This window comes from Methylophilus sp. UBA6697, from assembly GCF_002454655.1.
GTDB lineage: Bacteria > Pseudomonadota > Gammaproteobacteria > Burkholderiales > Methylophilaceae > Methylophilus.
This window is the reverse complement of record NZ_DKJH01000043.1, coordinates 1-55,553: the sequence shown is the minus strand read 5'-3', so window position 1 is coordinate 55,553 and position 55,553 is coordinate 1. Positions and strand designations below refer to the sequence as shown.

Genomic DNA, 55,553 nt, shown 5'->3' with positions numbered 1-55,553 from the left:
GACTTTATGCGTAATCGCGAAGGCTAGCGGCCTTGATCGCCTCATCGTTATATTGCTTGCGCATTTCGTTGCACAATAAAAAAGCCCCGCGAACGGGGCTTTTTTACGACTGTGCGCTGATTGCTTCTACGACTTCAGCCTGGGCAATGTCGCTAGCCTGGGCTTTCTGCCGCGGTTTATTCCCTGCGCCGCGCTTGGCCTGATTGCGTGTCTGCGGTGTGGCTTTAAAACCAAAGCCTCCTAGCAGGGCTGCAACGACTTTACGCTTGGCAGTAGAGGGCTTGGCTGGCACTTCTTTTGGTGCTGCCGCTGCCGCAGGTTGATAAGGTTGCTGGAACCAGCCTTCGTCTGCGCTTGTGGCTTTTGACGTGCGTGGTCGGCTAGCGGTGTTGATCGTGGCTTTTTCTTTTGGAATCTGCTTTTTAATCAACTTCTCGATGTCGTCGAAGTATTTGGTTTCATCTTCGTCGATCAGCGAGATGGCAATCCCTTTGGCGCCTGCGCGGCCGGTACGACCAATTCGGTGCACATAGTCTTCCGGTGCAGTCGAGATTTCATAGTTAACCACCAGTGGCAAGTCACTGATATCCAGTCCGCGTGCCGCCACATCGGTGGCAACTAGCGCGTGAATAGTGCCTGCTTTAAACGCGTCCAGGGCTTCAATACGTTCTTTTTGGGACTTATCCCCATGAATCGCACTGCATGGAATCTGGTCACGTTCCAGCGCCCGTGCCAGCTTGCTGGCCGAGAGCTTAGTTTTCGTGAATACAATCACTTGCTGGTTGGCGTATTGCTTGAGTAGCTGCACCAGAAAGCGCTGTTTCTGGTCGCTATTCACCAGATACGCTTTTTGCTCGACATTGTCATTGGTGGCATTGCTGCGCGCCACTTCGATCAAGGTCGGGTTATTCAAAAAGGCATCGGCCAGTTTCTTGATTTCATCAGAAAAAGTCGCTGAGAACATCAGGTTCTGACGCTGTTTAGGCAACAATGCCAGAATGCGTTTCAAGTCAGGCATAAAGCCCATGTCCAGCATGCGATCTGCTTCGTCCAGCACCAGAAACTGCACCTGGCTCAAAGACAAGGTTTTTTGCTCAACATGGTCCAGCAAGCGGCCAGGTGTGGCCACCAAAATTTCCACGCCTGTTTTCAGGATAGGCGTTTGTGTTTTGATATCCACGCCGCCATACACCACCAGGCTACGCAAATGCGTGTGTTTGGCGTAGGTTTTGATGTTGTCATAGACCTGTATCGCTAATTCACGCGTAGGGGCCAATACCAGCGCCCGGATAGGGTGCTTGGCAGGCGAAGTACTGCTGCTGGAAAGCGGCAGTAGGGTATGCAAAATCGGCAAAGAAAACGCTGCCGTTTTGCCGGTACCCGTTTGCGCACCTGCCATCAAGTCCATACGCTGTAAAGCCAGCGGTATGGCCTGCGCTTGAATCGGCGTTGGTGTGGTATAGCCAGACTCATCAATCGCTTTTAACAGCGGCTCGGCCAGGCCGAGCGCACGAAAATCTACTGTGGTTTGCTCAGACATAGGCGAGTCTTAGGCAAATGAACGTGGGCGTTTGGCACCACCATTGTCGCCAAATGACTTGCCTGCCGGACGTGGTTTGTTATTGCCACGGCTACCGTTAGGGTTGCCAAAACGCTCCTGGTTGCTGCCTGCCGGACGTGGACGGCGTTGACCAAATTCGTCAGCCAATGCGCGTGCAAACTGGAAGTCGGTATCTTTGTTGTAGTGCTTGCTGTTACCGTTAACTTCTTTGTCCTGTTTTGGCTCGGTTGTACGTGGTGCACGTGGCTTGTTGGCCTGTGCATCGCGATTGTTTTCGCGGTTGCCTTCACGGGCGACGCGCTCACCAAATGATTTGTTCTGGCCTGGTCTGTCGTCACGGCGGAAACCGCCTTTGCCCTGTGGTTTGCCGTTGCGTCTGCCGCCACGTTTGCCATCACCACCATCATCCATACGCGCAGCACGTTTTGGTTCAAAACCTGCAATCACTTCAGCTTGCAGCTTTTGGCCAGTGTATTGCTCAATTTTGCGCAACAGGTGACGGTCAGCGTTAGAGGCAAATGAAATCGCTACGCCAGTGTTGTTGGCGCGGCCGGTACGGCCAATACGGTGTACATAGTCTTCTGCAAATTTCGGCAGGTCGTAGTTAATGACGTGTGAGATGCCTTGAACGTCGATACCGCGTGCGGCAACATCGGTTGCAACCAGTACTTTGACGTCACCATGGCGCAGTTTGGTCAAAGTGCGGTTACGCGCACCTTGCGTCATGTCACCATGCAGAGCTGCTGTACTGTGGCCTGCGGCATACAAGTCTTCAGCCAGCAAGTCAGCGTGACGCTTGGTGCTGGTGAAAATAATGGTTTGGTTGACATCTGGTGCAATCAGCAAGTGTTCCAGCAGTTTGTTTTTGTGGTTCATGTCATCCACAAAGTGCAAACGTTGCTCAATGTTGGCGTGTCTTTCTTTCTGGCCTGCCACCTGAATTGTCAATGGGTCGCGCAAGAAACGTTTGCCGATATCCATAATGCCATCCAGTGTCGCTGAGAACAGCAAGGTTTGGCGCTCGGCAGGCAATGCTTCACAAATGCGCTCAACATCAGGCATAAAGCCCATGTCCAGCATACGGTCAGCTTCATCCAGTACCAGCATTTGCAAACGGCTCAAATCAATACGACCGCGTTCCAGGTGGTCAATAAAACGGCCTGGCGTTGCAACCAGAATGTCCAGTGGCTGTGACAGCAATTTGTTTTGCAATGGGTAAGGCATGCCACCAACGATGCTGATGCAACGTGCGCGCAAGAATTTGCCGTATTTACGTGCAGCATCATTTACCTGGGCTGCCAGTTCGCGTGTCGGTGTCAGTACCAGAATACGTGGGCCACGGCTGCGAACAGGGTGTTGTGTCGCCAGCAGGTTTAATGCTGGTAAGGTAAAGGCAGCAGTTTTACCAGTGCCGGTTTGGGCAGAGGCCATGATGTCACGGCCTTGCAAAGCTTCAGGAATGGATTGCGCCTGAATTGGTGTTGGGTTTTCATAGCCTGCGTCGGTCAATGCGCGCAAAATGGAGGGGTCGAGATTTAAATCTGCAAAAGACAAGGAATGTCCCTTTCATCAACAATTAAAAAGGGCGCAAGTAAAGCAATAAAGCAAAGCCAATGAAGCAGCATGGCACTCAAGAATGCGAGTGGTGCAATATCAACTAAGCCAAAGCAACATTTAAGATTGGATGCTTTTACCGGCGCTTGGGCATGGCCACTAACCGATAAAAGAAGATGGTGTCATTAAGACTTCATCTAAAGATGATAACCTCAAAATTTCGCGAGTTATCGACAGGTCAGGGCAATGAATTTAAAACAAATGTGGCGGGTCTAGTACCAGCCGTGTTTTAAAGTTGCTCGCAGTATAGCCACTTTATTTTAAAAGTCAAATATTTAAGTTGATTTGTGATAAAATCGCGCCCTTTCCAAACAGATGGCAGTTCACATGGCACGCAACCTTAGAAATATCGCAATTATCGCCCACGTTGACCACGGTAAAACAACCATGGTTGACAAGCTACTTCAACAGTCAGGTACCTTTGCCTCACACCAAGCGGTGACTGAGCGTGTGATGGATAGCAACGATCTGGAAAAAGAACGCGGCATTACGATTCTGGCCAAAAACACTGCCTTAACCTACGAAGGCACACATATTAATATCGTCGACACACCGGGCCACGCCGACTTCGGTGGCGAGGTAGAGCGCGTATTAGGCATGGTGGATGGCGTATTGTTGTTGGTGGATGCCGTAGATGGCCCAATGCCACAAACGCGTTTTGTGACCAAAAAAGCACTGGCCCTGGGCTTGAAGCCAATTGTGGTGATTAACAAAGTGGACCGTCCAAGTGCACGTCCTGATTGGGTGATTAACCATACGTTTGATCTGTTCGCCAACCTGGGTGCCACCGATGAGCAACTGGATTTTCCGGTGGTTTATGCCTCAGCCTTAAATGGCTTTGCCACCTTAGACATGAGCAAACCTTCAGACAACATGCGTGCTTTGTTTGACACCATTTTAAGCCATGTTGAGCCGCCTAAAGGTGATAGCGAGGCGCCATTGCAACTACAAATTTCTGCCTTGGATTATTCTACTTATACTGGTCGCCTGGGCGTTGGCCGTGTGACCAATGGCCGTATCAAGCCAGGCCAGGTCGTCGCCGTGATGCGCGAAGATGAACAAGTAGCACAAGGCCGTATCAACCAGGTGCTGGGCTTTAAAGGCCTGGAGCGCGTGCCGGTAGACGAAGCTGAAGCAGGTGACATCGTCATCATTTCAGGTATTGAAGAAATCGGTATCGGTTTTACGATCTGTGATCGTGACAAACCAGTCGGCCTGCCGCATTTGGGCGTGGATGAGCCAACCCTGACCATGGACTTTATGGTGAACACTTCACCATTGGCTGGTACAGAAGGTAAATTTATTACCTCACGTCAGATCCGTGACCGTTTGACTAAAGAGTTACTGGTTAACGTGGCTTTGCGCGTTGAAGATACTGAGGACACCGATGTATTCCGTGTTTCAGGTCGTGGTGAATTGCACCTGACCATTTTGCTGGAAAATATGCGCCGCGAAGGTTTTGAAATCGCCGTGGGTAAACCACGTGTAGTATTCAGAGAAATCAATGGTGAAAAATGTGAGCCATATGAAATCCTGACTGTGGACCTGGAAGACGAAAACCAGGGTGCGGTGATGGAGGAGTTGGGTCGCCGTCGTGGTGAGATGTCAAATATGGAGTCTGACGGTAATGGCCGTACACGTTTGGAATACCGTATTCCAGCGCGTGGCCTGATCGGTTTCCAGGGCGAGTTTTTGACACTGACCCGTGGTACTGGTTTGATGGCGCATATTTTTGACGAATACGCACCATTGAAAGCCGATATGCCAGGCCGCCGTAATGGCGTGCTGATTTCAGCCGAGCAGGGTGAAGCGGTGGCTTATGCTTTATGGAAACTGCAAGACCGCGGCAAAATGTTCTCCAGCCCGGGTGACCGTTTGTATGAAGGCATGATTATCGGTATCCATAGCCGTGACAATGACCTGGTGGTTAACCCGATCAAGGGTAAACAGTTAACCAACGTGCGCGCCTCCGGTACTGATGAAGCGGTGCGTTTGGTGCCGCCTATCTCTATCAGCCTGGAAAGTGCTGTGGAATTTATTGATGATGACGAATTGGTCGAGATCACACCAAAAACAATTCGCCTGCGTAAACGCTTCCTGTTGGAGCATGAGCGTAAACGTTCCAGCAAGTAATTAGGATTGATCGGTAAAAAAGCCAGCAGAAGCTGGCTTTTTTATTGCCTGCAACATCCTGTTAGTTTTTTAATATTATTTAATTCTCACAAATGTTAATAATTGATATAATTAACATATAAAATAACCAAAGTTAACATTTTTGTGGCTGGCTAGCCGATCTAAGTTNNGAAGTTAACGCCGTGAAAAATTTATTTTTAATATCAATTAAGGAGAAATGTAATGGCAATGTGTGAATTAAATGTAGTCGAGGTGGATGTGGTGTCCGGTGGTTTTGGCGCTGGCATTGGTTTTTTTGGCATGCCTGAAGAAACCGTGGCTGCTGGTAATGTGTTGATTGCCGCAGTCGGCGGTATTGGCGGTGTCGCAACAACGCTGGGCCAGGTGTTAAATGGCCCGTCAGGTCCGGCAGTTGTTTCTGCGCTCTCCGGCGTATTGTCTGGTGGTGTGTTTGGGCTGCTGTTTGGCCGCAATTAATCCTTAAGTTAAGGAATCTCCCCTAATAACAGCCTCGTCAGAGGCTGTTTTTTTATATCGGTGTTCCGGGCGGAGGTTTATCGGTTTGTTAGGCTACCTTGGTGTTTGCAAATTAACTGCGATACACTTGCCAACAAGCCATTACCAGATCATGTCTATGACCGCTACACTAGAGCAGTATCGTGTTAATCCGAAAAAATTTTCCTTAAAGCAATTCAAGGCGGACGACCGGTCTGCCCGCACCGGTGATAAAGCAAGTGATGCCAGTTTGTTGGCCGAATTAACCCATCAAATTAACCTCAGGCAGGATATTTTGCATGCAGAAGCAAAGCATAAGGTTTTGCTGATTTTGCAGGGCATGGATACCAGCGGTAAAGATGGCACGGTCAAACATGTGTTTAGCGCCTGCGATCCTTTGGGTATTCGCCTGGCCAGCTTTAAGGCGCCCAGCGCAGATGAACTGGCGCATGATTATTTGTGGCGCGTGCACAACCAAGTGCCGACCAAGGGTGAATTGACTATTTTTAATCGCAGTCATTATGAAGATGTATTGATTGTGAAAGTGCATGACTGGATAGACGACGCAGAATGCAAACGTCGTTACCAGCAAATCAATGACTTCGAGCGCATGCTTAGTGAAACCGGCACCACCATCATTAAATGCTTTCTGCATATTTCCAAAGACGAGCAAAAGCAGCGCTTGCAAGAGCGTCTGGATGATCCAACCAAGCATTGGAAATTTAATCCCAAGGACCTCGATGAGCGTGCCTTATGGGACCGCTATATGGACGCTTATGAACTGGCGCTGAAAGAGACGTCCACTAAATATGCGCCCTGGTATGTGATTCCTGCCGACTCTAAAACCAACCGTAATTTACTGGTTTCCCAGATTTTGCTGGAGAGTTTGAATCAATTGCCGCTGGCGTATCCGGCCAAGCCCAAAGAGTGGGATCAGCTCACCATTAAAGATTAATCGTAGAGATTAGTCATAGACACGTGAATTTAATGATTTTACGCTGTGTATAGATGGCCGTATTACAGTTTAATAACGCTGGGTTTTCATTCTCGATTAAAACATGAGCTTACGCTTTCGACTCAACTTGTTAGTCACCATGCTGTCGCTGGCCTTTCTGGTGGCTGCCGCGGTGGTGTTGGTGCGCGATACCAAAGACAGCATCCGTGAACGGGTAGAGGCCGCCACGCGGGTGACCGTACAATTGCTGGATACAGTGATTGTCAGTTCGGCGATGAATCCCAGTCTGGGTCCAACCCATTACGTGCTGCAAGATTTCCTGCGTTCGCTGGGCTATGTGCGCAGTAGCCGCATTGAGCTCTACGATTACGCCAATAATCCTTTATATATTTCGCCGACTTCAACTTTCAAGTCTGAAATCAACCCGCCGGAGTGGTTTACCAAACTGGTCGCGCCCAAGGTGGAAACCGTGACACGGCGTGTGCGCTATGGTGTGCTGACCATTAGCTCTAATGCCGAAGGCTCTATCCGCGAGGCCTGGTCAGGTTTTCTACAGTTAATAGTGATGGGCGTTGGTTTTTTTGTCTTGCTCAACTTGTTGGTGTATGGCTTGCTCAGCCACGCTTTGCGCCCGGTCCGACATATTTTGCATGCCATTAACCGCATAGAGCAGGGCGATTTGACCACGCGACTGGAGCGTTTTTCAGTGCCTGAGTTTGACAAAATTGGCCTCAGCTTAAACCAGATGGCCTTGTCGCTGGATGCCGAACGCCAGTTGGAGCAAAACCGCCAGTTGACGCAGTTGATTCAGCAGCACATTGAAGACGAGCGACGCAGTCTGGCACGTGAGTTGCACGATGAACTGGGACAGTATGTGACCGCGATTAAGACCTTTGCCGTGGCCATTGTGAATAAAACCAAAGAAAGCACGCCAGATATTGCGGCCAATGCGCAAACCATCGTGGCTGCCGCCAACCATATTTACGACGGCATGCATAATATTATTCGCCAGTTGCGTCCGGCAGCCATGGATAATATGGGCTTGGTGGAAACCTTGCGTGATATGGTGTCAGGTTATCAGGTGCAACATCCTGAGTTGAATATTCAGTTGCATTTATCAGGCGAATTCCAGCCCATGGGTGAAAACGTCAATATCAATATCTACCGCATGGTGCAAGAGGCCGTCAATAACGCCATCAAACATGCGCATGCGCAATGTATCAATGTGCACATGCTGACTGATGCGCAAGGCTTGCGCCTGATGATTTGTGACGACGGCGTAGGCATGCAACTGGATGCGGTGGATCAGAGCAAACATTTTGGGTTGCTCGGTATGCGCGAGCGCGTACAGGCCTTGCATGGGCAATTTAAAGTGGTTTCGCAACCAGAGGCTGGGCGTGGAACCACATTGGAAATTCGATTGCCTATACAATCAGCATAAATCAAGGGAGAAACAAGCGTGATAAGTGTAATGCTGGTAGATGACCATGCAGTGGTCAGGATGGGCTTTAAAATGCTGCTCGAGTCAGACCAGGAAATTAAGGTCATTGCGGAGGCTGAAAGCGGCGAAGCTGCGATAAAGGCCTATGTCGAGCACCATCCGCAAGTAGTGGTCATGGATATCACCATGCCAGGGATTGGTGGCATGGAGGCCATAGAACGCATTCTGGCCAAAGACAATCATGCCCGCATTCTGGTGTTGTCTGCGCATGAAGATTCCGTGCATCCCAAACGCGTGCTCAATGCCGGTGCCATGGGCTATGTCACCAAGCGCAGCGCGGCTGAGGAGCTGATTAAAGCCATCCGCAGTGTAGCGCAGGGTAAAAAATACATCGAGGCCAGCGTGGCACAGCAAATGGCGATTCAGCAATTGTCCGGTGAGCAAAACCCGGTGGATGTGCTCAGTGAGCGTGAGTTTGAGGTGTTTATGTCATTGGCACGCGGTAAGTCTACCAATGAGATTGCTGAAACCTTGTTCCTGAGCCCACGCACGGTGGGCACGCATTTGTACAATATCAAGCAAAAGCTCAATGCGCAAAACTCGGCAGAGATTGCCCTGATTGCCATGCGTTGCGGGCTGCTTGAGCCATAACTTAGCTGGATAAAATAAAAAAGCCATTCTTGCAAGAATGGCTTTTTTTATTGGGATTAATCGTTTTATCTTGCACTGCGTGAGCTTAAGATGCCAAACGCCACAATCAGCAACATGCCAGCAATCTCGTGTGTGCTTAGGGTCTCACCCCAAATGATGACGCCTATCAAGGTTGCAAACACTACGGTGCTATAGGCCAGGCTGGCAACGGTTAAGGTGTTGCCTGTACGGTAGGCGCGCGTCAGGGCCAGTTGGCTAAAAGTGGCTGATAATCCTAACCCGCATAGTAGCGGTAAGTCTTGCCAGCGCAACACTGTCATATGGTCAATCAGCATCCAGCCACCACTGGCGATGGTACATACCAGAGTAAAGTAAAACACGGTGCGCCAGTCAGGTTCGCCTTCCACACCTAGTTGTTTGACGTGCACATAAGCGAAAGCGGCACCTATGCCGGACAACAAGCCTACGCCGCCCGCCAGTAATTGGTTGCTATTGAATGCGGGCTGCAACAATAGGCATACCCCGGCGAAGCCACCGATGACGCACAGGTTCAGTCTCCAGCGTTGCTGGCGGCTGAGTGGCCGTTCTGCTTTAAGCAGCCATGGTGACAGCAGTGCTAAAAACATGGGCGAGGTGTAGTTGAGCGTGATCGCGCTGGCCAGCGGTAAGTGCGCGATGGCATAGAAAAACAGCAATAAGGCCGTAAACCCAACAGCGGCACGACGCATTTGCATGGCTAATAATGGTGTTTTTAACGGTTTGCCATGCCAGCAGACAATGGCTGCAATCATGAGTAAGCCAAAGGCTGAACGATAGAATACCAGTTCGCTTGCGGTAAACCGCGCCGCCCCGGCTTTAACACACGCGCCCATCACGGCAAAGCCCAAACCTGCCAGCAGCATCCAGTAACTGCCCAGCTGCCAGTGTTTGGGATGCCGAAAGGCGGTATAGCGATGTTTGAGCAAAAGAAACTTGCCTAGCGCTGCAAGTGTTCAGGCAGATGTGCTTCCATCTGTCTGCGATACCAGCGGTGGAAGTGCTCCAGGCCGGTTTCCATCGGGTGCTGGTAAGGGCCGCGCTCATCTTTACCTAGCATAAACAAGCCTTTGCGGCCGTCTTGCATGCGCTGACAAATTTCTTTGTCTTCAACCGCAGTTTCAAAATAAGCCGCTTGCTGTGCCTGGATATATTCACGCTCAAACAGGGCAATATCTTCCGGGTAGTAAAACTCGACCACATTCTGGCAAGACTCCGTGCCGGTCGGGATAATGTGCGAAACGACCAATACGTTGGGGTACCATTCGATCATGAGGAATGGGTAGAGCACAAACCAGATGGCGCCATACTTGGGCGCAGTGCCTTGCTGGTAATCGGTAACGGCTTGTTGCCACTGTTTGTACACTGGTGACAGGCTGTAATCCGGTAGCGGTTTGTAACCGACGGTTTGCACGCTGTAATGCTCAGCAAATTCCCAATTCAATTCGCCGCAGTCAACAAACTGGTTGAGGCCAGGGTGGAACGGGCCAACATGGTAGTCTTCCAGATAGACTTCGATAAAGGTCTTCCAGTTGAAATCGTAATGGTCAACAATGGCTGACTCAAAGTGATAGCCGGTAAAGTCAAAGTCCTGCTTGCAGCCCAGTTGCTTGAGTACCTGGGCGATGTCCAGGCCTTTTTGTTTGGATGCCGTGTCACTGCCTTTAAACAGCAGGCCTTGCCATGCAGTCAGGGCTTGTTTCTCCAGGTGCAGGCACGGGTTTTGTTCAAAATGCGGGGCGCCCAGCAACTGGCCGTTCAAATCATAGGTCCAGCGGTGCAGCGGGCAGACAATATGCTGCGTGTTGCCTTGTCCGTTGAGCATTACCGCTTGCCGGTGGCGGCAGATATTGCTGATCAGTTGTGGCTGGCCATGTTGATTCACCAGGGCGGTGGCATTGTGCATCCAGTCCAGGGCGCGATAGTCGCCCGGGTTGGGAACCATGTGTTCATGCCCCAGATATTGCGGCAGCAGGGAGAACAAATGTGTTTGCTCCAGCGCATACACATCCGGATGCAGATACCAGTCAACAGGGAGTTGTGCGAAGCGAGTCTGGTTTTGTTCTTTATTTAAAGAGGTGACAGAACCCATATGCCTAACTGATTAATCACTTGCAAAAAAGGTGAATTGTGCCCGAAAAGGGGCATATTGAAAAGACGAAACAGGCAAAAGTGCCTGGTGAAGCGGCAGCAATTGTTTGATTCTAATCAATAAAACTGCATCGGCTGACGGCTGGATGCAAGCAGTGGGCACGCTGGAATGTGCAAAGGACGCTTAACTAACTCGAATAAATTCAGTTATAATGTTGAAGGTTTCTATGTATAACTATACGTAAACGATTATTGCAATTTATAGGAGCAATCGCATGGCAAATTTATTAGATCAGTTGAAAGCAATCACAACCATCGTGGCTGACACTGGTGACGTTGAAGCAATCAAAAGTGTTAAACCTGTGGACGCAACCACAAACCCATCTCTGGTATTGAAGGCTAGCCAAATCCCAGAATACGCACCATTGATTGACACTGCCATTGCTTATGCAAAAGCACAAGGTGGTTCTAAAGAGCAACAAATTGAAAACGCAGCTGACAAACTGGCTGTGTTGATTGGCGCTGAAATCACTAAAGTGGTTCCAGGCCGTATTTCTACAGAAGTAGATGCACGTCTGTCTTTCAATATCGACGCGATGGTCGCTAAAGGCCGTAAACTGATCAGCCTGTACCAAGAGTCTGGCATTAGCAAAGACCGCGTGTTGATCAAACTGGCTTCTACCTGGGAAGGTATTAAAGCCGGCGAGATCCTGGAAAAAGAAGGCGTTCAGTGTAACCTGACATTGTTGTTCGGTTTTGGCCAGGCACGTGCTTGTGCTGAAGCTGGCGTATTCCTGATTTCTCCATTCGTGGGCCGTATCCTTGACTGGTACAAGGCGAAAAACCCAGGTACTGAGTACACACAAGAGACAGACCCAGGTGTGGTTTCTGTACGCGCGATCTACCAATACTACAAAGAGCACGGTTATAAAACTGTTGTGATGGGTGCTTCTTTCCGTAACACTGGCGAGCTGATTGCTTTGGCTGGTTGTGACCGTTTGACCGTATCTCCAAACTTGCTGCAAGACCTGGCTGCAACTGAAGGTACTTTGGTTCAAGTGTTGAAAGATGGCGGCAAAACTAAAGAATTGCCAGCTAAATTGACAGAAGAAGAATTCCGTTTTGAACTAAATCAAGATCCAATGGCCACTGAGAAGCTGGCTGAAGGTATCCGTGGTTTCGTGGCTGACCAGAATAAACTGGAAGCTGCATTAGCCGCAAAACTGTAATATCGCCATGCGATAATGCAAACGGGCAGGGACCTGCCCGTTTGGCTTTTAAGTCAGGCATAAATCGGCCTGCAACATTGACTTATTTTGGCTGCCAGCTTACTATGAGCGACCAGCTTGAATTGGTAGTACGCTAGTAATAGCATTTAAATTTTAATTTTTGGAGAAAAACATGGCATTAACACAAATGGCATTAGACTCATTGGATTTCGACGCAACTATCGCTTTGGCAGAAAAAGTTGCTCCACACGTTGACATTCTGGAAATCGGTACACCATGCATCAAGCACAACGGTATCAAATTGCTGGAAACTTTGCGCGCTAAGTTCCCAAACAACAAGATCCTGGTTGACCTGAAAACTATGGATGCAGGCGAGTACGAGTCTGAGCCATTCTACAAAGCCGGTGCTGACATCTGCGTAGTTTTGGGCGTATCCGACATCGGTACAATCAAAGGCGTAATCAAAGCTGCTAACAAATACGGCAAAAAAGCTCAAGTTGACCTGATCAGCGTTGAAGACAAAGTTGCTAAAACTAAAGAAGTTGCTGCTGCTGGTGCTCACATCATCGGTATCCACACTGGTTTGGACCAACAAGCTGCTGGTCAAACTCCTTTTGCTGACCTGGCTGCTGTTGCTGGTTTGAACCTGGGCGTTGAGATCTCTGTTGCTGGTGGTGTTAAAGCCGCTACTGCAGGTCAAGTACGTGACGCTGGCGCGACTATCATTGTTGCTGGTGCTGCTATCTACGGCGCTGCTGACCCAGCTGCTGCTGCTGCAGAAATCACTGCTATCGCTCACGCTTAATTCAGTTAAGTATCAATAAGTAATTATTGATCAGCGAGACAAAAAACCCGACCCAGCAATGAGTCGGGTTTTTTATTAAACTTTTTGAATACAGGACAAAACATGGATCATCAACAATTTATTCTGGACAACTTAAAGCGTATTCTGGACGTGACTGACAAGTCAAAAGCGGCTGAATTGCTGAAACTGGTTGAAGAGGCTGGTTCAACATTTATCGGTGGCGCTGGTCGTTCACTGCTGGTATCACGCTTCTTTGCAATGCGTTTAGTGCATTCCGGTTACAGCGTTTACATGATTGGCGAAGTGGTGACACCAGCCATCAAAAAAGGTGACTTGCTGATCCTGGTTTCAGGGTCCGGCGGTACAGCAACCTTGTTGCCATTCGTGAAAAAAGCCAAAGAAGTCGGTGCTAAACTGGTCGTTATTTCCATGAAGAAAACTTCAGCCATGGCTGATGTGGCTGACCTGGTTGTTCAAGTTGGTCAAGATGACAGCTTCCCATTGGTTAAAGGCATGCCTATGGGCGGTCAATTTGAATTGTCTACCCTGGTATTCCTGGAAGGCGCTATTTCTGAATTGATCCACGCTAAAGGCCTGACAGAAGAAGGCATGCGCGCATTGCACGCAAACCTGGAGTAAATGTCAGTGGCATAAGTTTCTTACGAAGCTTTGCTGTTAAAAAACCGGCCATCAGGCCGGTTTTTTATTGCGCGAATAATGCCAGGTCGCTGGCGGTGAGCTGTTTCTGGTGTAGTGCGCTGGCAATCAATACGCCATCTGCACCTGCTTGTGCCAGTGCCTGTATATCTGCGACGTGCCTGACGCCGCCTGCGGCATAGATGGCCTGTTGTGGATGCTGGTTTTTCAAGGAACTGATTTTTTCGACCTCTGGGCCTTGATTGGCGCCTACTTTGGGTAAGCTCATCAATATGGTCGGCTGGCTCCAGAGACCTGTTTCAGTCAGCAGGCGATCAGGGCCATGAAAGCCATCCTCAAAGAAATCCAGCGATAAAATACTATGCGCCGTTATTTCACGCATGGCTTGATAGGTTTTAATATCAATTAAGGTTTCACTGGCAATGATCGGGCGGATACCAGCGTCCAGCCAGGGCTTGAGTGCTTCGGTGCTATTGAGTCCGGCATCCACCCACCATTGCAGGTTCGGGAAGGCAGTCATGACCTGTTTAATCAATGGCAGGTGATTGGGTATGTCACCCTGGCCAGTGATTGCATTTAAATCGGCAATATACACGCAGTCAAACGCATAAACTTGTAAAATAGCAGTGATGACATCGAGCAGGGCGTGGCTATCGGTTAACTGCGATTGGATCGCACGGTAGTGCTGGCGTTGCCCTTGTATGGCTTGCACTACCTGGCCATGCATCAAATCGATGACGGGAATAATATGCACAATAAATCTCGCTTGAAAATCTGGGTCTGTGAATATGTCAGCGCTGGTGGCCTGGCCTCTGAAACATTGCCTGCCAGCTTGTTGCAAGAAGGCCTGCTGATGCGCGATGCCTTGCTGGCAGACTTGTCAGTGCTGGGCGTTGATTGTATCACTAGCCACGATAGCCGCGTTGCAGCTCCCATCCATGCCCATAGCCTGCCATTACATCCCGGTGAGGATGCTGATGCGCTTTGGCGCCAGCAATTATCATCTGATGACGTAGATGCTTGCTGGGTAATTGCGCCTGAAACAGGAGGCATTTTGCAGCATATGCAGCAATTGGTACAAACCGCTGGCAAAGTCTGGATAGGCTGTAGTGCCGACGCGATCGCGCAGACCAGTGCCAAATCGATCATGGCTGAGATTTGCCAGCAGGCTGGGATTTCAGTATTGCCGCATGTGTTTTTAGCGCAAGCCGATGCCTTGGAAAGCCTGAACTGGTACCATGCGGCTGCTACGTCTGGTTGGGTGGTAAAGCCCGATGATGGCGCAGGTTGTGAATTAACTTATTACTTTAAAAACATCAATGAACTTATTGATTTTAAATTAAAAACATCAATTGAAAATCCTTTGTTGTTCGCTAGGATTTTACTGCAGCCTTATGTGCCAGGCTTGGCGCTGAGCATGTCGGTGTTATCGACACAAGAGCGTGTACAGGTGATTGCCGGGCATCGGCAACGGATAGATATCCAGCAGGGATGTTTCCATTTTGATGGCGCTGGCGTGAACGAAGCTGTCGCCTATCTGCCCGCAATGCAGACATTGGCTGAACAGATACACAGTGCGATTCCTGGTCTGCTAGGCTACTGGGGCGCAGACATGATTTTGACCCATGACTATCAATTGATGCTGGTTGAAGTGAATCCGCGCCTCACCACGCCTTATATCGCCTTATCGCCATTACTCACAGAAAATCCTGCCGTCATGATCCTGGATGCTATTTTAGAAAATAAATTGAGTGCTGCTCAAGCACAGGCATCGTGTATTTTGTCCTTGGCTACAAAAAGCCGTACTGAGGTATTGCCCGCATGAAACGCGCTGTCATAGGGTGGGATATCGGTGGTGCGCATGTGAAAGCGGTGATGCTGGATGGGCAAGGTGAGATTGTGCGCGTATTACAGCAAGCCTGCGCCTTATGGAAAGGCCTGCCGTTACTGGAAGATGCCATCCAGCATGTATTGCATCACTGGCAAATGGAGGCAGAGGCTTGTGACCATGCGGTGACCATGACCGGTGAGCTAGTTGATTTGTTTGATAACCGTTTGCAGGGCGTACGAGCGATTGCCGAGACGGTGCAGGACTATTTGCCACACGCCGAGTTCTACCTGGCCTCAGCGGCGCAAGGCGCAGGCTTTACGGCCAGCGTAGCAGGGCAGGAGGCGCACATTGCCTCCATGAACTGGCATGCCTCGGCGCAATGCCTGGCGACCAGCATGACAGATGCCGCTATGTTGGTGGTGGATATTGGTAGCACGACTTGTGATATCACGCTGTGTGAGCAGCGGCAGGTAGTGCCTGTGGGCTGGTCTGACGCGGAGCGTATGGCTAAGCTGGGTTTATTTTATACCGGCGTCGTGCGCACGCCCCTGATGGCACTGGGACCGTTGATCACTTGGTTAGCGCCCGGGCAGGCGCAGCCAGAGCCGCGCCATATCGCCGCAGAATATTTTGCCACGACTGCGGACGTTTATCGCGTGCTTGGCGAGTTGTCCCCCAGTTATGACCTGGCCGAGACTGCGGACGGTCAAGGGCGCGCTATGGTTGACAGTATGCGCCGCCTGGCACGGATGGTGGGGCATGATGTTGAAGATCAAACGGACGATGTCTGGCAGTCGCTGGCGCTTGCGTTTAAAGCCGCGCAACTGGATTATTTGCAACAGGCCATACAATCAATCATGGCGCAGGTGCCAAGGCCACCTCAGATCATGGTCGGGCTGGGGGCGGGCAGTTTTCTGGTGGCAGCGCTGGCGCAGCGTCTGGGCCTGGTTTATCAGCCGGCCACAGCATGGATGTCCGCAGGTAATTTACAATTAAAACAAGATGCAGAGGTCTGTTTTCCAGCCTATGCGGTGGCGAGGTTATGGCAAGCATGGCATTAATTCAATTGGATTTACCTTATGCAGAAGGCATGCATTGGCTGAGGCAAGTCAGGCATCTGCCATGGCCGATGTTGCTGGAAAGTGGCCGGGTGGAGGCTAGCCAGTCACAGGCGCAAACCACGGTAGATGAAGAGGTGAGTCTGGGCGCGCGCTTTGATATTGTGGTAGCTGCGCCGGTGGCCAAAATCATCCATCGCGAGGCCGAGACTGAAGTACATACGAGCCAGGGGATAGAAAAGTCGCAGCAAGATCCTTTCCAGGTCATCCAGCAATGGTTGACACCGCATGCAGTTGAACGTATCGCCGATATTCCGTTTGCCGGTGGCGCCCTGGGGTATTTTGCCTATGACCTGGGGCGCAGTATTGAAACCATGCCCACATTGGCTGCTGAGGATATGCCGCTGCCTGAATTACTGGTGGGTATCTATGATTGGGCGGTGATCGTCGATCACCATTTGGGTATCAGCAAGCTGGTATCGCACGCTCGTTTCACCGACCAGCAGGCCCTGCAGGCATTGCATCAACAGCTATTACAACCATCCATTGCGCAGCACGAAGCAGCGTTTAAGGTCACTGGCGAGATTCAGCCGAATATGGATCAAGCGGCCTATGCCAGCGCCTTCCAAAAAGTAAAAGACTATATCCGCGCGGGCGATTGCTATCAGATCAATCTCGCACAGCGTTTTGCGGTGGATGTGGCAGGAGATGCTTGCGAGGCTTATGACCATTTCCGGCAATTGAGCCGCGCGCCATTTATGGCTTATTTGCAAGTAGAAGATGGCGCAGGTAAGCCCCTGGCGGTGTTATCGATGTCGCCGGAGCGGTTCTTGCAGGTCATTGATCGCAAAGTTGAAACGCGGCCGATTAAAGGCACACGTCCACGCTACCAGGACGCCATTGCGGATGCGCAAGCCGCAGAGGAGTTAGCGCATAGCGTCAAAGATCGCGCCGAGAATCTGATGATTGTGGATTTATTGCGCAATGATATTGGCAAGGTGTGCGAAGTAGGGTCAGTTAAAGTCGATGCCTTGTTTAAATTGCAGCGGTTTACCAATGTGCATCATTTGGTGAGTATTGTGCGCGGCTTGCTGGCGCCAAAGTTTCATGCGCTGGATTTATTGCGTGGTTGCTTTCCCGGCGGTTCCATTACCGGTGCACCCAAGTTGCGTGCCATGGAGATTATCGAAGAGCTGGAACCGCACAGACGTGGTATTTACTGTGGCAGCATTGGCTATATTGGTTTTGATGGTAGTATGGATACGAATATCGCAATAAGAACTGCCGTGATAGGTAATGATAAAATGACTTTTTTTGCCGGTGGTGGTGTGGTGGCTGATTCGGATTGTGCCAGGGAATATCAGGAAACATTTGATAAAGCCTCGCAATTTTTCAAGTTGGCAGCACACTTTAAAATGACAAAATAATATTCGGGAACGTGCCTATGTGGGTGATCAAGCTAGGGGGTAGCGTGACACACTACGACAGCCTGGTACAGTGGCTGCGACTGGTTGTCCGTTGGGGCGATGGCAAAGTCATTATTGTGCCTGGCGGCGGCTTGTATGCTGATGCCGTGCGTGATTTCCAGCGTATGCGGGCAGTACACCCGGACGGCCATATTGATGATCAGCAAGCGCATGCACTGGCCATCTATGCCATGGATCAAATGGCGCGCAGCCTGGTTGCCATGGTGCCTGAGCTTGCCCTGGTACGAAATCCACTTGAAATTGCAGAAAGCGGCTGGCAGCATCGCGGACTGGTCTGGCTGCCTAGCGAGATGGCGCTAAATACCACGTTTGCCAATGAACATGTGCTGGCCGAAAGTTGGGATGTGACCTCTGATAGCCTGGCTGCATGGCTCGCCTGGCAATTGGAGGCGCAATATGTATTGCTGGTCAAATCAGATAACAGATTGCTATATGGGCAGATGTATCTAGGGCTGCAAGCGTTGCAGTCCATGGATATTGTTGATCAGGGCTTATCTGGCTTGCTCGCAGAGGCTAAATTCCAGACTTATGTGGTGCATCAAAGCGAGTATGCGCTGTTTGAGCAGGGGTTTGCCGGGGGAGCCTTAATGGCCAAGCTGTTAAAAGACCGCCTCTTGCAAAGCGAGTAACAAGCTCGCTTAAAGTGCTTATTTAACCACCTCAGGAGACTGTTGCATCACTTTTCTCGAAACGGCCAAAATGCAGCATGATGGTCGGTAAAATCAGCAAGTTGAGGATGGTGGAAGAAATCAGGCCACCGACAATAATCGTCGCCATCGGCCCTTCAATTTCCCGTCCCGGTTCCCCACTGCCAATCGCCAGCGGTAACAGTCCAAGTGCTGTGACCAACGCTGTCATCAACACTGAAGGCAAGCGTTCAGAGGCGCCACGGATGCAGGTATCAAGATTCCACTCATAGCCTTCTACATCCACCAGGTGCTGAAAGTGCGACACCATCATAATGGAGTTGCGCAGCGTGATGCCGAATAAGGTCACAAAGCCCACCAGTGTGCCGACCGAAATCCAGCCGCCGGTAAAGAAGGTGGCGACAACGCCGCCAATCAGCGCAAACGGCAGGTTGGCGAACGTGAGCATCAGGTTACGTAAGCGGCCGAAAGCAATATACAGCATAAGGAAAATCGCCACGCCAGCCACCAGCGAGTGAATAATCAAGTCTTGCCGAGATTGCGCATTGGCTTCTGCTTCACCAGAAAACTCCAGGTAGTTGCCGCTGTTTAATTGCAGTTTTTTATGCAAAGTGCTACGTATGTCTTCGAGCAATAAGCCCTGGTCGCGACCAACAATGTTGGCCGTGATAGTTTGAATACGTTTGGCACCCGAGTGCAGAATTTTGGAACGGCCACCTTCCTGTGCCACATACGCGACATCGGACAATTTGAGCATTTGGCCTTCAGGGTTGAAGATCGGGATATTGCGCATATCTGCAATATCGTCGCGCGAGGCATCATTAAGTAGTACGCTGACGCCGATGGAGCGGTTGCCCATAAACACATGGTTGACCGGGACACCTTCGTAACAGGCCTTGACCGTGTCCAGCACGTCCACGGGCTGCAAACCCCATAGCGCCAGTTTTTCTTGTTTCAGGCGAATCACAATTTCCGGCGTTTCTGGCGGCGATTGCACCATGACATCGCGCACGCCACGAATGCTGCCAAGCAGGTTGGCAACCTTCTGGGCATCCCTGTCCAGCGCATCCAGGTCCTGGCCAAAAATATTAATCACCAGGCCTGCGGCGTAGCCGGAAATGGTTTCTTCAATACGCTCGGTTAAAAAGGTATTAATGGCAAAGTTGGCACCGACAAAGCCCAGTTCGACTTTGCCATCACCATCGTCATCTTCTGTTTCGCCGGCAAGTTCTTCGCGAATGTCGTGAAAAATACGTTCTTGCTCTTTGCCGGATACGGTGCCGATTTCGACTTCAAATTCACTGTAATGCGTGCCAAACGTATCGGCGGCATTGGGCGCGCGGCCTACCCATTGTGCGACACTTTTCACGCCAGGAATCTCCAGCAATACTTTGGTGACCTGGTTGCCCAGCTTGAGTGATTGTATTTCCGAGGTGCCAGGCACCGTTGTCATATGCAGGATATAGTGGCCTTCGCGCAGCGCCGGGATAAACTGGCTTCTGAATAAAGGCAGAATCGCGAGGCCCAGCGCGATACAAACGAAGCTGGTCATCAGGATCAACTGGTAGCGATGTTCAATCTGGTGCAGCAGTTTCACGTAGCGCTGTTTCAGCCAGCGCAACACCGGTGAGTCTTCATTTTGCAATGGTGCGTTGGCCAGCAAGGCGTAGCAAAGCGCGGGCGTGAGGGTGAGGGCAACCACCAGTGAGGCCAGGATGGCTGAAATATACGCGTAGCCCAAAGGGGCAAATAATTTGCCCGCCACGCCAGACAAGGTCAGCAATGGTAAAAAGACCAGTGCCACGATAATGGTGGCATAGACCACGGAGCTGCGGACCTCCATGGAAGCACGAAACACCACTTGCGCCGCAGGCAGCGGTTGCGACAGTAAGCGATTTTCACGCAAGCGGCGGAAAATATTTTCGGTATCAATAATGGCATCGTCAACTACTTCGCCCAAGGCAATAGCCAAACCGCCCAGCACCATAATGTTCAGCCCAACGCCGTATTGATACAGCACCACAATCGCAGTCAGCAACGACAATGGAATCGCCGTCGCTGAGATCACGGCAGTGCGTACATTAAACAAGAAGGCAAACAGTACCAGCACCACCAGGAATGAGCCGATTAAAATATCCGTACGCAAACTGTGTATGGCGGTTTCAATAAAGTTGGCCGGACGGAACAAGCCTTCATGCAGTGTGATTTTTTGTGCGGTCAGGCTGGGCTTGATGTCTGCCAGTTTGCGTTCCAGCAGCTTGGTCAACGCATACACATTGGCGCCCAGTTGGCCTTGTACTGATAAATAGACCGCGGGATGGCCATTGATGGCCGCTGCGCTGATAGAAGGGGCAGCCCCTTCGGCGACCTCTGCCACATCACTGATGCGGATGGTACGGCCCAGTTTACGCAGAAGCGTGATATTAGCCAATTGCTGTGGTGTTGTCGTTTGGCCCTGGCTGTTGAGGATAATGCGCTGGTTGTCGTTTTGAATATAGCCTGCGCCACGTACGCCGGTCGCACGGCTGGCCGCATTGACCACATCTTGCACATTCAATTGGTACAGCATCAGTTTGCGTGGATCAATCTTGATCTGAAACTGGCGTACTTCGCCGCCGTAGACGTTGATATCAGCGACGCCAGGAATCGCCATTAAGTGTGGTGTTAAATGCCAATCCACCAGCGTGCGTAGCTGCATCAGTGACAGCTTGTCCGACGTGACGCCGATGCCCATCACCGTGCTGGCCGAGGAGGTGAGCGGGGTGATATTGGGCACAATGCCGGGCGGCAACTGGCTGCCCAGCATATTCAGGTGTTCGGCGACGATTTGCCGGTTACGGTAAATGTCTGATTTATCCTGAAAAATCACCGTAATAATAGACAGACCAGGAATCGACTGCGAGCGCAGGCTTTTAATGCCGATCGCTCCCGAAATGACATTTTCAATCGGCTGCGTGACCAGTTTCTCGACCAGGCTAGCCGAGAGTCCTGGCGACTCGGTTTGAATCACCACCTGCGTTGGGGCAAACTCTGGGAATACGTTGAGGTCGCTCTGTGTCAGGCTATAGGCGCCATAGACAATGACCAGCAGGGCGAGTCCGATCATCACGCCGTAAAAGCGGATGGCAAACCTGACCAGTGCCGCCATCATGTTTGCAGGCCTCTATGGTTTATCAGCATTCTCAGCTTAGTCTTCATTTTCATTTTTGATCTGAAACTTGAATTCTTCTGACAATAATAGCTGCGCGCCGCGGGTCACCACTTCAGTGCCTGGCGCGATACTGTTATCAAACCAGCCATTGTCCAGCTCAATATCAGAGGCGACTGGTTTGCGCAAAAAGGTATCTGGCTTGGTTTTAACGTAAATCCAGGCCATGCCGCCATGCCAGGCAATGGCCTGGTTAGGCACAATGACACCTTTCATGGTGGCAGAAGAAGATTGTGCCGGCACGACATTGACACGCATACCGACGCGTAAATAGTCTGCTGGCGCACTATAGAAATAGGTTTTACCAATATTGCTGATATCGGTCTGGATGGATTGCGACACGTAATCGGCTTTAATCGGCGCAATTTCGTCTTGGATAGGCGAAATATACAGGCTGGAGTTGCCCTCCGGCGCCTTGAAATTGAGCGGGAAGCTGACCTGCACCAAGACTTTCTTTTGCATCAGCAACTCATGCAGTGGGCCGGGTGACGGGTGCTGCGTCACCAGCATGGCCAGTGGTTGGCCCCATTGCGCAATAATGGTGTCGGTGAGTGCTTTCAGCTGTGCCTGTGCGGTTTTGATCTGGGTTTGGTCGTTAATCACCAATGCCTGCGCTTCCTGCACGGCTTTATCGGAGACGTTCTTGTCGTCTTCATTCAGATGTTTATAGCGTTGATATTGTAACTGGTGGTTGGGAAGCACACTTTCAGCCAGCGCCAGTTGTGATTTAAGTAATTGATATTGGCTGTTGTAGTCGACCAGGGTTTGAATTGACATCACAGAACCCAGCACTTTGATATTGCCGTGGTAATCATAGGGCTGTAATGGTTGCACACTGATGCCGCTGTTTTGTTGCGTCGCCAGATTGAGTTGCACCACTTGCAGGCCGTTTTGCTCAGTGACGCGCACCGGCCCTTCAATTTCTTCTTCGCTATCATCCTGAATCGACTCATATTCATCGCGGCCAACAAACACGATGGCCCAAATCAGAATGACAATTAAAATAATCTGGGCCCCGATGATCCAGAGTGCTTTTTTATTCATTTTGCTGGCGCCTCTTGTTGCTGGTTGGCAAAAGCCGTTGCACGTTGTGATAGCGCAATCGGTTTTTGCATCACATTTTCAATCTCCTGCAATGCACGCATGACATTGGCCTGTTGCGTGATCAGGCGCTGCTGTGCACTATAGAATTGGATTTCTATTTGCAGGTATTCTGTTTTATCGATCAGCCCTTGATGCCACTGCTTTTCCAGTTGCAGTTTGCGACCTGATTGCTGTTCATATTCATGGGTTAATGTTACCAACAGCTTGGCAGCGTCGCGATACTTGATAAAGCTCTGCTCGGAAAGCTGGATGACCTGGTGTTGTAAGGCGTAAAAGCGAACTGCTTCATTTTGCCGCACCTGCTCGGCATGTGCCCACAGGTCAGAAGACTTATTGAGCAGGTTAAGCATAGTGCCGATACCCAAAGACCAGATTTTGTCGCCATACTCATAAATCATGCCCGGGTTGAGTGACAGGTCCGGGTAACGCTTGGCCATTTCCAATCGGAGTTGTGATTCAGCTTTTGCATATTGTGCCAGCCCGCGCTGGATATCCATGCGGTTGGTTAAGGCGGTATTCTGGATAGTGGACGCATCTGCGTAGGCCTGCGACTGTGCAAAGCGTGCTTTCAATATTTGCGATAACTGAAGTGGGGCGATATTGAGTGGCAGATTATGCTGCTCGGTCAGGCCGGCATCATGCAGAATCTTTTGCTCGGTTTGCCTGATTTGCAAGGTCAGTTGCTGCAATTGCCAGGCGGATTGGTCATGTTGCAGGCGGATGGGCAGTACATCTGATTTGCCCGCTACACCATAGTCCAGCCGCTTCTGGTAGGCGGCAAGCAGTGTCTGCTGGGCTTGCTGCAATCTACTCAGGTTGCCTTGCATGGCTTGTTGCTCAGCCAGCAGAATCAAGTCCAGGCTCAGTTGCTGCCGCAAAGTCCAGGCAGTTTCCGAAATCATTATTTTTGCAATGTCGGCCTGGTATTGTGCAATGTCGATATTGATCTGCCGCTTGTTGGCGGTAATCACCGGCAGATCCACCTGCAAACCGTAAGACCAAGGATTAATATCACCATTGGCACGGTTGCTGTGCGATAACTGGCCATTCAGGCCGACTTGCGGGCGCAAACCAGCGCTGGTAATCCCTGCCAAGGCCACGGCGTAGTCAGATTTGGCGACTTTGAGGGCAGGGTGAAAGTAGAGCGCTGACAGCGTCAGGCTATCCAGATCCCATGCATTAATCGGCCACGGCATGGCTGGCGATTGAGATTCAATAAAGGTTTTAAAGCCATCTGCAGCAGGTGTTGCCTGTTGAATGGCATCAATATTCTGTTGCTGCGGAATAGGCTTGGCCTGAAAGGCAATACCGCACGCCGTTAACAGCAGCGGGGAAAGGTAGGCGAGCAGACGCATGGCGTTTGCAGGGCTGGTGCAAACACACCAGCACCCGAGAGTTTATTCGACGATGGTCGCGTGGACAGCATCCAGCGCGTCTTGCAACAGTTCTTCTGGCAACTGATTGATGGTGGTTGCCAGCAAATCCGCTGCTTCGACTGTGCGAATCGGCAAGTCGGTTGTATTGAGTTCTGCGATTAAACCGGCAGCCACACCAGTAATCTTGAGCAAAATCTCACGCTCTCGCATTAAAAGCTCAAGTTCCGCTCTAAGCATATTTTCTTCGGCTGAATGCATATCCTGTCCCATCAACAACTTCTTTATGATCTTTAATCCAGCATCTTGCAGTTGAACGTCAGGCTTGTCAATGTGAACGCCCCAAGTTTGTGGAATCGCTTAAAAATGGGCTATAATAGCGAATTGTCGGTGTTGGCTGGCAAGATGCGAAAGTGGCGGAATTGGTAGACGCACTGGATTTAGGTTCCAGCGCCGCGAGGCGTGAGAGTTCGAGTCTCTCCTTTCGCACCACCTTACTTATAATCGGGTGGTGCATGAACGAAATAACAGGCTTCCGTTGCAGGAGGCCTTTATTGTTTTTAGCGTTGGATAATGAGCAGAAAGAGATGACATATGAATATTGTACAAACACCAAATGCACCCGCTGCGATTGGCCCTTATGCGCAAGGGGTTGTCGTCGGTAATATTCTTTATACCTCTGGCCAGATTGCATTGCGTCCGGACGGCAGTTTGAATGATGGTGACATCGTGACACAAACCCGCCAGGTGTTGGCAAATCTGCAAGCAATTATTGAAGCCGCAGGCGGCAGCTTGCAGCAAGTGGTTAAAACAACTGTGTTTCTTAAAAACCTGGATGATTTTGCTGCGATGAATCAGATTTATGCTGAAGCGTTTGTGACACATACGCCTGCGCGTTCTACCGTGCAAGTGGCTAAATTGCCACGCGATGTATTGGTGGAAATTGAAGCTATTGTTGCTTTAAAATAATGCTGGCAAGTGGTGCTTGAAGTCTGTTTTTCTGGCGCCATATAACACTTAAACACAGGCTTTTTGGCGAGCTTCGTTCTATTTAATGAAGCGAAGTGATACGCTTGTTGCGTAGGCATGGGCTTGAAGTTTATTTCAATTGAGACTTGTGTTATATTTTTAGGCTCTTTTTTCATAATTTGATCACCATTAGAAACCTTTAGAGTGTGGTCAGGTTGTGTTTAAACATTTATTAAGACGCACAAGCAGGCGTCTACTTACATAACCCATCGTTATTAAAACGATTTTTACAGGAAGTTCAGCATGGCAGCAGTATCTGTTGAAACAGTCAGCAACTTGGAACGTCGCATGACTATCAAAGTCCCTTTAGCTCCGCTGGAAGGGCAAATCAGACAACGTTTACAGCAAATTTCTCGTACAGCCAAATTTTCTGGTTTCCGTCCGGGCAAAGCGCCTATTGGCCTGGTTAATCAGCACTATGGTGATCAGGTGCGTGACGAGGTTTACTCCAAAGCGGTTGAGACCAGCTTTGGCGATGCTGTTGAGCAGAACAAACTGCGTGTTGCTGGCTTCCCGAATATTGAACACTTGCCATTTAAAGATGCTGCAGAAGAGTTTGAATACATCGCTACTTTTGAGATTTTCCCGGAAGTAGCCGTGGGTGATCTGAGCAAAGTTAAAATCGAGCGCCCGGCACTGGAATTGTCCGATGCTGACGTAGAAAAAACACTGGATGTATTGGTGAAGCAGCGCGTGAGCTACGAGCCTGTGAAACGTGCGTCTAAAAAAGCGGATCGTATTAATATCACATTGACGGCTTCTATCGATGGTCAACAGGTTGAAAGCACAGGCGATCGTGGTATCGACTTGGTGATTGGTGAGCCAGGCCGCGTCAAGGAGTTTGATGATGCCTTGATCGGTGGTAAAGCGGGTACTGAGAAATCATTCGATATTACTTACCCGGCTGATCACAATCCTGCACAATTGGCAGGTAAAACAGTGGCTTATGACGTGAAGTTCGTGTCCGTGTCACAACCGGTTTATCCTGAAATCGACGCTGAGTTTGCTAAAAACCTGGGCGTGGAAGACGGTAACCTTGACACCATGAAGTCTGAAATCAAACAAAGTCTGGAGCAAGAAGTCGACAAGCGTATCAAAGCGCGTGTCAAAGAGTCTGTATTCCAGGCCCTGGTGGATGAAACCAGCTTCGAATTGCCAAAAGCGATTGTGTCTGCTGAAACCAACCGCCTGATGCAAGTAGCGGCACAAAACCTGCGTCAACGTGGTGTGGATCCAGCGCAAGTGCCGATGGAGCCTTCTGTGTTTGAAACACAGGCGCAACGTAACGCCAAATTGCGTATGGTATTGACTGAGTTGGTGAATACCAATAACTTGCAAGCGTCAGCTGATCAAGTACGTGCGATGGTCGATAGCTTTGCGCAAAGCTTTGAGAAGCCTGATGAGCTGGTCAGCTGGTATTATGCAGATGTTAAACGTCTGGATGAGCCTGCAGCCTTGGCAACAGAAGAGAATGTAGTGGCTTGGGTGCTGGATAAAGCCAAAGTCACTAACAAAAAAATTAAATTTGATGAATTGATGATGGCAGGTGCTTAAACCATGAATTATATGAACGCGAACGAGGGCATAATGCAACAAAGAATGGAGCCGCAAGGGCTTGGCTATATCCCAATGGTCATTGAGCAAAGTGGCCGCGGTGAGCGTTCGTATGACATCTATTCAAGATTACTCAAAGAGCGCGTCATTTTCCTGGTGGGTCCTGTCAATGATATGACAGCCAACCTGGTAGTGGCGCAGCTGTTGTTCCTTGAGGCAGAAAATCCGGACAAGGATATTTCCTTGTACATTAACTCTCCAGGCGGCTCTGTGACTGCCGGTATGTCAATTTATGACACCATGCAGTTTATCAAGCCGGACGTGAGCACATTGTGCATTGGCCAGGCGGCCAGCATGGGGGCGTTTCTGCTGACTGCAGGCGCCAAGGGCAAGCGCTTTTGCCTGCCTAACTCTCGCGTGATGATTCACCAGCCACTGGGCGGTTTCCAGGGCCAGGCGTCTGATATCGCGATTCACGCTAAAGAGATTTTGTACCTCAAAGACAAATTGAATGGCATCATGGCTCATCATACGGGTCAAAATATTGAAACTATTGCCAACGATACCGATCGTGACAATTTTATGAGTGCTGACGCTGCCAAGGCTTATGGTCTGGTAGACCAGGTGATTGCCGCACGTAGCGCTGTTTAATCAGCGAGCAACCAGCAGGGGAATAGCATGGCAAACAAATCTGATAGCGAAAAGCTTTTATATTGCTCGTTTTGTGGCAAAAGCCAGCACGAAGTCAAAAAACTGATTGCTGGACCCTCTGTATTCATTTGCGATGAATGCGTTGATTTGTGCAACGACATTATCCGCGAAGAAATCCAGAGCCTGAACGAAATCAAGTCCGCAGATAAAAAACTGCCGACACCACAGGAAATCTGCCTGATTCTGGATCAATACGTCATTGGTCAGGTACAGGCGAAAAAGAATCTGGCCGTGGCGGTATACAACCACTACAAGCGCCTGGGTTACAACCCGTTGTCTGACTCCAATCAGACCGGTAAAGATGACATCGAAGTGCAAAAAAGCAATATTTTGCTGATCGGGCCAACGGGTTCAGGTAAAACTTTGCTGGCACAAACGTTGGCACGCCTGCTGGATGTGCCATTCGTCATGGCCGATGCCACCACGTTGACTGAAGCTGGTTATGTGGGGGAAGACGTTGAAAACATCATGCAGAAATTGCTGCAAAAGTGTGACTACGACGTTGAGAAAGCGCAGCGCGGTATTGTCTATATCGATGAAGTTGACAAGATTTCCCGTAAATCTGACAACCCATCTATTACGCGCGATGTGTCAGGTGAAGGTGTGCAGCAAGCCTTGCTGAAACTGATCGAAGGCACGATTGCTTCTGTACCACCACAAGGTGGCCGCAAACATCCTAACCAGGAATTTGTGCAACTGGACACGACTAACATCCTGTTCATTTGCGGCGGTGCATTTGATGGTCTGGAAAAAGTCATTCGTCATCGCTCGGAAAAAGGCGGCATTGGTTTTGGCGCTGAAGTGAAGAGTAAAGAAGATGTGCGTGCTGTTGGCGAAGTCCTGCGCGAAGTTGAGCCAGAAGATCTGATCAAGTTTGGCCTGATTCCTGAGTTTATTGGTCGTTTGCCAGTGGTGGCAACGCTGGAGTCTCTGGATGAGGCGGCTTTGATGACGATTTTGGTTGAGCCGAAAAATGCATTGACCAAACAGTATATGAAGTTGTTCAAGATGGAAGGTGTGGAGCTGGAGTTTGAAGATTCCGCACTGCTTTTGATCGCTAAAAAAGCGCTTGAGCGTAAAACCGGTGCACGTGGTTTGCGTTCTATCATGGAACATTCATTACTTGACCTCATGTATGAATTGCCATCACTCAAGGGCCTGGCTAAGGTGATTGTAGATGCTGGCGTGATTGAACACACTTCCGAACCAATTCTGATTTATCAGGATGCGCAAAAACGCGTTGAAAACGCAAACTAAATCCCCCTTGCAATAGCCACCCGGCTATTGCAAGATAGCATCTACAACATTAGATGCCTGCTCTCTTGAATTCTCAAAGAATGTTCCCATCTAAATGCAAAGGACTGGCTCCTTTGACACTTTTTGAAAGACGCTATGACAGAACACACTTTGCTTGACTCCGAGATACCCGAAGAAAACGCTTTAATCCCGTTATTGCCATTGCGCGATGTCGTTGTCTACCCGCATTTAGTGATTCCGCTGTTTGTTGGCCGCACCAAGTCGGTTAAAGCGCTGGAACGCGCCTCAGAAGGCGATAAAAAGATTTTGCTGGTGGCCCAAAAATCGGCCAACAAAGACGATCCGACGGCAGAAGACCTGTACGAAATCGGGACGCTGGCAACTGTATTGCAAATGCTGAAGTTGCCTGACGGTACCGTGAAAGTGTTGGTTGAAGGTCTGCATCGTGTGCGTGTTTCCGACTTTATGGAAACCGATGATTGCTTCATGGCATTAGGCGTAGAGGTTGAGCAAACCGACCAGGACGACAAAGAGGCTGAAGCCTTGATGCGTACAGTCATGACCCAGTTTGACCAATACGTCAAACTGAACAAAAAGATTCCCCCTGAAATCCTGACCTCATTGGCGACGATTAACGAGCCAGGCCGCTTGGCGGACACCATTTCTGCACATCTGACCCTCAAGCTCGAGGAAAAGCAAAAAGTGCTGGAAATGCTCAGTGTCATCGAGCGTTTAGAGCACTTGCTGTTCCTGATGGAGTCTGAAATTGACATCTTGCAGGTAGAGAAACGCATCCGTGGCCGTGTGAAACGCCAAATGGAGAAAAGCCAGCGTGAGTACTATCTGAATGAGCAAGTCAAAGCGATTCAGAAAGAGTTGGGCGAGCAAGACGAAAATGCCGAGATGGAAGAGCTTGAGCAGCGCATCAAAAATGCGGCCATGCCTAAAGAAGCCTTGGCTAAGGTCACTGCCGAGTTCAAGAAACTCAAATTGATGTCCCCCATGTCAGCTGAAGCTTCCGTGGTGCGCAACTACATTGATACCTTGCTCAACCTGCCTTGGAAAAAGAAAACCAAAATCAGCAAAGACCTGCAAACCGCAGAAGAGATTCTGGATGCAGACCATTACGGCCTGGATAAAGTCAAAGAGCGGATTGTGGAGTATCTGGCGGTACAACAACGCGTAGGCAAGCTCAAGGCCCCCATCTTGTGCCTGGTGGGCCCGCCAGGGGTAGGTAAAACCTCGCTGGGGCAGAGCATCGCTAAAGCCGTGAACCGCAAGTTTGTGCGGATGGCCTTGGGCGGCGTGCGTGATGAAGCCGAAATTCGTGGCCACCGTCGTACCTACATTGGCTCCATGCCGGGTAAAGTGCTGCAGAGCATGACCAAGGTTGGCGTGAAAAACCCTTTATTCCTGCTCGACGAAGTCGACAAGATGGGGCAAGACATGCGTGGTGATCCATCCTCAGCGTTGCTGGAGGTGTTGGATCCAGAGCAAAACCATACTTTTGCCGATCACTATGTTGAAGTGGACTATGACCTGAGCGACGTCATGTTCGTGGCAACGGCTAACAGTATGAATATTCCTGAGCCATTGCTGGATCGTATGGAAATCATTCGTCTGTCCGGCTACACCGAAGACGAAAAGATCAATATCGCTCAACGCTACTTGCTGCCTAAGCAATTAAAAGCGCACGCGCTGAAAACCACAGATATTTCTGTGGCCGAGAGTGTGTTGCGCGATATCGTGCGTTATTACACGCGTGAGGCCGGGGTTCGCCGTCTGGAGCAAGAGATCGCCAAAATTTGCCGTAAAGCCGTTAAAGAGCAATTGCTGGCTAAAGGTAAAAGCAAAACGGTTAAGAAGGTTAATATCACCAGCAAAAACATTGAGCAATATCTGGGCGTGAAGCGCTACGACTTTGGCGTTGCTGCCAAAGAAAACCAGGTAGGGCAGGTGACAGGGCTGGCCTGGACTTCAGTCGGCGGCGAGTTGCTGACCATTGAAGCCGTGACTTTGCCAGGTAAAGGCAAAACCATTACCACTGGTAAGCTGGGTGATGTGATGCAAGAGTCTGTGACCGCTGCGATGAGCGTTGTGCGTAGCCGTTCAGAAGGCTTGGGCATCCCAACCGACTTCTACGAGAAGAAGGACATCCATATTCACTTGCCAGAAGGGGCGACCCCTAAAGATGGCCCAAGTGCTGGTATTGGCCTCACAACAGCGATTGTATCGGTGCTCACTGGCATTCCAGCGCGTGCTGATGTCGCGATGACCGGTGAAATTACGCTACGTGGTGAAGTCTTGCCGATTGGCGGATTGAAAGAGAAACTGTTGGCAGCCCATAGAGGTGGGATTAAAACAGTGCTAATTCCTTCTGCCAATGAAAAAGATTTAGTCGAAATTCCGGCCAATATCAAGAAGGATCTGGAGATTCATTGCGTAAAATGGATCGATCAGGTGCTGGATTTGGCCCTCGAAAGTGCGCCGCAACCTCTGGTAGTCGATGCGCCAGCTGTTGAGATTGTCGCTTCTGGCGACGCGAATTCGGAGCAAGCTGTCACGCATTAGTAAAATTGATGCGAATTATTGTCAAAAGGCCGGATTAGCGCTTGACAGCTCGTTTTGCGGCTTGATATAAAGACGGTACAGGATGTACCTGTCTTTTTAACTAGTTATTAGGGGAAACACGTGAATAAATCAGAATTGATAGATCATATTGCAAGTGCTGCTGGTATTTCTAAAGCCGCTGCGGCTCGTGCTCTGGATGCAACAACTGAGGCTATTTCCGGCGCATTGAAAAAAGGTGATCTGGTAACCTTGATTGGTTTTGGTACATTCTATGTAGGTGAGCGTTCTGCCCGTTCTGGCCGTAATCCTCGTACCGGCGCAACAATTAATATCAAAGCTGCAAAATCTCCTAAATTTAGGGCTGGTAAAGGCCTTAAAGATGCTGTAAACTAGCATTCTTTGGTTGAGCAGCGTTAGTTGCTCTGCCAGCAGTAGCAACACAAGTGGTTGTTACGGGTGCTTAGCTCAGTTGGTAGAGCGTCGCCCTTACAAGGCGAATGTCAGCGGTTCGACCCCGTTAGCACCCACCACCACCTCCCTGCCTGCACATTTCAAATCAATCCCCGCTCGCTAAACGAAAACGTTTCCTGCCTGGCCACAATAATGTGATCAAGCACCTTGATATCCACCAGGTTTAAAGCGTCTTTCAAACTGATGGTCAATTGCTCATCAGCACGACTAGGCTCAGCATTACCCCCTGGGTGATTATGGCTCAATATCACTGCTGCCGCATTTAAGGCCAGTGCACGCTTCACGACCTCTCGCGGATAAACACTGGTTTGCATCAAGCCGCCTTCAAACAAGGTTTCATAAGCAATCAGGCGATTCTGCGCATCCAGAAACATCAAGCCGAACACTTCGCGCTGCAGATGCGACAATTGCAACTGCAAATAATCTTTGACCTGCTTGGGCGAGCGAAAACTATCTTTTTGCTGCAAGGCTTCACCCAGCGCACGTTTGCTCATCTCGAGCACCGCCTGCAACTGGCAATATTTGCTCGTGCCCATACCCGGCACCGCCGTCATCTGCTGCACATCCGCAGAAAACACGCCATTCAGGCTTTGAAAATGCTGTAACAGATCACGCGCCAGATCCACAGCGGTTTTGCCAGTCATGCCGACACGCAAAAAAATGGCCAGCAACTCTGCGTCAGACAAAGCTGCGGCACCCGCACGCAATAATTTCTCACGCGGACGCTCTTGTTCGGGCCAATCGGTGATTGCCATCGCGCTTCCCGCTTACTTTGACCAGCCAATTTCACGCGCGGTGGGCCTGCCGATCACCACAGCGTCAAGGTCTTTGGCCATGCGTGCGTTGTGCGCCGTTTGCGGCACTTTGCCCGCCATCACTTCGGCCATTGCCTGAGGATAGCGCGGTTGCGCATAAGGCTCGGCATAGCCTTGTGGGAACAAAGGCAGGCTGGTGTTCAAGTCATACTTATCTGAAGCGCTCAAGGTATGCAGTAATTCATGACTGATAATGATGGCATTGGTGGCATGCTGACTGTTTTCGGCAAACAGATTAACGCGGCCAATGCGGCCTTTGTGCAAAGCGGTGGAATGCAACAAATGGCGATGCTGTGACGGGTCGTGATACAACAGATACAGCTTGATATCGATGGGCACACCTACTTCAGGCTGATGCTGCCAGCTAAACCATCGAAACTTAAGGCTCCACAAAATAATATCCAATAATTGCCCGTTGACCGCTGGCGGCGCGGGAGGGATATCGTGAATTTCGGGGCCTAAATAAACCGTCACAGGTCGATGCAAAGGCAATTGATACTTCAGGGCTTCACGCGAAAAAAACTGCGCAATGATGTCAAAGTCCTGCGCACGTAAGCTGGCAATATAGGTATCCACTACGGGAGCACCATCAGCATTCACCGGGTACACAGCCACATTCAAAGGCTTGCGCCATTGCAAGGTGAGATACTCTTGCCAAAGCTGCATCAATGCAGCCAGCACCACAACCACCCAGAACAAAATCCTGACTAACTTTATCATGTGCCCCACCCCATGGATGACCAGATGTTAACATCTTTAAAGAAAATGCTACATAGCCGAGAAATGGCAATTGCATGTGGTTTACAGTTAAAATGCAGCCATGACTCCAACGCACTCACATTCCCGCCATCTGCTGCTGGGCGTGACTGGCGGCATTGCCGCTTACAAGACGGCAGAACTGGTGCGCTTACTGGTCAAACAAGGCCATAGCGTACAAGTGGTGATGACTGAAGCCGCGACGCACTTTATGACGCCCACGACCTTGCAGGCATTGTCCGGCAACCCGGTGTTTGTCGACAGCTGGGATCAGCGCATTCCTAACGGCATGCCGCACATAGAGCTCAGCCGCAAAGCAGATGCTATTTTAGTGGCGCCTGCCAGCGCAGACTTTCTCGCCAAACTGACACATGGTTTTGCCAACGATTTACTTTCCACATTATGTCTTGCACGTGAGTGCCCACTCCTGGTAGCACCAGCAATGAACAGGCAAATGTGGGAGAACCCTGCAACACAGCGTAACATCGTGCAATTACAACAAGACGGCATCACGATATTAGGCCCTGACAGCGGGGAACAGGCATGCGGTGAGGTTGGCCAAGGCCGGATGCTCGAGCCAGAAGACTTGCTGGAAGAGGTAAACAGCTTTTTTACGCCTAAATGGTTAGCTGGCAAAAAAATCATGATCACGGCCGGTGCCACGCTGGAAAAGCTGGACCCGGTGCGCGGCCTCACCAACCTGAGTAGCGGAAAAATGGGCTATGCCCTGGCGCAGGTCGCCATGCGCATGGGCGCAGAAGTCACATTGGTGCATGGCCACGCAAGTGCCACGCGCCCGACAACCAGCCAGGCCTACTTTGCCAGTAGCGCGCAAGACATGTACCAAACCGTGATGCAACATATTGCCAGCCAGGACATATTTATAAGTGTCGCTGCCGTTGCTGACTACAGACCGGATGTTTCTTCTGAGCAGAAAATCAAAAAAAGTGAGGAAACACTTACCGTTAACCTCATAAAAAATAAAGACATTCTGGCAGACGTTGCTTCTTTACCCAACCCGCCCTATTGCGTTGGCTTTGCGGCAGAAACAGAACAAGTAGTCGATTATGCCAAGCAAAAAAGACTGGCAAAACGCATCCCCATGATAGTGGCCAATCACGCCAATACCGCCATGGGCAGCGACCAGAATGCAGTCACCATCATCGACCAACACGGCGAATATGCACTTGGCACAGATGACAAAATTAACATTGCATTCAAACTCTTAACGCACCTTAAAAGCCAATTTGATCCAAGCTAATTAAATCGGTCATTCTCAGTATTTTCATGAAAATACTGAGACCTCCAAGCTTACACTCAGCTTACAATCGCGCAGTCTATTTTTAGCACTGAGAATTACAATGCGCGCACCTCGTTTTACGCCCTTATACATCGCTCTTTCTGCTGCCTTTGGCAATATGCCACAAGCCATGGCGGACGAAGAAAAAACCCTCACACTTTCGCCAGTCGTTGTCACAGCTACCCGTCAGGCACAAAACAGCTTTGACTTGCCTGTGGCCATTGATGTGGTTGAGCAAAAGAATATCAAAGACGGCCAGTTGCAAATGAACCTGTCCGAAAGCCTGATTCGCGTGCCTGGCATCACGGCACAAAACAGGACACAGCAAGCACAAGATCCACAAATCTCCAGCCGCGGCTTTGGCTCACGCTCATCCTTCGGTGTACGCGGCATCCGCGTCTATGTCGATGGCATTCCCCTCACCATGCCAGATGGCCAGGGACAGCCAGGTGTAGTCGACCTGTCATCGATAAAAAGTATTGAAGTCATGCGCGGCCCGTTCTCATCCCTCTACGGCAACTCATCCGGCGGTGTGATTCAGATGTTTACGCAAGACGCGCCAGCCACACCAACAATTGGTGCTACCACGATGTTTGGTAGCTATGACACCAAACGCAATGTGCTGGAAGCTGCGGGACAATTAGAAGGGTTGGAGTATTCATTGAATATATCCAACTATGAATCTGACGGCTACAGAGCCAATAGCTCAAGTAATAAACAAATGGCGACCGCCAAATTCAAATTTAATTTGAACGAAGACACCAAAGTCACAACGCTGGTGAACTGGTTTGATCAGGAAGCACAAGATCCGCTGGGGCTAGACCGTGCAAGAGCTTTTTCTAACGGCACACGAGATAAAGTTGTCCCTGCTGCCTTATTTGCGAACACCAGTGTTAAACGTGACCATACGCAAGTTGGTTTTAACATCGAGCATGCGTTTAACGAAAATAACAAAATCAGCTTTATTCCCTACGTAGGGACAAGGAACAATGCTCAGATTTTAACTACATCAGCACTTGCTACTGGACTTATTGGTTCATGCACCGCAGCCAACCCGCCTGCCGGCACCTGTGCAAGACTAAGCCAAATAAGTCGAGAGTTTTACGGTGCAGATACGCGCTGGGATAATAAAGGCATCTTAGGTGTGATGCCTTACAGTTTAAGTATAGGCATCACCTATGGAAAATCCTCGGATAGCAGACTAGATAGAAATATACTTGTCAATGGTGTAGCTGCAAACGCTTTGAACAGGGATGAGGACAACATCTCTTCCAATTTTGACCAATATATACAAGGCAAATTAAGCCTAACACCTACATTAGATATTCATGCTGGTGCTAGACACACAAAGGTTAAACTGGAGGTCAAAGACAATTTCATAACGCCTGGCAACCCTGGACAAGGCGACAATAGTGGGTCTGTTGAATACCAACAAACAACACCCGTAATTGGTGCAATTTGGAAAGCTACAGAAACACTTAATTTTTACGCAAACTTTGGCAAAGGTTTTGAAACACCAACCTTTATCGAGGCTGCCTTTGATAACGTTTCGACTGGTGCGGCAAGCAAACCTAATCTTGGTTTAAAAGCATCGGAAAGCAATAACACAGAAATTGGCCTGAAATCATTTCTAACAGACAACACTCGCTTCAATCTCACACTATTTCACATCAAGACAAAAGATGAAATCGTTGTAAATCAGACGAATGCTGGCAGGTCATCCTATACAAATGCTAACGATACAAAACGCAATGGCGTCGAGTTATCTCTTGATAGTAAATTCGACAATGGCATTAGCACTTTTGTCTCCTATACTTACCTAGATGCAAAATTTGACTCCGCCTATAGAAACGTACGTTCAGGAAATAAAATTCCCGGCACTTACAAACATCAACTGTATGGCGAAGTAGCGTGGCAATATCAACCTTTAGGTTTTTTTAGTGCGCTGGAGGGACGCTATAACAGTGATGTTTTCGTGAATGACATCAATACAGATAAAGCACCTTCATATACGATCTTCAATATACGAGCAGGACTCGAACAAAACCTGACCAATTGGCGATTTAAAGAATTTATCCGCTTAGAAAACATTACTGATAAAGATTACATCGGTTCTGTACGCGTCAATGACGGCAATGGCTTATTCTTCGAACCTGCCGCTGGCCGCAACTATTTGCTTGGCCTAAGCGCGCAATACAAGTTCTAATCTTCGCATTAATAAAAAAGCCAGCCTCCGCTGGCTTTTTTATTGTGGCTGCTTATCGCGCGTAGTGATTTTCGGTCACATTTCGTGTTTAATAGCGCAATCTTTTTCTGGAGTATGCAGCATGTCGATTACCGTAGATCTCAAGATTCTTGACCCCCGCCTGCATCACATGATGCCCAACTATGCAACGCCTGGCTCAGCCGGGTTAGATTTACGTGCCTGTATTGAGCATACGCAAACCATACAGCCGGGCGAGACCATCATGATTCCGACGGGCATGGCGATTCATATCGACAATGCTTATTATGCCGCCATGATCCTACCGCGCTCAGGTTTAGGCCATAAACATGGCATTGTGCTTGGCAATCTGGTTGGGTTGATTGACTCGGACTATCAAGGACAATTGCTGGTTTCATGCTGGAACCGCAGTAAAGAGCCATTTATCCTGAACCCGATGGAACGGGTGGCGCAGATGGTAATCGTGCCTGTTGTGCAGGCAGATTTTCATATTGTGGATGAATTCACCAGCAGCGAACGGGGCGAAGGTGGCTTTGGCAGCACTGGCAAGCATTAATTGTTTGAAAAATTACAATAAGCGCTTGATTTGTGCATACGATTCAATCTATAATCTCGCTCTTTCTGAAAAGATAAAAGTATTTGGAGACAACCATGGCACGTGTATGTCAGGTAACCGGTAAAAAACCAATGGTGGGCAACAATGTTTCTCACGCACAAAACAAAACAAGACGTCGTTTCTTGCCTAACTTGCAAAACCGTAAGTTTTGGGTTGAGAGCGAAAACCGCTGGGTAAGCCTGCGCATTACCAACGCTGCTTTGCGTACGATCGACAAAAATGGTATCGACGCTGTGTTGGCTGATTTGCGTGCTGCTGGCGAAAAAATCTAACTCGCGACATTTAGTCAGCAAAGGATATTATCATGCGTGAAAAAATCAAATTGGAATCCAGTGCTGGTACAGGTCATTTCTATACCACCACAAAAAACAAACGTACTATGCCAGAGAAAATGGAGATCAAGAAATTTGACCCGGTAGCTCGTAAGCATGTGCTGTACAAAGAAACTAAATTGAAATAATTTCAGTTTCCAGCATTAATAAAAAAGCCTGCAATCGCAGGCTTTTTTATTTTGGTCGCTATACCAACCTTCCCATTATTCTGAAGCCAGATTTAAAGCTGCCTGACCGGAAATAATACGCACATCCTGCTGTGGGTATGGGATCTGAATATTATTCGCTTTAAAGCGCTGCCAAATCTCGTAATAGACCTCACTCTGCAGCTTGGCGGTCGCCTCCTCGGGATTAAGCACCCCTACCGCCAACTGTAAATCAATGCCATTCTGGCCGAATGATTTAATAATCACCTCCACAGCAGTTTCATCCCTTAGTGTACGTTCATGCGACCGACCAATCTCTTGCAATAGCTTGATGGCCAAATCCAGATCACTTTCATAAGAGATTTGGACTAAAACAGGCACCTTCGCTTTATGGGCTGCAGAAGTATGATTAATCACCACATCCGTGATCATCGTTTCGTTAGGAATGATGAATTCAGTTCCATCCAGCTTGCGTAAAACAATATAACGCGACCGCAACTCTTTGACGATGCCATAGTAACCGCGAATCGTCACAATATCGCCCATATGCAGCGACTTATCCATGAGGATAATAAAACCACTCACATAATTGCTGGCGATCTTCTGCAAACCAAAGCCAAGCCCTACACCAAGCGCACCACCAAACACAGACAGCATGGTCACATCCATGCCTACAGCCGCCATCGACATCAGCAAGGCAATGACAATGGCCACCATACGCACCAGCTTGACCATAATGACACGCCAATTGCTATTGATATTCTCCGAAGCCATCAGCCGCAGCTCTATCATGCGGCTTAACCACAAGGCAACCAGCATAGTGATGACGATGGTCAGCCCGCCCTGAATCAGCAGCAACAGGTTTAACTTCTGCTTGCCAACACTAAACGTCACATCCTCAAGAATCTGCAAGGCAGGATCCAGGAAGCCGCTGATATGCAAAGCCACCACCACCCACACAACCCATGCGATGACCCGCTCAAACGAATGCAACCAGGCGCTCGGTGAGAACACATAGCGCAAGACATAAATCAGGCTACGAATAATCACCATCGCCAGCAGCATGCGCGCCGCAAGTCGCAACAAACCGACATGCATAAAGCCTTCAAGCGAATAGCGTGCAATGACCAGCAACAGAAAAGCCACAAACGGGAAAAACAGGCGCTCAATGCCGCCCAACAACATTTTATAAACAGTGTTTACTTTGCCGGCTGCAATTTGCTTGCGCAGGTGCCAATTGAGTAAACCGCTCACAGCCAGAATCACGCTAAATACAAACAACTGCCACAAAGCAGAGACCGTGCTCAGGTCCTGAACAATTTCTTTCCAGAGAATATTAATATCGTTATCCATCATAGATTTTTATAACAAAAAGATTGTGGCCAGGCCGAGGAAAATCATGAAACCACCGCTATCGGTCAATGCAGTAATCAACACACTGGAGCCAACGGCCGGGTCCCTGCCCATCTTGTTCATCACCAGTGGAATCACGACGCCGATAATGGCCGCCAACAACAAATTCAAGGCCATCGCCGCCATCATCACTAATCCCAATGCGGCATTGTGGTACAACCAGAACGCAATCAGGCCGAGGACACCGCCCCATAGCAAGCCATTCATGAGTGCAACACCCATTTCCTTTTGCAGTAATGATTTCATGTGATAGCCGGAAATCTGGCCCAAGGCCAAACCGCGTACAATCATGGTGGTGGTTTGGTTACCTGAGTTGCCGCCAATACCGGCCACAATAGGCATCAGCGCAGCCAGTGCCACGATCTTTTCGATACTGCCTTCAAACAAGCCAATCACACGCGATGCCACCAATGCGGTCACCAGGTTAATCGCCAGCCAGGCCCATCGGTTTTGCACAGACTTCCAGATGGAAGCAAAAAAGTCTTCTTCTTCGCGCAAACCGGCCAAAGACAGCATGTCTGACTCAGCCTCTTCACGAATAATATCCATCACCGTATCCACCGTAATGCGCCCGACCAGCTTGCGGTTATTGTCGACCACCGGCGCCGTCACCAAGTCATAACGCTCAAACGCCATCGCTGCCTGATCGGCCATATCCTCGGGGTGGAAAACCACGGCATCCGTCGACATAATGTCGCCGACACGGGTCTCCGGATCATTCAAGATAATGCGCTTCAGGGGCAACACCCCTTGCAGGATGTCGTCGCGATTAATGACGAATAATTTATCCGTATGGTCTGGAAACTTCGGTAGCCTGCGCAGGTAGCGCAAGACGACTTCCAGCGTGATATCGTCACGAATCGTCACAATATCGAAGTCCATGATGGCACCAACCGTGTCATCAGGATAAGAAAGCGCGGATTGCAAACGCTCGCGATGTTGCGTATCCAGACTGTAAAGCAAGTCCTGCAACACGTCTTTTGGCAAGTCAGGTGCCAGGTCTGCCAACTCGTCAGTGTCCAGTTGCTCGGCAGCTGCCAGCAACTCATCACTATCCATGTCCGCAATGAGGGTTTGACGAACAGCGTCGGAGGCTTCAAGCAGAATTTCGCCATCACGATCGGCTTTCACCAGATCCCACACCATTAAACGGTCATCTAATGGTAGCGATTCGAGGATATAAGCCACGTCAGCCGGATGTAACTGATCCAGCTTATGCTGCAGAATATTCAGATTTTGCTTGTGGACCAGGTTCTCGACCAGATCATGCTTAGGCATATCTTGCCGATGCACCACATGTTCGACCAGTTTGTGCTTATCCAGCAAGTGGATCACCTGCTGCAAAGTCTCGCTCAGGCTTTCCTTGCCCTCGGTCGCTTTCTCATCTTGTTCGCGAATTTCTGTCATGCATGATCCAATATTGAGCAGGCGTTATTTTTGCAGGTATCATTGTACAAAGCGTTGATGACACTACCTAGAGTTTTTATGCAAAAGAAGTTGATATTATTGGGCACCAAAGGCTGCCACCTTTGTGAGGATGCAGAGCAGCTATTGCAGGAGCTCAATCTACCTTACCAATACCTAGACATCATTGATGACGAAAAATTGCTGCCGCGCTATGAAATTAGCATTCCCGTGCTACTTTTCACATCAACCGACGATACAAATGAGCTGTGCTGGCCCTTTAACACGGAAATGATTAGCCACTGGTTAAAGCATAACGAATAGAGGGGGTTTAGAAAATAAAAAAGCCAGCGAAAGCTGGCTTTTTTATTGATGCGTCTGTCTTATTCTGCTGCTGGTGCTTCTGCAACTTCTGGACGATCTACCAATTCAACGAATGCCATTGGCGCATTGTCACCTTGACGGAAACCACATTTCAGAATGCGCAGGTAACCGCCATTACGTGCATTGTAACGTGGACCCAGTTCACCGAACAACTTACCTACGATGTCACGGTCACGCAGACGGCTGAACGCCAGACGACGGTTTGCCAATGTAGGTGTTTTACCCAAAGTGATCAATGGCTCTGCATATTTACGCAGCTCTTTTGCTTTAGGCAAAGTTGTTTTGATCACTTCGTGACGCAGCAAAGAGGTCACCATGTTGCGGAACATGGCTGCGCGGTGGCTGCTGGTTCTGTTCAATTTACGATTGCTATTACCGTGACGCATAGTAATTTCCTTAAGTATTTATCTGATCAGAAATTAAGCTTTTTCCAGACCAACAGGTGGCCAGTTTTCCAGCTTCATTCCCAGTGTCAGGCCTTTAGAGGCCAACACGTCTTTAATTTCGTTCAATGATTTTCTACCCAGGTTAGGCGCTTTCAGCAATTCGTTTTCTGTACGCTGAATCAAATCACCAATGTAGAAAATATTTTCTGCTTTGAGGCAGTTGGCAGAACGCACTGTCAGCTCCAGGTCATCGACCGGGCGTAACAGGATTGGATCTACCTGAGGTGCAGCTTTCACTTCAACATCAGCAGAAGCACCTTCCAGATTTGCAAACACGGACAACTGACCAATCAGGATACGCGCAGCATCACGAATCGCCTGCTCAGGCTCGATAATGCCGTTAGTCTCAACATCCATAATCAGCTTGTCGAGGTCAGTACGCTGCTCAACACGTGCGCTCTCAACATGGTAGCTCACTTTGTTGATCGGGCTGAAAGAAGCATCTACCATCATAAAGCCTAATACGCGATCTTCATCGTTGGCTTTTTGACGGGCTGGAACAGGCTGATAACCACGGCCCATTTCAACTTTCACTTCCAGGTTCAACTTACCACCTTTGGTGATGTTTGCCAGGATGTGGTTCGGATTAACGATCTCAGCATCATGACCAACTTCAAAATCACCAGCTGTCACAATACCTTCACCAGTTTTGTTCAATACCAAAATGGTTTCGGTTTTATTGTGCAGTTTTAAGGCAACACCTTTCAGGTTCAGCAAGATGTCAACAACGTCTTCCTGCACACCTTCAATAGTGGAGTACTCATGTACAACACCGTCGATTTTTACTTCAGTAATGGCAAAACCAGGGATGGAAGAAAGTAATACTCTTCTCAACGCATTACCCAAGGTATAGCCAAAGCCACGTTCCATTGGCTCTAAAGTCACACGTGCACGCAGTGGAGTAATCACTTCAACGTCCACAACACGTGGCTTCAAATAATCTGTAGGGTTATTTTGCATACAACTCCTTGAAGTAATTGGGTAGTAACAAGTAATCCTTAGCCTAAGCTAAGCGATTACTTAGAATACAATTCAACGATCAATGATTCATTGATGGTAGCAGGCAACTCATCACGCTGAGGTTTAGCCTTGAACTTACCAGACAATGCTTTGACGTCGACTTCCAACCACTCAGGGAAACCACGTTGTTCAGCCGCTTCAACCGCAGCTTTAATACGCAATTGTGTTTTTGATTTATCAGCCACAGTCACCACGTCACCAGCCTTCACTTGATATGAAGGGATGTTTACGCGTTTGCCGTTAACCAAAATGCTGTTATGACGCACTACTTGACGTGCTTCAGAACGTGAACCAGCCAGACCCATGCGGTATGCTACGTTGTCCAAACGGGACTCCAGCAATTGCAACAGGTTCTCACCAGTAATGCCTTTTTGACGATCAGCTTCAGCGTAATAAGTACGGAACTGACCTTCCAACACGCCGTAAATACGACGTACTTTTTGCTTCTCGCGCAATTGCACGCCGTAGTCAGACAGACGTGAGTTGCGGCGCTGACCATGCTGACCTGGTGCGAAGTTGCGCTTTTCAATTGCGCATTTGTCTGTAAAGCATTTTTCTGCTTTCAGAAACAGTTTTTCACCTTCACGACGGCATTGACGGCATTTAGGGTCTAAATTTCTAGCCAAAATAGTTCTCCAGTAATCGATTCGCTAATTTATCGAAGCGAAATGAATTAAATTCTGCGTTTTTTCGGTGGACGGCAGCCGTTATGCGGCACCGGTGTCACATCAGTAATGCTGGTGATTTTAAAACCGGCAGCATTCAACGCACGCACAGCGGATTCACGACCTGGACCTGGACCCTTGATACGCACTTCCAGATTTTTAACACCGGACTCTTGAGCAGCTTTACCAGCCACTTCAGAAGCTACCTGTGCAGCAAATGGAGTACTTTTACGTGAACCTTTAAAACCTTGACCACCGGAAGTAGCCCATGACAACGCATTGCCTTGACGATCGGTAATCGTAATAATCGTGTTGTTAAAAGAAGCGTGCACGTGAGCGATACCCTCGGCAATATTCTTTTTAACTTTTTTTCTAACCCGTACATTAGCTTTTGCCATGTTGTACTGTCCTTAATATCTACTGATGTTCAATAAAAGATTATTTAGATTGCTTGATGGCTTTAACCGGACCTTTGCGAGTACGCGCATTGGTTTTGGTACGCTGACCGCGCACTGGCAAGCCACGACGATGGCGAATACCGCGGTAGCAACCCAGGTCCATCAAACGCTTGATGTTCATGGTTACTTCACGACGTAAATCACCTTCTACAGTGTATTTAGCCACTTCGTCACGCAATTTTTCAACTTCTGAGTCGCTCAGGTCTTTAACCTTTGCTGTTGTCAGTACACCAGCCGCAGCACAGATTTTCTGCGCAGTATCGCGACCAATACCGTAAATAGAGGTCAAAGCAATTTCTGCATGTTTGTGGTTTGGGATATTTACCCCGGCAATACGAGCCATACTTAAACTCCAATAATCAATCGTTTTTCACGATCAAACTTGTGCGTAGAAAAGAAAAGCCGCATATTATATCAGCCAATCAATGCTCTCACAAGCAAATGTTTTACCATTAACCTTGACGTTGTTTGTGACGTGGGTCAGTACAAATAATACGAACAACGCCGCGACGTCTAACTACTTTACAGTTACGGCATAATGTTTTAACTGATGCGCGAACTCTCATCTTACTTTCCTTTATTTAATTCACTTACTTTGCGCGGAATGTAATTCGCGCACGGGTTAAATCATATGGGGTCATTTCTACTGTGACTTTGTCACCAGGCAAAATGCGTATGTAGTGCATGCGCATTTTGCCTGAAATGTAACCAAGCACTGTATGACCGTTTTCAAGTTTCACTTTAAAAGTTGCATTCGGCAAGTTTTCCAGAATCTCGCCTTGCATCTCAATGCGATCCTCTCGTGCCATTGCTACTTGCCCGAACCTTTAAAATTGGCTTTTTTCAGCAACCCCTCATACTGTTGCGACATCAGATGTGATTGCACCTGCGTCATAAAGTCCATCGTTACGACAACGATAATCAACAATGAAGTACCACCAAAATAGAACGGGGTATTAAACTTCAACACCAAAAACTCTGGCAACAAACAAACCAGCGTAATGTAGAGCGCACCAATCAATGTCAAACGACCCATGATGCGATCAATATATTTTGCCGTTTGATCACCAGGACGGATGCCTGGTACAAACGCGCCACTTTTCTTCAGGTTATCTGCCGTTTCTTTCGGATTGAAGACCAATGCCGTGTAGAAGAAAGCAAAAAACAAAATTGCGGCAGCAAACAACAAGATGTACAAAGGTTGGCCTGGAGAGAGTTTCGCACTCACATCCTTCAACCAGTACATATGCTCACTACTACCAAACCAGCCAGCCAATGTGGCTGGGAACAAAATAATACTTGAAGCGAAAATCGGTGGAATCACACCTGACATATTCAACTTCAGTGGCAAGTGCGTAGACTGACCACCATAAATACGGTTACCAACCTGGCGCTTGGCATAATTCACTGTAATCTTGCGTTGGCCACGTTCTACGAACACAACCAGCGCGGTTACCAGAAGCACTGCGACAAACAGGAACATTACCAAGGGAATGGAGAATGCACCGGTTTTTGCCAGATCTAAAGTACTGCCAATCGCATGCGGCAAGCCCGCAACGATACCGGCAAAAATAATGATTGAGATGCCATTACCGATACCACGCTCGGTAATCTGCTCACCCAACCACATCAAAAACATCGTGCCAGCAACCAACGTGGTCACGGCAGTAATACGGAATGCAAAGCCTGGGTCTAATACCAAACCAGCCTGACCTTCCAATGCGATGGCAATGCCTAAGGCTTGAAAGGTAGCCAATAACACCGTGCCGTAGCGGGTGTATTTGGTAATTTGACGACGACCAGCTTCGCCTTCTTTCTTCAGCTGCTCCAGCTGAGGTGAAACCACTGTCAGCAACTGCATAATAATTGAGGCAGAAATGTAAGGCATGATGCCGAGGGCAAACACGGTGAAGCGTGACAACGCACCACCGGAGAACATGTTAAACATGCCCAAAATGCCATCTTTCTGCGTATCAAACAACTGCTTTAACACAGTTGGATCAATGCCTGGCACTGGAATATGCGCACCTAAGCGGTAAACCACCAATGCGCCCAACAAGAACCACAAACGGCTTTTTAATTCACCAAGTTTGCTTACGGAACTTAAGATATTATCCTGTGCCAAGCTGATACTCTTTTCTTACAACTAATTAGACTTCAAGTACTTTTCCGCCAGCAGATTCGATGGCAGCTTGAGCACCTTTAGTCAACAACAACCCTTGAACCTGTACTTTGGCAGCCACTTCACCAGACAGGTAAACCTTCACTGCTTTTGCAGAGACAGGCACCAATTTGGCAGCTTTCAAAGACAAGATGTCGATCACTTCAGCATCCACCAAAGCCAACTCGCTAGTACGGATACGTGCGGTGTCAGCTTGTGTCAGTGAGTTAAAACCACGTTTTGGCAGACGACGTTGCAAAGGCATTTGACCACCTTCGAAACCGACTTTATGAAAACCGCCAGCACGGGATTTTTGACCTTTATGACCACGGCCACCAGTTTTACCTAAACCAGAGCCAATGCCACGACCTAAACGACGAGGTGCTTTTTTTGCGCCTGCAGCAGGCTTAATCGTGTTTAATTGCATGATTATTCAACCTTCAAAAGATAACTCACTGCATTGATCATGCCGCGAATTTCAGGAGTGTCCTGCACTTCTACAGTGTGGTGCATACGACGCAGACCCAGACCACGTACAGTGGCTTTGTGTGCTTCAATACGACCAATCAAACTTCTAACCAACGTTACTTTTAAAGTAGCGCTCTCTTTTTTTGCTTTAGCCATGATTAACCTCTGATTTCTTCTACGGTCTTACCACGTTTAGCGGCGATTTCAGCCGGCGTATTCATGGATGCCAAACCGTTCAAAGTTGCGCGAACCAGGTTGTAAGGATTGGTAGAACCAATACTTTTAGCAACCACGTTAGTCACACCCATTACTTCGAAGATAGCGCGCATCGCACCGCCGGCAATAATACCGGTACCTTCAGAAGCTGGCTGAATCAGCACTTTGGCTGCACCGTGAACGCCAGTCACTGCGTGATGCAATGTACCGTTGTTCAGGTTCACTTTAACCATGTTACGACGGGCTTCGTCCATGGCTTTTTGTACAGCCACTGGCACTTCACGTGCTTTACCTTTACCCATACCAACGGCACCATCACCATCACCAACTACGGTCAACGCAGCGAAGCTCATGATACGACCGCCTTTAACCGTTTTACTTACACGGTTAACGGTAATCATTTTTTCGCGCAAACCATCGGTTTGCTGCTGTTCAATATCTTTAGCCATTCTTTATCTCACCCTTAGAATTTGAGACCGGTTTCACGGGCAGCTTCGGCCAAAGCCTTGATACGACCGTGATACTTGTAGCCTGAACGATCAAATGCAACAGTGGTAATACCAGCCTGCGCTGCTTTTTCAGCAATACGCTTACCAATCAGGGTTGCAGCTTCGATGTTGCCGCCATTTTTCAGTTGTTGACGCACTTCAGCCTCAACGGTGGATGCACTCGCCAATACGCGATCGCCAGTTTCAGCAATGATCTGTGCGTAGATATTGGTATTGGTGCGATGTACACTCAAACGTGTAACTTTTAACTCGGCGATTTTGGCACGGGTTTTACGTGCTCTGCGCAAGCGGTTATTTACGTTCTTCATTGAATTTACCTTTAATGTTGATTCACTGTTAAGGCCAGTGTCTAACCTTGCAGCATTACGCTGCAAGTGCCTTAGTTATTTTTTCTTGGTCTCTTTAATAGTGACCACTTCATCTGCATAACGAACACCTTTGCCTTTATATGGCTCAGGAGCACGGTAAGCACGAATCTGCGCAGCCACTTGACCAACCACTTGCTTGTTAGCGCCAGTCAAAATCACCTCTGTAGGAGTAGGTGTTTGCACAGTCACGCCTTCAGGCATTTTGTGGTTAATCGGGTGAGAGTAGCCTAACTCCAGGTTCAGGGTAGAACCTTGAGCATTTGCTTTGTAGCCAACACCAATCAGTGACAATTTACGGGTAAAACCAGTAGAAACACCTTGCACCATATTGGCCAGCAAAGCGCGCGTCGTACCTGACATCGCTCTTGCATGTTGTGTTTCGCTGGTCGCTTTAACCAACAATTCTTCACCTTCACGGGAAACAGAAATTTCTGAAACCAGCGCTTGGCTTAACTTACCCAGAGGACCGCTTACGGAGATCTCTGAAGGAGAAATTACAACTTCTACTTTCGCAGGAATCGCAATCGGGTTTTTAGCAACACGTGACATATTGATTCTCCTTAGGCCACGATGCACAAAACTTCACCACCGATACCGGCAGCTTGTGCTTTACGATCAGTCATCACGCCTCTAGAAGTGGAAACGATAGTCACACCTAAACCGTTCATCACTTTAGGCAGGTTCTGACTACCTTTATAAATACGCAAACCTGGCTTGGATACACGCTCAATCTTCTCAATTACTGGACGACCGGCATAGTATTTCAGGCTAATGTTCAAAACTGGCTTACCGTCATTGTTTTGAACGTTGAAATCATCGATGTAACCTTCATCTTTCAACACGTTTGCAATAGCGCCCTTCACTTTAGAAGCAGGCATTGAAACGGTTGTTTTATTCGTACGTTGCGCGTTACGAATACGGGTCAACATATCGGCAATCGGATCACTCATACTCATGTTCTACTCCTCCGTTACCAGCTGGCCTTGGTGACGCCTGGTACGTGACCAGCCATCATCAATTTACGCAACTCGTTACGTGCGATACCAAATTTACTAAACACACCACGTGGACGACCAGTCAAAGCACAACGGTTACGTGTGCGAACAGGACTGGAGTTGCGCGGCAGACTTTGCAACTTCAAACGAGCAGCCATGCGATCTTCGACGCTGGCAGACTGATCGTTGCTAGCAGCAACCAATTCAGCACGTTTAGCTGCATATTTTTTAACGGTTTCGCGACGCTTTTGCTCGCGCTCTGTCATACATACTTTTGCCATGACTTAACCTCTGAAAGGGAAACTGAACGCAGCCAAAAGAGCTTTCGCTTCTTCGTCTGTTTTCGCAGTTGTAGTAATCGTGATGTTCATCCCGCGCAGCGCATCGATTTTATCGTATTCGATTTCTGGGAAAATGATTTGCTCTTTCACGCCCATGTTGTAGTTACCACGGCCGTCAAAAGACTTGCCAGAGATACCACGGAAGTCACGAATACGAGGAATAGCCACAGTGATCAGGCGATCCAGGAATTCATACATGCGCTCACGACGCAGCGTTACCTTGCAACCAACAGGATAGTCGTCACGGATCTTAAATGCAGCGACAGATTTCTTAGCCTTGGTTACGATTGGTTTCTGACCTGCAATTTTCTGCATATCAGCAACAGCGTTTTCCATGACTTTTTTGTCAGCCACAGCCTCGCCCACACCCATGTTCAGGGTAATTTTCTCGATACGTGGAACCTGCATTGCAGATGTATAACCAAATTGTTCTGTCAATTTGGCAACCACGCTATCGTTATAATACTGTTTTAAACGTGCCATATATTATCCTATGCGTCGATAGACTCGCCGCTAGATTTGAATACACGAATCTTGCGACCATCTTCCAGTACCTTAAAACCAACACGATCAGCTTTTTGTGTTGCAGCATTGAAGATTGCCACATTGGAGCCGTCTACCGGCATTTCCTTGCTGATGATGCCACCAGTGATACCACGCATCGGGTTTGGGCGAGTGTGTTTTTTAACCACATTCAAACCTTCAACCACTACATGGCCTGTTGGCAAGACGCTTAAAACAGCACCTGTTTTACCTGCATCTTTACCTGTATTTAAAATGACCTGGTCACCTTTGCGAATTTTGCTCATTTGATTGTCTCCAAGCCAATTACAACACTTCAGGCGCCAGTGAAACAATCTTCATGAAGCGCTCACTACGCAATTCACGAGTCACAGGGCCAAAAATACGCGTACCAATAGGCTCCAGCTTGTTATTCAACAAGACTGCGGCATTGGCATCAAATTTAACTAACGAACCATCTGGACGGCGAACACCTTTAGCAGTGCGCACAACCACAGCGTTGTAGATTTCACCTTTTTTGACGCGACCACGCGGCGCAGCATCTTTAATGCTGACCTTGATGATGTCGCCAATGCTGGCATAACGACGCTTGGAACCACCCAAGACTTTGATACACTGAACGGAACGCGCACCAGTGTTGTCGGCTACTTCAAGCCGAGATTGCATTTGAATCATGAGAAATAATCTCCAACTTAATCCGTTATAACCACTACAGCCGCTTGCTTTCACAATTTCGGCCAATAGACCACGGTCAGTATTGGGGTGCCAGCTACATGCCAACTAAGGCGGGCACCGAAAAGTCCAACATTATACAACCAAAAAAACGCTTATGACAAGCGTTTTTCCGGTTTTATATTTGAAGCCTTATTTAGCTTCGATTTTGCTTACAATCCAAGATTTGCTCTTGGAGTATGGGCGTGTTTCTGTGATTGTCACAACATCGCCTTCGTTACATGCATTTGTTTCATCATGTGCATGGAACTTGTTCGATTTCACAACCACTTTACCAATCAGAGGGTGTTTCACTTTACGCTCGACAAGCACAGTCACGGTTTTATCCATCTTGTTGCTCACCACGCGGCCAGTCAAACTGCGTACTACTTTCGCTTTTTCAGTCATCATGCCTGTTTCGCTTTCTCAGCCAATACAGAGTTCACGCGAGCGATATCTTTGCGCACTTTACCCAGCTGATCTACTTTGTTCAATTGTTGGGTGGCTACTTGCATGCGCAGAGAAAACTGCGCACGGCGCAACTCAACCAACTCGTTATTGAGCTCATCTGCTGACTTTGCTCTCAATTCAGAAGCTTTCATCGTTACTACTCCTTAACTGCCAATTTGACGGGTCATGAATGTAGTTTCGACTGGCAGCTTCGCAGCAGCCAATTTGAAAGCCTCACGTGCCAGCTCTTCGCTCACGCCATCCATTTCGTACAGCATTTTGCCTGGCTGAATCTGGGCGATGTAGTAGTCCACGCTACCTTTACCGTTACCCATACGTACTTCAGCAGGTTTCTTAGAGATCGGTTGATCTGGGAACACACGAATCCAAACGCGGCCACCACGTTTAATGTGACGAGTCATCACACGACGTGCAGCTTCAATCTGGCGTGCTGTCAAACGACCGCGACCGACCGCTTTCAAACCAAATTCACCAAAGCTCACCTTGTTACCAGTAGTCGCAATACCTTTATTGCGACCCTTTTGCATCTTACGGTATTTCTGTCTAGCTGGTTGCAGCATCTTTAGCCCTCGGCTTTCTTACTTTTTTCTCTGGCTCAGCATCAGCAACGGCAGCGTTAGCAGCGTTGTCACCGAAGATCTCGCCTTTGAATACCCAAACTTTAATTCCGATAATACCGTAGGTGGTTGAAGCTTCAGCCACACCGTAATCGATATCAGCACGCAGTGTATGCAAAGGCACACGGCCTTCACGGTACCACTCGGTACGTGCGATTTCGATACCGTTCAAACGACCGGAACTCATGATCTTGATACCTTGCGCGCCCAAACGCATGGCGTTTTGCATGGCACGTTTCATGGCACGGCGGAACATCACGCGCTTTTCCAATTGCTGTGCAATGGATTGTGCGATCAAAGTAGCGTCCAATTCTGGTTTACGCACTTCTTCAATGTTCAGGTGCACCGGCACGCCCATCAGGCCTTGCAGGCTAGAACGCAAAGATTCGATATCTTCGCCTTTCTTACCAATCACAACACCAGGACGTGCACTGTGGATAGTGATTTTAGCGTTCTTGGCAGGACGCTCAATCACGATACGGCTCACAGCAGCACTCGCCAGTTTCTTGTTCAAGAACTCGCGCACTTTGATGTCGCCTTGCAACATCGCAGGGAAGTTCTGGCTATTAGAGTACCAACGTGAGGCCCAGTTTTTCTGAACGCTCAAACGGAACCCAATTGGATGAATTTTCTGTCCCATATTATTCCTTTGAGTCACCGACTGTCACATGAATATGACAGGTTGGTTTCGTAATACGACCAGCGCGACCTTTTGCACGAGCACGGATACGCTTCATCACCAAGCCTTTATCCACATAGATTGAAGTCACCTTCAATGTGTCGATATCAGCACCATTGTTATGTTCGGCGTTAGCAATCGCAGACAAAACCACTTTTTTGATAATCTCGGCACCACGCTTAGGGGTGAATGCCAGGATATTCAGTGCTTGATCTACTTTTTTGCCACGGACCAGGTCAGCCACCAGACGCGCTTTTTGCGGAGAAAGGTGTACGCCTTTTAAAACTGCAGTAACTTGCATAATCAGCCCCTTACTTCTTCGCTTTTTTATCAGCCGCGTGACCCTTGAACGTACGTGTCAACGCAAATTCACCGAGTTTGTGACCAACCATGTTTTCAGAAATCAACACAGGCACATGTTGTCTACCGTTGTGCACTGCGATGGTTAAACCAATAAAGTTTGGCAATACAGTCGAACGACGTGACCAGGTTTTAATTGGTTTTCTGTCGCGGTTCGCAGTGGCAGTTTCGACTTTCTTAGCCAAGTGAGCGTCCACAAATGGACCTTTTTTAATAGAACGTGCCATAGCGATTACCTTACATTTCTCGGACGACGACTTACACGCATGTTATCAGTACGCTTATTCTTACGAGTACGATAACCCTTAGTTTTCTGACCCCATGGTGACACAGGGTTCATACCAGCAGCTGTACGGCCTTCACCACCACCGTGCGGGTGATCAACCGGGTTCATCACCACACCGCGAACGGTTGGACGAACACCGCGCCAGCGCATTGCACCAGCTTTACCGATAGAACGCAGTGAATGCTCTTCGTTACCTACTTCGCCCAATGTGGCTTTGCAGTCAACGTGCACACGGCGCACCTCACCGGAACGCAAACGCAACTGAGCGTAGGAACCTTCACGCGCCAGCAACTGTACTGATGTACCTGCTGAACGGGCGATTTGCGCACCTTTGCCTGGTTGAATTTCGATGCAGTGAATCGTGCTACCGACTGGAATGTTGCGCAAGGGCAAGGCATTACCAGCACGGATAGGCGCTTCAGAACCGCTGATCAACTGTGCACCGGCAGCAATGCCACGTGGTGCAATGATGTAACGACGCTCACCATCGGCGTAGCACAACAGTGCAATGTTCGCCGTACGGTTTGGATCGTACTCAATACGCTCAACAGTCGCAGGAATACCATCTTTATTGCGACGGAAGTCAACAATACGGTAATGCTGCTTATGACCACCACCTTGGTGACGGGTTGTAATGCGGCCGTTGTTGTTACGACCAGCGTTTTTACTTTGACTTTCCAACAGTGGCGCGTAAGGTTTGCCTTTGTGCAAATCTGGTGTAACGACTTTCAATACACCGCGACGACCGGGGGAAGTTGGTTTGACTTTAACTAATGCCATGTCTTCTCTCCTTATTCGCCAGCTGCAAAGTTAATTTCTTGACCTGGCTTCAAGCTCACATAAGCTTTTTTCCAGTCGTTACGCTTACCAATACGACGGCCAGCACGCTTCACTTTACCTGCGACGTTAATCACAGATACAGAAGCCACTTCGACTTTGAACACCAGTTCAACAGCCGCTTTAATTTCTGGCTTAGTCGCGTCAGTGCGTACCTTGAAAGCAATTTGCTGATGTTTGTCAGCAATGAAAGTTGCTTTTTCAGTAATCTGAGGCGCCAAAATCACTTGCAATAAACGATCTTGTGTTTTAGTTGCTGCGGTAATCATGCCAAGATCTCCTCAAGTTTTTTCACAGCATTGGCTGTGACCAAAACGTTAGGGAAACGCACCAGACTTACTGGATCAGCATACTGCGCTTCAACCACCAATACGTTTGGCAGGTTACGGGAAGACAAGTACAAATTCTCATCAAAACCGTCAGTCAACAGCAATACACCGCCATCGATGCCCAGAGCATTGATTTTTTGTACGAATTGTTTAGTTTTTGGTGAGTCGATTGAAAAATCGTCTACTACCTTCAAACGGTCCTGACGTACCAACTCAGACAAAATAGTCTGCATGCCAGCACGGTAAGCCTTACGGTTTACTTTGTGGCTGTAGTTTTCGTTAGGGCTGTTTGGGAATGCGCGACCGCCTCCACGCCAGATCGGGCTGGATGCCATACCGGCACGGGCGTTACCAGTACCTTTTTGCGCATATGGCTTGTGTGTCGTGTGAGCAACGGTTGCACGTGTTTTTTGTGCACGAGTCGCAGTACGAGCGTTTGCCAGATAAGCAACAACCACTTCATGCACCAGGGACTCGTTAAATTCACGACCGAAAGTAACGTCAGACGCATCAACGCCTTTTTTAGCTACCTTGCCGTTTTGATCGATTAATTTCAGTTCCATTATTTAGCCCCTTTCGCTTTGATGGCTGGACGTACAACAACATTGCCACCTTTAGAGCCAGGTACGGAACCTTTAATCAACAACAGGTTACGCTCTGCGTCTACACGAACGATTTCCAGGTTTTGGGTTGTGACTTTAGCATCACCCAAATGGCCAGGCATGCGCTTACCAGGGAATACTCGACCTGGATCCTGCGCCATACCGATAGAGCCTGGTACGTTGTGCGAACGTGAGTTACCGTGAGAAGCACGGTTGGAGGAGAAGTTATGACGCTTGATCGCACCGGCAAAACCTTTACCGATGGAAGTACCTGTCACATCAACCAACTGACCAACAGAGAAAATATCAACAGTGACATTTCCACCTACTTGGAAGTTAGCCAATACATCTTCAGCCACATTGAATTCTTTGATACCAGCACCGGCAGTTACGCCCGCTTTGGCAAAGTGACCAGTCAACGCTTTGTTGATACGGCTGGCACGACGCTCACCGTAAGCAACCTGCAGGCCTGTATAGCCATCCGTTGCGACTGTCTTAACTTGTGTCACGCGGTTAGGAATCACTTCCAGCACAGTTACAGGAATGCTTGCGCCTTCATCTGTAAAAATGCGGGTCATGCCCACTTTGCGACCAATAAGCCCTAAGCTCATGATCAGTTCCTTATAATAGTTAAAGTGGACGATTACAATTGACCGTCCACCGAAGAGCGCGGATTATACCGAACTATTCTAGATTTGACAATAACCTTTTCTTTCGAAAAGGTTTATTGCAATATCAGCTTTTAAATTAAAGCTTGATTTCTACATCCACGCCAGCTGGCAAATCCAGCTTCATCAATGCATCAACAGTCTTGTCTGTTGGATCCACGATGTCCATCAGACGCTGATGGGTACGGATTTCAAACTGGTCACGGGAAGTTTTGTTCACGTGCGGTGAACGCAGAATGTCAAAGCGCTCGATACGTGTTGGCAATGGCACTGGACCTTTAACAACTGCACCAGTACGTTTAGCAGTATCTACGATTTCCAAAGCAGATTGGTCGATCAAACGATAATCAAATGCTTTCAGACGGATACGAATTTTTTGAGCTGCCATGTTTTTTCCTTAAAAAGAGCAAAAAGCGGCAGGATAACCCTGCCGCTCATAAAGATAATTACTCGATGATTTTGGCA

At 48.8% G+C, this 55,553-nt stretch carries 67 protein-coding genes and 2 tRNA genes (1 of these 69 running past the window's edge); 27 read left to right on the top strand and 42 right to left on the bottom strand.

The window, feature by feature from the left end; translation table 11 throughout:
* Positions 1–27: the end of a group II truncated hemoglobin gene (locus B3355_RS12010; RefSeq protein ID WP_292784231.1), read on the top strand. The gene continues 399 nt to the left of window position 1, outside the view; 27 of the gene's 426 nt are visible here — the last part of the coding sequence; the start codon falls outside the window, past its left edge; its stop codon occupies positions 25–27.
* Between the two features lie 76 nt (positions 28–103).
* On the opposite strand, the gene B3355_RS12005 is transcribed toward B3355_RS12010, so the two are convergent.
* Entirely contained in the window at positions 104–1,540 is a 1,437-nt protein-coding gene (locus B3355_RS12005) for a DEAD/DEAH box helicase (protein ID WP_292784228.1), read from the bottom strand.
* A gap of 9 nt (positions 1,541–1,549) precedes the next feature.
* Positions 1,550–3,115: a DEAD/DEAH box helicase gene (locus B3355_RS12000; RefSeq protein ID WP_292784225.1), complete on the bottom strand. Its 1,566-nt coding sequence runs from the start codon at positions 3,113–3,115 to the stop codon at positions 1,550–1,552.
* Positions 3,116–3,502: 387 nt separating this feature from the next.
* Between B3355_RS12000 and typA the strand changes: the two genes are divergently transcribed.
* From typA to B3355_RS11975, 5 genes are all read left to right on the top strand, one after another.
* The gene (gene typA, locus B3355_RS11995) at positions 3,503–5,308 is read left to right on the top strand and encodes a translational GTPase TypA (protein WP_019882214.1); all 1,806 of its coding nucleotides are present in this window, start codon (positions 3,503–3,505) and stop codon (positions 5,306–5,308) included.
* A gap of 222 nt (positions 5,309–5,530) precedes the next feature.
* On the top strand, positions 5,531–5,785 hold the full coding sequence (locus B3355_RS11990; protein ID WP_019882215.1) for a hypothetical protein: 255 nt from the start codon (positions 5,531–5,533) through the stop codon (positions 5,783–5,785).
* A gap of 157 nt (positions 5,786–5,942) precedes the next feature.
* A complete protein-coding gene (locus tag B3355_RS11985; protein WP_292784220.1) occupies positions 5,943–6,758 on the top strand; it encodes a polyphosphate kinase 2 family protein in 816 nt (271 codons plus the stop codon).
* 139 nt (positions 6,759–6,897) lie between these two features.
* Positions 6,898–8,199 (top strand): ATP-binding protein, encoded by a 1,302-nt coding sequence (locus tag B3355_RS11980; RefSeq protein WP_019882217.1) that lies wholly within the window; start codon positions 6,898–6,900, stop codon positions 8,197–8,199.
* Positions 8,200–8,229: 30 nt separating this feature from the next.
* Positions 8,230–8,850: a response regulator gene (locus B3355_RS11975; RefSeq protein ID WP_024930047.1), complete on the top strand. Its 621-nt coding sequence runs from the start codon at positions 8,230–8,232 to the stop codon at positions 8,848–8,850.
* A gap of 65 nt (positions 8,851–8,915) precedes the next feature.
* Here B3355_RS11975 and B3355_RS11970 read toward each other — a convergent pair whose 3' ends face one another.
* Positions 8,916–9,815 carry a DMT family transporter gene (locus B3355_RS11970; RefSeq protein ID WP_292784216.1) on the bottom strand — a complete coding sequence of 300 codons (900 nt, stop codon included), beginning with the start codon at positions 9,813–9,815 and terminating at the stop codon, positions 8,916–8,918.
* 11 nt (positions 9,816–9,826) lie between these two features.
* Positions 9,827–10,978, bottom strand: a complete 1,152-nt coding sequence (locus B3355_RS11965) for an aromatic ring-hydroxylating oxygenase subunit alpha (protein ID WP_292784213.1) — start codon at positions 10,976–10,978, stop codon at positions 9,827–9,829.
* Positions 10,979–11,252: 274 nt separating this feature from the next.
* Between B3355_RS11965 and tal the strand changes: the two genes are divergently transcribed.
* The 3 genes from tal to hxlB all read left to right on the top strand — a co-directional run bounded on the left by tal (position 11,253) and on the right by hxlB (position 13,650).
* Complete coding sequence (gene tal / locus B3355_RS11960; protein WP_019882221.1) at positions 11,253–12,206, top strand: transaldolase; 954 nt, start codon at positions 11,253–11,255, stop codon at positions 12,204–12,206.
* Between the two features lie 172 nt (positions 12,207–12,378).
* Positions 12,379–13,011 (top strand): 3-hexulose-6-phosphate synthase, encoded by a 633-nt coding sequence (gene hxlA / locus B3355_RS11955; protein ID WP_019882222.1) that lies wholly within the window; start codon positions 12,379–12,381, stop codon positions 13,009–13,011.
* Positions 13,012–13,113: 102 nt separating this feature from the next.
* On the top strand, positions 13,114–13,650 hold the full coding sequence (gene hxlB, locus B3355_RS11950; protein ID WP_019882223.1) for a 6-phospho-3-hexuloisomerase: 537 nt from the start codon (positions 13,114–13,116) through the stop codon (positions 13,648–13,650).
* A gap of 64 nt (positions 13,651–13,714) precedes the next feature.
* On the opposite strand, the gene B3355_RS11945 is transcribed toward hxlB, so the two are convergent.
* Positions 13,715–14,422: a HisA/HisF-related TIM barrel protein gene (locus B3355_RS11945; protein ID WP_292784208.1), complete on the bottom strand. Its 708-nt coding sequence runs from the start codon at positions 14,420–14,422 to the stop codon at positions 13,715–13,717.
* Here B3355_RS11945 and B3355_RS11940 point away from each other — a divergent pair.
* The 4 genes from B3355_RS11940 to B3355_RS11925 are packed head-to-tail and all read left to right on the top strand — an operon-like array spanning position 14,417 to position 18,673.
* Positions 14,417–15,493 carry an ATP-grasp domain-containing protein gene (locus tag B3355_RS11940; protein ID WP_292784206.1) on the top strand — a complete coding sequence of 359 codons (1,077 nt, stop codon included), beginning with the start codon at positions 14,417–14,419 and terminating at the stop codon, positions 15,491–15,493. The genes B3355_RS11945 and B3355_RS11940 overlap by 6 nt on opposite strands.
* Positions 15,490–16,560, top strand: coding sequence for a hydantoinase/oxoprolinase family protein (locus B3355_RS11935; protein ID WP_292784203.1), 1,071 nt, complete (start codon positions 15,490–15,492; stop codon positions 16,558–16,560). The genes B3355_RS11940 and B3355_RS11935 overlap by 4 nt, the downstream gene beginning before the upstream one ends.
* Complete coding sequence (gene pabB, locus B3355_RS11930; protein WP_292784201.1) at positions 16,551–17,984, top strand: aminodeoxychorismate synthase component I; 1,434 nt, start codon at positions 16,551–16,553, stop codon at positions 17,982–17,984. Before B3355_RS11935 ends, pabB begins: the two co-directional genes overlap by 10 nt.
* Before the next feature lie 17 nt (positions 17,985–18,001).
* A complete protein-coding gene (locus B3355_RS11925; RefSeq protein WP_292784198.1) occupies positions 18,002–18,673 on the top strand; it encodes a hypothetical protein in 672 nt (223 codons plus the stop codon).
* A gap of 31 nt (positions 18,674–18,704) precedes the next feature.
* On the opposite strand, the gene B3355_RS11920 is transcribed toward B3355_RS11925, so the two are convergent.
* Genes B3355_RS11920 through B3355_RS11905 form a run of 4 tightly spaced genes read right to left on the bottom strand, consistent with a single transcriptional unit; the run spans position 18,705 to position 24,637 of the window.
* Entirely contained in the window at positions 18,705–21,842 is a 3,138-nt protein-coding gene (locus B3355_RS11920; RefSeq protein ID WP_292784195.1) for an efflux RND transporter permease subunit, read from the bottom strand.
* Between the two features lie 36 nt (positions 21,843–21,878).
* Positions 21,879–22,943 carry a hypothetical protein gene (locus tag B3355_RS11915; protein WP_292784192.1) on the bottom strand — a complete coding sequence of 355 codons (1,065 nt, stop codon included), beginning with the start codon at positions 22,941–22,943 and terminating at the stop codon, positions 21,879–21,881.
* Complete coding sequence (locus B3355_RS11910) at positions 22,940–24,358, bottom strand: TolC family protein (protein WP_292784189.1); 1,419 nt, start codon at positions 24,356–24,358, stop codon at positions 22,940–22,942. Before B3355_RS11910 ends, B3355_RS11915 begins: the two co-directional genes overlap by 4 nt.
* Before the next feature lie 42 nt (positions 24,359–24,400).
* Positions 24,401–24,637, bottom strand: coding sequence for a hypothetical protein (locus B3355_RS11905; RefSeq protein ID WP_189524813.1), 237 nt, complete (start codon positions 24,635–24,637; stop codon positions 24,401–24,403).
* A gap of 146 nt (positions 24,638–24,783) precedes the next feature.
* On the opposite strand from B3355_RS11905, the gene B3355_RS11900 reads away from it, so the two are divergent.
* From B3355_RS11900 to B3355_RS11865, 8 genes are all read left to right on the top strand, one after another.
* Positions 24,784–24,868, top strand: a tRNA-Leu gene (locus B3355_RS11900).
* 102 nt (positions 24,869–24,970) lie between these two features.
* The gene (locus B3355_RS11895; RefSeq protein WP_019882237.1) at positions 24,971–25,345 is read left to right on the top strand and encodes a RidA family protein; all 375 of its coding nucleotides are present in this window, start codon (positions 24,971–24,973) and stop codon (positions 25,343–25,345) included.
* A 303-nt stretch (positions 25,346–25,648) separates the two neighbouring features.
* Entirely contained in the window at positions 25,649–26,959 is a 1,311-nt protein-coding gene (gene tig / locus B3355_RS11890; protein WP_292784182.1) for a trigger factor, read from the top strand.
* A 3-nt stretch (positions 26,960–26,962) separates the two neighbouring features.
* A complete protein-coding gene (gene clpP, locus B3355_RS11885; RefSeq protein WP_292784179.1) occupies positions 26,963–27,610 on the top strand; it encodes an ATP-dependent Clp endopeptidase proteolytic subunit ClpP in 648 nt (215 codons plus the stop codon).
* A gap of 27 nt (positions 27,611–27,637) precedes the next feature.
* Positions 27,638–28,927, top strand: a complete 1,290-nt coding sequence (clpX, locus tag B3355_RS11880) for an ATP-dependent Clp protease ATP-binding subunit ClpX (protein ID WP_292784177.1) — start codon at positions 27,638–27,640, stop codon at positions 28,925–28,927.
* 135 nt (positions 28,928–29,062) lie between these two features.
* Positions 29,063–31,498, top strand: coding sequence for an endopeptidase La (gene lon, locus B3355_RS11875; protein ID WP_019882241.1), 2,436 nt, complete (start codon positions 29,063–29,065; stop codon positions 31,496–31,498).
* A gap of 120 nt (positions 31,499–31,618) precedes the next feature.
* The gene (locus tag B3355_RS11870; RefSeq protein WP_019882242.1) at positions 31,619–31,891 is read left to right on the top strand and encodes an HU family DNA-binding protein; all 273 of its coding nucleotides are present in this window, start codon (positions 31,619–31,621) and stop codon (positions 31,889–31,891) included.
* 61 nt (positions 31,892–31,952) lie between these two features.
* Positions 31,953–32,028, top strand: a tRNA-Val gene (locus B3355_RS11865).
* A gap of 21 nt (positions 32,029–32,049) precedes the next feature.
* Here the strand turns inward: B3355_RS11865 and radC are convergent.
* Positions 32,050–32,724: a RadC family protein gene (gene radC, locus B3355_RS11860; RefSeq protein ID WP_292784172.1), complete on the bottom strand. Its 675-nt coding sequence runs from the start codon at positions 32,722–32,724 to the stop codon at positions 32,050–32,052.
* Positions 32,725–32,736: 12 nt separating this feature from the next.
* On the bottom strand, positions 32,737–33,504 hold the full coding sequence (locus tag B3355_RS11855) for a hypothetical protein (protein WP_292784169.1): 768 nt from the start codon (positions 33,502–33,504) through the stop codon (positions 32,737–32,739).
* A 100-nt stretch (positions 33,505–33,604) separates the two neighbouring features.
* On the opposite strand from B3355_RS11855, the gene coaBC reads away from it, so the two are divergent.
* From coaBC to rpmG, 5 genes are all read left to right on the top strand, one after another.
* Complete coding sequence (gene coaBC / locus B3355_RS11850) at positions 33,605–34,801, top strand: bifunctional phosphopantothenoylcysteine decarboxylase/phosphopantothenate--cysteine ligase CoaBC (protein ID WP_292784166.1); 1,197 nt, start codon at positions 33,605–33,607, stop codon at positions 34,799–34,801.
* 100 nt (positions 34,802–34,901) lie between these two features.
* Complete coding sequence (locus tag B3355_RS11845) at positions 34,902–37,046, top strand: TonB-dependent receptor family protein (RefSeq protein WP_292784163.1); 2,145 nt, start codon at positions 34,902–34,904, stop codon at positions 37,044–37,046.
* Positions 37,047–37,167: 121 nt separating this feature from the next.
* Entirely contained in the window at positions 37,168–37,620 is a 453-nt protein-coding gene (gene dut / locus B3355_RS11840; RefSeq protein WP_019881252.1) for a dUTP diphosphatase, read from the top strand.
* A gap of 95 nt (positions 37,621–37,715) precedes the next feature.
* Positions 37,716–37,952 (top strand): 50S ribosomal protein L28, encoded by a 237-nt coding sequence (rpmB, locus tag B3355_RS11835; protein ID WP_018986249.1) that lies wholly within the window; start codon positions 37,716–37,718, stop codon positions 37,950–37,952.
* 32 nt (positions 37,953–37,984) lie between these two features.
* Positions 37,985–38,140: a 50S ribosomal protein L33 gene (gene rpmG, locus B3355_RS11830; RefSeq protein ID WP_011478679.1), complete on the top strand. Its 156-nt coding sequence runs from the start codon at positions 37,985–37,987 to the stop codon at positions 38,138–38,140.
* Positions 38,141–38,215: 75 nt separating this feature from the next.
* Here rpmG and B3355_RS11825 read toward each other — a convergent pair whose 3' ends face one another.
* Both B3355_RS11825 and mgtE read right to left on the bottom strand, forming a co-directional pair.
* Positions 38,216–39,514 (bottom strand): mechanosensitive ion channel family protein, encoded by a 1,299-nt coding sequence (locus B3355_RS11825; RefSeq protein WP_292784141.1) that lies wholly within the window; start codon positions 39,512–39,514, stop codon positions 38,216–38,218.
* Positions 39,515–39,520: 6 nt separating this feature from the next.
* Complete coding sequence (gene mgtE / locus B3355_RS11820; protein WP_292784138.1) at positions 39,521–40,978, bottom strand: magnesium transporter; 1,458 nt, start codon at positions 40,976–40,978, stop codon at positions 39,521–39,523.
* 78 nt (positions 40,979–41,056) lie between these two features.
* Between mgtE and B3355_RS11815 the strand changes: the two genes are divergently transcribed.
* On the top strand, positions 41,057–41,299 hold the full coding sequence (locus B3355_RS11815; protein ID WP_292784135.1) for a glutaredoxin family protein: 243 nt from the start codon (positions 41,057–41,059) through the stop codon (positions 41,297–41,299).
* Positions 41,300–41,358: 59 nt separating this feature from the next.
* On the opposite strand, the gene rplQ is transcribed toward B3355_RS11815, so the two are convergent.
* From rplQ to rpsJ, 29 genes are all read right to left on the bottom strand, one after another.
* A complete protein-coding gene (gene rplQ, locus B3355_RS11810) occupies positions 41,359–41,745 on the bottom strand; it encodes a 50S ribosomal protein L17 (protein ID WP_019881247.1) in 387 nt (128 codons plus the stop codon).
* A 33-nt stretch (positions 41,746–41,778) separates the two neighbouring features.
* Positions 41,779–42,765, bottom strand: coding sequence for a DNA-directed RNA polymerase subunit alpha (locus B3355_RS11805; RefSeq protein WP_019881244.1), 987 nt, complete (start codon positions 42,763–42,765; stop codon positions 41,779–41,781).
* A gap of 56 nt (positions 42,766–42,821) precedes the next feature.
* Positions 42,822–43,451, bottom strand: coding sequence for a 30S ribosomal protein S4 (gene rpsD / locus B3355_RS11800; protein ID WP_019881243.1), 630 nt, complete (start codon positions 43,449–43,451; stop codon positions 42,822–42,824).
* A gap of 47 nt (positions 43,452–43,498) precedes the next feature.
* The gene (gene rpsK, locus B3355_RS11795; protein ID WP_018986256.1) at positions 43,499–43,888 is read right to left on the bottom strand and encodes a 30S ribosomal protein S11; all 390 of its coding nucleotides are present in this window, start codon (positions 43,886–43,888) and stop codon (positions 43,499–43,501) included.
* A 40-nt stretch (positions 43,889–43,928) separates the two neighbouring features.
* Positions 43,929–44,291, bottom strand: coding sequence for a 30S ribosomal protein S13 (gene rpsM, locus B3355_RS11790; protein WP_019881242.1), 363 nt, complete (start codon positions 44,289–44,291; stop codon positions 43,929–43,931).
* Positions 44,292–44,400: 109 nt separating this feature from the next.
* Positions 44,401–44,514, bottom strand: a complete 114-nt coding sequence (gene rpmJ, locus B3355_RS11785; protein ID WP_081620790.1) for a 50S ribosomal protein L36 — start codon at positions 44,512–44,514, stop codon at positions 44,401–44,403.
* Between the two features lie 24 nt (positions 44,515–44,538).
* Positions 44,539–44,757 carry a translation initiation factor IF-1 gene (gene infA, locus B3355_RS11780; RefSeq protein ID WP_019881241.1) on the bottom strand — a complete coding sequence of 73 codons (219 nt, stop codon included), beginning with the start codon at positions 44,755–44,757 and terminating at the stop codon, positions 44,539–44,541.
* Between the two features lie 2 nt (positions 44,758–44,759).
* Positions 44,760–46,073: a preprotein translocase subunit SecY gene (gene secY / locus B3355_RS11775; protein ID WP_019881240.1), complete on the bottom strand. Its 1,314-nt coding sequence runs from the start codon at positions 46,071–46,073 to the stop codon at positions 44,760–44,762.
* Positions 46,074–46,098: 25 nt separating this feature from the next.
* Positions 46,099–46,536 carry a 50S ribosomal protein L15 gene (gene rplO / locus B3355_RS11770; protein ID WP_024929372.1) on the bottom strand — a complete coding sequence of 146 codons (438 nt, stop codon included), beginning with the start codon at positions 46,534–46,536 and terminating at the stop codon, positions 46,099–46,101.
* Between the two features lie 2 nt (positions 46,537–46,538).
* Positions 46,539–46,733, bottom strand: coding sequence for a 50S ribosomal protein L30 (gene rpmD, locus B3355_RS11765; RefSeq protein ID WP_019881237.1), 195 nt, complete (start codon positions 46,731–46,733; stop codon positions 46,539–46,541).
* A gap of 2 nt (positions 46,734–46,735) precedes the next feature.
* A complete protein-coding gene (rpsE, locus tag B3355_RS11760) occupies positions 46,736–47,242 on the bottom strand; it encodes a 30S ribosomal protein S5 (RefSeq protein ID WP_019881236.1) in 507 nt (168 codons plus the stop codon).
* 14 nt (positions 47,243–47,256) lie between these two features.
* On the bottom strand, positions 47,257–47,610 hold the full coding sequence (gene rplR / locus B3355_RS11755) for a 50S ribosomal protein L18 (RefSeq protein WP_019881235.1): 354 nt from the start codon (positions 47,608–47,610) through the stop codon (positions 47,257–47,259).
* Between the two features lie 75 nt (positions 47,611–47,685).
* Positions 47,686–48,219 (bottom strand): 50S ribosomal protein L6, encoded by a 534-nt coding sequence (gene rplF / locus B3355_RS11750; RefSeq protein ID WP_019881234.1) that lies wholly within the window; start codon positions 48,217–48,219, stop codon positions 47,686–47,688.
* Positions 48,220–48,230: 11 nt separating this feature from the next.
* Positions 48,231–48,626, bottom strand: a complete 396-nt coding sequence (rpsH, locus tag B3355_RS11745) for a 30S ribosomal protein S8 (protein WP_019881233.1) — start codon at positions 48,624–48,626, stop codon at positions 48,231–48,233.
* A gap of 14 nt (positions 48,627–48,640) precedes the next feature.
* Positions 48,641–48,946, bottom strand: a complete 306-nt coding sequence (gene rpsN / locus B3355_RS11740; RefSeq protein WP_024929371.1) for a 30S ribosomal protein S14 — start codon at positions 48,944–48,946, stop codon at positions 48,641–48,643.
* Positions 48,947–48,949: 3 nt separating this feature from the next.
* Positions 48,950–49,489, bottom strand: a complete 540-nt coding sequence (rplE, locus tag B3355_RS11735) for a 50S ribosomal protein L5 (protein WP_019881231.1) — start codon at positions 49,487–49,489, stop codon at positions 48,950–48,952.
* A gap of 8 nt (positions 49,490–49,497) precedes the next feature.
* Positions 49,498–49,815, bottom strand: a complete 318-nt coding sequence (rplX, locus tag B3355_RS11730) for a 50S ribosomal protein L24 (RefSeq protein ID WP_019881230.1) — start codon at positions 49,813–49,815, stop codon at positions 49,498–49,500.
* Positions 49,816–49,834: 19 nt separating this feature from the next.
* On the bottom strand, positions 49,835–50,203 hold the full coding sequence (rplN, locus tag B3355_RS11725) for a 50S ribosomal protein L14 (RefSeq protein ID WP_019881229.1): 369 nt from the start codon (positions 50,201–50,203) through the stop codon (positions 49,835–49,837).
* 189 nt (positions 50,204–50,392) lie between these two features.
* A complete protein-coding gene (rpsQ, locus tag B3355_RS11720; RefSeq protein ID WP_019881227.1) occupies positions 50,393–50,650 on the bottom strand; it encodes a 30S ribosomal protein S17 in 258 nt (85 codons plus the stop codon).
* A complete protein-coding gene (rpmC, locus tag B3355_RS11715; RefSeq protein WP_019881226.1) occupies positions 50,647–50,841 on the bottom strand; it encodes a 50S ribosomal protein L29 in 195 nt (64 codons plus the stop codon). The genes rpsQ and rpmC overlap by 4 nt, the downstream gene beginning before the upstream one ends.
* A 12-nt stretch (positions 50,842–50,853) precedes the next feature.
* Positions 50,854–51,270 (bottom strand): 50S ribosomal protein L16, encoded by a 417-nt coding sequence (rplP, locus tag B3355_RS11710; RefSeq protein WP_019881225.1) that lies wholly within the window; start codon positions 51,268–51,270, stop codon positions 50,854–50,856.
* Positions 51,254–51,967, bottom strand: coding sequence for a 30S ribosomal protein S3 (rpsC, locus tag B3355_RS11705; RefSeq protein ID WP_019881224.1), 714 nt, complete (start codon positions 51,965–51,967; stop codon positions 51,254–51,256). The genes rplP and rpsC overlap by 17 nt, the downstream gene beginning before the upstream one ends.
* 1 nt (position 51,968) lies before the next feature.
* Positions 51,969–52,307 carry a 50S ribosomal protein L22 gene (gene rplV, locus B3355_RS11700; protein WP_018986274.1) on the bottom strand — a complete coding sequence of 113 codons (339 nt, stop codon included), beginning with the start codon at positions 52,305–52,307 and terminating at the stop codon, positions 51,969–51,971.
* A 10-nt stretch (positions 52,308–52,317) separates the two neighbouring features.
* A complete protein-coding gene (rpsS, locus tag B3355_RS11695; protein WP_019881223.1) occupies positions 52,318–52,593 on the bottom strand; it encodes a 30S ribosomal protein S19 in 276 nt (91 codons plus the stop codon).
* Between the two features lie 5 nt (positions 52,594–52,598).
* Positions 52,599–53,432, bottom strand: coding sequence for a 50S ribosomal protein L2 (gene rplB, locus B3355_RS11690; protein ID WP_019881222.1), 834 nt, complete (start codon positions 53,430–53,432; stop codon positions 52,599–52,601).
* Positions 53,433–53,443: 11 nt separating this feature from the next.
* A complete protein-coding gene (rplW, locus tag B3355_RS11685) occupies positions 53,444–53,758 on the bottom strand; it encodes a 50S ribosomal protein L23 (RefSeq protein ID WP_019881221.1) in 315 nt (104 codons plus the stop codon).
* Positions 53,755–54,381 (bottom strand): 50S ribosomal protein L4, encoded by a 627-nt coding sequence (rplD, locus tag B3355_RS11680; RefSeq protein WP_019881220.1) that lies wholly within the window; start codon positions 54,379–54,381, stop codon positions 53,755–53,757. Before rplD ends, rplW begins: the two co-directional genes overlap by 4 nt.
* Positions 54,381–55,031, bottom strand: a complete 651-nt coding sequence (gene rplC, locus B3355_RS11675; protein ID WP_019881219.1) for a 50S ribosomal protein L3 — start codon at positions 55,029–55,031, stop codon at positions 54,381–54,383. Before rplC ends, rplD begins: the two co-directional genes overlap by 1 nt.
* Positions 55,032–55,167: 136 nt before the next feature.
* Positions 55,168–55,476, bottom strand: a complete 309-nt coding sequence (rpsJ, locus tag B3355_RS11670; RefSeq protein ID WP_018986280.1) for a 30S ribosomal protein S10 — start codon at positions 55,474–55,476, stop codon at positions 55,168–55,170.
* Positions 55,477–55,553 lie beyond the last annotated feature (77 nt).

Bases quoted from the DNA above. Each gene is read 5' to 3' on its own strand.
- rplC (WP_019881219.1), bottom strand. From the start codon at position 55,031: ATGAGCTTAGGGCTTATTGGTCGCAAAGTGGGCATGACCCGCATTTTT.
- rpsQ (WP_019881227.1), bottom strand. From the start codon at position 50,650: ATGATGACTGAAAAAGCGAAAGTAGTACGCAGTTTGACTGGCCGCGTG.
- B3355_RS11895 (WP_019882237.1), top strand. From the start codon at position 24,971: ATGAATATTGTACAAACACCAAATGCACCCGCTGCGATTGGCCCTTAT.
- radC (WP_292784172.1), bottom strand. From the start codon at position 32,724: ATGGCAATCACCGATTGGCCCGAACAAGAGCGTCCGCGTGAGAAATTA.
- rpsM (WP_019881242.1), bottom strand. From the start codon at position 44,291: ATGGCTCGTATTGCCGGGGTAAATATCCCAAACCACAAACATGCAGAA.
- rpsE (WP_019881236.1), bottom strand. From the start codon at position 47,242: ATGGCTAAAGATATTGAACAGCAGCAAACCGATGGTTTGCGCGAAAAA.
- B3355_RS11940 (WP_292784206.1), top strand. From the start codon at position 14,417: ATGCACAATAAATCTCGCTTGAAAATCTGGGTCTGTGAATATGTCAGC.
- B3355_RS11855 (WP_292784169.1), bottom strand. From the start codon at position 33,504: ATGATAAAGTTAGTCAGGATTTTGTTCTGGGTGGTTGTGGTGCTGGCT.
- rplF (WP_019881234.1), bottom strand. From the start codon at position 48,219: ATGTCACGTGTTGCTAAAAACCCGATTGCGATTCCTGCGAAAGTAGAA.
- B3355_RS11925 (WP_292784198.1), top strand. From the start codon at position 18,002: ATGTGGGTGATCAAGCTAGGGGGTAGCGTGACACACTACGACAGCCTG.
- rpmD (WP_019881237.1), bottom strand. From the start codon at position 46,733: ATGGCTAAAGCAAAAAAAGAGAGCGCTACTTTAAAAGTAACGTTGGTT.
- B3355_RS11980 (WP_019882217.1), top strand. From the start codon at position 6,898: ATGCTGTCGCTGGCCTTTCTGGTGGCTGCCGCGGTGGTGTTGGTGCGC.
- B3355_RS11915 (WP_292784192.1), bottom strand. From the start codon at position 22,943: ATGAATAAAAAAGCACTCTGGATCATCGGGGCCCAGATTATTTTAATT.
- B3355_RS11985 (WP_292784220.1), top strand. From the start codon at position 5,943: ATGACCGCTACACTAGAGCAGTATCGTGTTAATCCGAAAAAATTTTCC.
- rplV (WP_018986274.1), bottom strand. From the start codon at position 52,307: ATGCAAGTTACTGCAGTTTTAAAAGGCGTACACCTTTCTCCGCAAAAA.
- rplX (WP_019881230.1), bottom strand. From the start codon at position 49,815: ATGAGCAAAATTCGCAAAGGTGACCAGGTCATTTTAAATACAGGTAAA.
- clpP (WP_292784179.1), top strand. From the start codon at position 26,963: ATGAATTATATGAACGCGAACGAGGGCATAATGCAACAAAGAATGGAG.
- tig (WP_292784182.1), top strand. From the start codon at position 25,649: ATGGCAGCAGTATCTGTTGAAACAGTCAGCAACTTGGAACGTCGCATG.
- rpmJ (WP_081620790.1), bottom strand. From the start codon at position 44,514: ATGAGAGTTCGCGCATCAGTTAAAACATTATGCCGTAACTGTAAAGTA.
- B3355_RS11805 (WP_019881244.1), bottom strand. From the start codon at position 42,765: ATGCAAAATAACCCTACAGATTATTTGAAGCCACGTGTTGTGGACGTT.
- clpX (WP_292784177.1), top strand. From the start codon at position 27,638: ATGGCAAACAAATCTGATAGCGAAAAGCTTTTATATTGCTCGTTTTGT.
- B3355_RS11965 (WP_292784213.1), bottom strand. From the start codon at position 10,978: ATGGGTTCTGTCACCTCTTTAAATAAAGAACAAAACCAGACTCGCTTC.
- rplE (WP_019881231.1), bottom strand. From the start codon at position 49,489: ATGGCACGTTTAAAACAGTATTATAACGATAGCGTGGTTGCCAAATTG.
- mgtE (WP_292784138.1), bottom strand. From the start codon at position 40,978: ATGACAGAAATTCGCGAACAAGATGAGAAAGCGACCGAGGGCAAGGAA.
- B3355_RS12005 (WP_292784228.1), bottom strand. From the start codon at position 1,540: ATGTCTGAGCAAACCACAGTAGATTTTCGTGCGCTCGGCCTGGCCGAG.
- infA (WP_019881241.1), bottom strand. From the start codon at position 44,757: ATGGCACGAGAGGATCGCATTGAGATGCAAGGCGAGATTCTGGAAAAC.
- typA (WP_019882214.1), top strand. From the start codon at position 3,503: ATGGCACGCAACCTTAGAAATATCGCAATTATCGCCCACGTTGACCAC.
- rpsH (WP_019881233.1), bottom strand. From the start codon at position 48,626: ATGAGTATGAGTGATCCGATTGCCGATATGTTGACCCGTATTCGTAAC.
- rpsK (WP_018986256.1), bottom strand. From the start codon at position 43,888: ATGGCAAAAGCTAATGTACGGGTTAGAAAAAAAGTTAAAAAGAATATT.
- B3355_RS11815 (WP_292784135.1), top strand. From the start codon at position 41,057: ATGCAAAAGAAGTTGATATTATTGGGCACCAAAGGCTGCCACCTTTGT.
- hxlB (WP_019882223.1), top strand. From the start codon at position 13,114: ATGGATCATCAACAATTTATTCTGGACAACTTAAAGCGTATTCTGGAC.
- rpsJ (WP_018986280.1), bottom strand. From the start codon at position 55,476: ATGGCAGCTCAAAAAATTCGTATCCGTCTGAAAGCATTTGATTATCGT.
- B3355_RS11920 (WP_292784195.1), bottom strand. From the start codon at position 21,842: ATGATGGCGGCACTGGTCAGGTTTGCCATCCGCTTTTACGGCGTGATG.
- rplW (WP_019881221.1), bottom strand. From the start codon at position 53,758: ATGATTACCGCAGCAACTAAAACACAAGATCGTTTATTGCAAGTGATT.
- hxlA (WP_019882222.1), top strand. From the start codon at position 12,379: ATGGCATTAACACAAATGGCATTAGACTCATTGGATTTCGACGCAACT.
- rplP (WP_019881225.1), bottom strand. From the start codon at position 51,270: ATGCTGCAACCAGCTAGACAGAAATACCGTAAGATGCAAAAGGGTCGC.
- rplQ (WP_019881247.1), bottom strand. From the start codon at position 41,745: ATGCGTCACGGTAATAGCAATCGTAAATTGAACAGAACCAGCAGCCAC.
- lon (WP_019882241.1), top strand. From the start codon at position 29,063: ATGACAGAACACACTTTGCTTGACTCCGAGATACCCGAAGAAAACGCT.
- B3355_RS11990 (WP_019882215.1), top strand. From the start codon at position 5,531: ATGGCAATGTGTGAATTAAATGTAGTCGAGGTGGATGTGGTGTCCGGT.
- dut (WP_019881252.1), top strand. From the start codon at position 37,168: ATGTCGATTACCGTAGATCTCAAGATTCTTGACCCCCGCCTGCATCAC.
- rpsN (WP_024929371.1), bottom strand. From the start codon at position 48,946: ATGGCAAAAGTATGTATGACAGAGCGCGAGCAAAAGCGTCGCGAAACC.
- B3355_RS11910 (WP_292784189.1), bottom strand. From the start codon at position 24,358: ATGCGTCTGCTCGCCTACCTTTCCCCGCTGCTGTTAACGGCGTGCGGT.
- B3355_RS11845 (WP_292784163.1), top strand. From the start codon at position 34,902: ATGCGCGCACCTCGTTTTACGCCCTTATACATCGCTCTTTCTGCTGCC.
- rpmC (WP_019881226.1), bottom strand. From the start codon at position 50,841: ATGAAAGCTTCTGAATTGAGAGCAAAGTCAGCAGATGAGCTCAATAAC.
- rpsC (WP_019881224.1), bottom strand. From the start codon at position 51,967: ATGGGACAGAAAATTCATCCAATTGGGTTCCGTTTGAGCGTTCAGAAA.
- B3355_RS11905 (WP_189524813.1), bottom strand. From the start codon at position 24,637: ATGCATTCAGCCGAAGAAAATATGCTTAGAGCGGAACTTGAGCTTTTA.
- coaBC (WP_292784166.1), top strand. From the start codon at position 33,605: ATGACTCCAACGCACTCACATTCCCGCCATCTGCTGCTGGGCGTGACT.
- rpmB (WP_018986249.1), top strand. From the start codon at position 37,716: ATGGCACGTGTATGTCAGGTAACCGGTAAAAAACCAATGGTGGGCAAC.
- rpmG (WP_011478679.1), top strand. From the start codon at position 37,985: ATGCGTGAAAAAATCAAATTGGAATCCAGTGCTGGTACAGGTCATTTC.
- rplD (WP_019881220.1), bottom strand. From the start codon at position 54,381: ATGGAACTGAAATTAATCGATCAAAACGGCAAGGTAGCTAAAAAAGGC.
- B3355_RS11975 (WP_024930047.1), top strand. From the start codon at position 8,230: ATGCTGGTAGATGACCATGCAGTGGTCAGGATGGGCTTTAAAATGCTG.
- rplR (WP_019881235.1), bottom strand. From the start codon at position 47,610: ATGAAGAACGTAAATAACCGCTTGCGCAGAGCACGTAAAACCCGTGCC.
- B3355_RS11935 (WP_292784203.1), top strand. From the start codon at position 15,490: ATGAAACGCGCTGTCATAGGGTGGGATATCGGTGGTGCGCATGTGAAA.
- pabB (WP_292784201.1), top strand. From the start codon at position 16,551: ATGGCATTAATTCAATTGGATTTACCTTATGCAGAAGGCATGCATTGG.
- B3355_RS11825 (WP_292784141.1), bottom strand. From the start codon at position 39,514: ATGATGGATAACGATATTAATATTCTCTGGAAAGAAATTGTTCAGGAC.
- tal (WP_019882221.1), top strand. From the start codon at position 11,253: ATGGCAAATTTATTAGATCAGTTGAAAGCAATCACAACCATCGTGGCT.
- rplB (WP_019881222.1), bottom strand. From the start codon at position 53,432: ATGGCATTAGTTAAAGTCAAACCAACTTCCCCCGGTCGTCGCGGTGTA.
- rpsS (WP_019881223.1), bottom strand. From the start codon at position 52,593: ATGGCACGTTCTATTAAAAAAGGTCCATTTGTGGACGCTCACTTGGCT.
- rplO (WP_024929372.1), bottom strand. From the start codon at position 46,536: ATGCAATTAAACACGATTAAGCCTGCTGCAGGCGCAAAAAAAGCACCT.
- rplN (WP_019881229.1), bottom strand. From the start codon at position 50,203: ATGATTCAAATGCAATCTCGGCTTGAAGTAGCCGACAACACTGGTGCG.